This window comes from Martinezella rhizogenes, from assembly GCF_027460065.1.
In the GTDB taxonomy this organism is placed as follows: Bacteria; Pseudomonadota; Alphaproteobacteria; order Rhizobiales; family Rhizobiaceae; genus Agrobacterium; species Agrobacterium rhizogenes_C.
Window position 1 is genome coordinate 288,097 of record NZ_JAPYZZ010000004.1, and the last position, 48,809, is coordinate 336,905.

Annotated in this window: 48 protein-coding genes (1 of these 48 running past the window's edge); 20 read left to right on the forward strand and 28 right to left on the reverse strand. The window is 59.6% G+C overall.

What is annotated here, in order from left to right; all coding sequences use genetic code 11:
- The 5 genes from O8B93_RS09500 to O8B93_RS09520 form a co-directional block, all read left to right on the forward strand.
- Positions 1 to 199, forward strand: the final stretch of a protein-coding gene (locus O8B93_RS09500; protein WP_269709552.1) for an AAA family ATPase. The gene continues 812 nt to the left of window position 1, outside the view; only the last 199 of its 1,011 coding nucleotides appear in the window; the start codon falls outside the window, past its left edge; it ends in the stop codon at positions 197 to 199.
- 36 nt (positions 200 to 235) lie between these two features.
- Entirely contained in the window at positions 236 to 1,150 is a 915-nt protein-coding gene (locus O8B93_RS09505) for a DUF58 domain-containing protein (protein WP_269709553.1), read from the forward strand.
- Positions 1,147 to 3,957 (forward strand): DUF4159 domain-containing protein, encoded by a 2,811-nt coding sequence (locus O8B93_RS09510; protein WP_269709554.1) that lies wholly within the window; start codon positions 1,147 to 1,149, stop codon positions 3,955 to 3,957. The genes O8B93_RS09505 and O8B93_RS09510 overlap by 4 nt, the downstream gene beginning before the upstream one ends.
- 1 nt (position 3,958) lies before the next feature.
- The gene (locus O8B93_RS09515) at positions 3,959 to 6,043 is read left to right on the forward strand and encodes a hypothetical protein (protein WP_269709555.1); all 2,085 of its coding nucleotides are present in this window, start codon (positions 3,959 to 3,961) and stop codon (positions 6,041 to 6,043) included.
- Between the two features lie 89 nt (positions 6,044 to 6,132).
- A complete protein-coding gene (locus O8B93_RS09520; RefSeq protein WP_269709556.1) occupies positions 6,133 to 6,546 on the forward strand; it encodes a GNAT family N-acetyltransferase in 414 nt (137 codons plus the stop codon).
- Positions 6,547 to 6,556: 10 nt separating this feature from the next.
- On the opposite strand, the gene O8B93_RS09525 is transcribed toward O8B93_RS09520, so the two are convergent.
- On the reverse strand, positions 6,557 to 7,870 hold the full coding sequence (locus tag O8B93_RS09525; RefSeq protein ID WP_269709557.1) for an MFS transporter: 1,314 nt from the start codon (positions 7,868 to 7,870) through the stop codon (positions 6,557 to 6,559).
- Positions 7,871 to 8,158: 288 nt separating this feature from the next.
- Positions 8,159 to 8,725, reverse strand: coding sequence for a GNAT family N-acetyltransferase (locus tag O8B93_RS09530; protein ID WP_269709558.1), 567 nt, complete (start codon positions 8,723 to 8,725; stop codon positions 8,159 to 8,161).
- Positions 8,726 to 9,021: 296 nt separating this feature from the next.
- Between O8B93_RS09530 and O8B93_RS09535 the strand changes: the two genes are divergently transcribed.
- The gene (locus tag O8B93_RS09535) at positions 9,022 to 10,014 is read left to right on the forward strand and encodes a glutathione S-transferase family protein (protein WP_269709559.1); all 993 of its coding nucleotides are present in this window, start codon (positions 9,022 to 9,024) and stop codon (positions 10,012 to 10,014) included.
- 17 nt (positions 10,015 to 10,031) lie between these two features.
- Here the strand turns inward: O8B93_RS09535 and O8B93_RS09540 are convergent, their stop codons facing one another.
- On the reverse strand, positions 10,032 to 10,523 hold the full coding sequence (locus tag O8B93_RS09540) for an NUDIX domain-containing protein (protein ID WP_269709560.1): 492 nt from the start codon (positions 10,521 to 10,523) through the stop codon (positions 10,032 to 10,034).
- Between the two features lie 66 nt (positions 10,524 to 10,589).
- Between O8B93_RS09540 and O8B93_RS09545 the strand changes: the two genes are divergently transcribed.
- A complete protein-coding gene (locus O8B93_RS09545; RefSeq protein WP_269709561.1) occupies positions 10,590 to 11,540 on the forward strand; it encodes a metallophosphoesterase family protein in 951 nt (316 codons plus the stop codon).
- Between the two features lie 214 nt (positions 11,541 to 11,754).
- On the opposite strand, the gene leuA is transcribed toward O8B93_RS09545, so the two are convergent.
- From leuA to O8B93_RS09565, 4 genes are all read right to left on the reverse strand, one after another.
- Positions 11,755 to 13,464, reverse strand: a complete 1,710-nt coding sequence (gene leuA, locus O8B93_RS09550) for a 2-isopropylmalate synthase (protein WP_269709562.1) — start codon at positions 13,462 to 13,464, stop codon at positions 11,755 to 11,757.
- 318 nt (positions 13,465 to 13,782) lie between these two features.
- The gene (gene brnA, locus O8B93_RS09555) at positions 13,783 to 14,025 is read right to left on the reverse strand and encodes a type II toxin-antitoxin system BrnA family antitoxin (protein WP_080824564.1); all 243 of its coding nucleotides are present in this window, start codon (positions 14,023 to 14,025) and stop codon (positions 13,783 to 13,785) included.
- Positions 14,006 to 14,275 carry a BrnT family toxin gene (locus O8B93_RS09560; protein ID WP_080824563.1) on the reverse strand — a complete coding sequence of 90 codons (270 nt, stop codon included), beginning with the start codon at positions 14,273 to 14,275 and terminating at the stop codon, positions 14,006 to 14,008. Before O8B93_RS09560 ends, brnA begins: the two co-directional genes overlap by 20 nt.
- Before the next feature lie 34 nt (positions 14,276 to 14,309).
- A complete protein-coding gene (locus O8B93_RS09565; RefSeq protein ID WP_269709563.1) occupies positions 14,310 to 15,488 on the reverse strand; it encodes a benzoate/H(+) symporter BenE family transporter in 1,179 nt (392 codons plus the stop codon).
- A 261-nt stretch (positions 15,489 to 15,749) separates the two neighbouring features.
- Between O8B93_RS09565 and O8B93_RS09570 the strand changes: the two genes are divergently transcribed.
- Positions 15,750 to 16,832 (forward strand): esterase-like activity of phytase family protein, encoded by a 1,083-nt coding sequence (locus O8B93_RS09570; RefSeq protein WP_269709564.1) that lies wholly within the window; start codon positions 15,750 to 15,752, stop codon positions 16,830 to 16,832.
- 71 nt (positions 16,833 to 16,903) lie between these two features.
- On the opposite strand, the gene O8B93_RS09575 is transcribed toward O8B93_RS09570, so the two are convergent.
- Positions 16,904 to 17,548 carry an NrsF family protein gene (locus O8B93_RS09575; protein WP_269709565.1) on the reverse strand — a complete coding sequence of 215 codons (645 nt, stop codon included), beginning with the start codon at positions 17,546 to 17,548 and terminating at the stop codon, positions 16,904 to 16,906.
- Positions 17,545 to 18,060: a sigma-70 family RNA polymerase sigma factor gene (locus O8B93_RS09580; protein WP_269709602.1), complete on the reverse strand. Its 516-nt coding sequence runs from the start codon at positions 18,058 to 18,060 to the stop codon at positions 17,545 to 17,547. Before O8B93_RS09580 ends, O8B93_RS09575 begins: the two co-directional genes overlap by 4 nt.
- A gap of 218 nt (positions 18,061 to 18,278) precedes the next feature.
- On the opposite strand from O8B93_RS09580, the gene O8B93_RS09585 reads away from it, so the two are divergent.
- Positions 18,279 to 18,536, forward strand: coding sequence for a pentapeptide MXKDX repeat protein (locus O8B93_RS09585; protein ID WP_269709566.1), 258 nt, complete (start codon positions 18,279 to 18,281; stop codon positions 18,534 to 18,536).
- 106 nt (positions 18,537 to 18,642) lie between these two features.
- Here the strand turns inward: O8B93_RS09585 and O8B93_RS09590 are convergent, their stop codons facing one another.
- Complete coding sequence (locus O8B93_RS09590; protein WP_269709567.1) at positions 18,643 to 19,224, reverse strand: ATP-dependent Clp protease proteolytic subunit; 582 nt, start codon at positions 19,222 to 19,224, stop codon at positions 18,643 to 18,645.
- 235 nt (positions 19,225 to 19,459) lie between these two features.
- Between O8B93_RS09590 and O8B93_RS09595 the strand changes: the two genes are divergently transcribed.
- Both O8B93_RS09595 and O8B93_RS09600 read left to right on the forward strand, forming a co-directional pair.
- Entirely contained in the window at positions 19,460 to 20,050 is a 591-nt protein-coding gene (locus O8B93_RS09595; protein WP_269709568.1) for a HupE/UreJ family protein, read from the forward strand.
- A gap of 100 nt (positions 20,051 to 20,150) precedes the next feature.
- Complete coding sequence (locus O8B93_RS09600) at positions 20,151 to 20,897, forward strand: DUF2076 domain-containing protein (protein WP_269709569.1); 747 nt, start codon at positions 20,151 to 20,153, stop codon at positions 20,895 to 20,897.
- A 24-nt stretch (positions 20,898 to 20,921) separates the two neighbouring features.
- Here the strand turns inward: O8B93_RS09600 and queF are convergent, their stop codons facing one another.
- The 4 genes from queF to O8B93_RS09620 all read right to left on the reverse strand — a co-directional run bounded on the left by queF (position 20,922) and on the right by O8B93_RS09620 (position 24,036).
- The gene (queF, locus tag O8B93_RS09605; protein WP_052818355.1) at positions 20,922 to 21,386 is read right to left on the reverse strand and encodes a preQ(1) synthase; all 465 of its coding nucleotides are present in this window, start codon (positions 21,384 to 21,386) and stop codon (positions 20,922 to 20,924) included.
- A 17-nt stretch (positions 21,387 to 21,403) separates the two neighbouring features.
- The gene (locus tag O8B93_RS09610) at positions 21,404 to 22,306 is read right to left on the reverse strand and encodes a cation diffusion facilitator family transporter (protein ID WP_269709570.1); all 903 of its coding nucleotides are present in this window, start codon (positions 22,304 to 22,306) and stop codon (positions 21,404 to 21,406) included.
- A gap of 155 nt (positions 22,307 to 22,461) precedes the next feature.
- Positions 22,462 to 22,863: a glyoxalase superfamily protein gene (locus O8B93_RS09615; protein ID WP_269709571.1), complete on the reverse strand. Its 402-nt coding sequence runs from the start codon at positions 22,861 to 22,863 to the stop codon at positions 22,462 to 22,464.
- A 66-nt stretch (positions 22,864 to 22,929) separates the two neighbouring features.
- Positions 22,930 to 24,036, reverse strand: coding sequence for a branched-chain amino acid ABC transporter substrate-binding protein (locus O8B93_RS09620; RefSeq protein ID WP_269709572.1), 1,107 nt, complete (start codon positions 24,034 to 24,036; stop codon positions 22,930 to 22,932).
- A gap of 284 nt (positions 24,037 to 24,320) precedes the next feature.
- Here O8B93_RS09620 and O8B93_RS09625 point away from each other — a divergent pair, with 284 nt between their 5' ends.
- Positions 24,321 to 25,496: a DUF3095 domain-containing protein gene (locus tag O8B93_RS09625; protein ID WP_269709573.1), complete on the forward strand. Its 1,176-nt coding sequence runs from the start codon at positions 24,321 to 24,323 to the stop codon at positions 25,494 to 25,496.
- 187 nt (positions 25,497 to 25,683) lie between these two features.
- Here the strand turns inward: O8B93_RS09625 and O8B93_RS09630 are convergent, their stop codons facing one another.
- The 4 genes from O8B93_RS09630 to O8B93_RS09645 all read right to left on the reverse strand — a co-directional run bounded on the left by O8B93_RS09630 (position 25,684) and on the right by O8B93_RS09645 (position 29,634).
- Entirely contained in the window at positions 25,684 to 26,004 is a 321-nt protein-coding gene (locus tag O8B93_RS09630; protein ID WP_080824552.1) for an ArsR/SmtB family transcription factor, read from the reverse strand.
- Positions 26,005 to 26,547: 543 nt separating this feature from the next.
- Entirely contained in the window at positions 26,548 to 27,594 is a 1,047-nt protein-coding gene (choV, locus tag O8B93_RS09635; protein WP_269709574.1) for a choline ABC transporter ATP-binding protein, read from the reverse strand.
- A complete protein-coding gene (gene choW / locus O8B93_RS09640) occupies positions 27,591 to 28,442 on the reverse strand; it encodes a choline ABC transporter permease subunit (RefSeq protein ID WP_269709575.1) in 852 nt (283 codons plus the stop codon). The genes choV and choW overlap by 4 nt, the downstream gene beginning before the upstream one ends.
- A 289-nt stretch (positions 28,443 to 28,731) precedes the next feature.
- Positions 28,732 to 29,634 (reverse strand): choline ABC transporter substrate-binding protein, encoded by a 903-nt coding sequence (locus O8B93_RS09645; protein WP_405049052.1) that lies wholly within the window; start codon positions 29,632 to 29,634, stop codon positions 28,732 to 28,734.
- Between the two features lie 381 nt (positions 29,635 to 30,015).
- Between O8B93_RS09645 and O8B93_RS09650 the strand changes: the two genes are divergently transcribed.
- The 3 genes from O8B93_RS09650 (at position 30,016) to O8B93_RS09660 (ending at position 32,561) form a co-directional block, all read left to right on the forward strand.
- Positions 30,016 to 30,597 carry a thymidine kinase gene (locus O8B93_RS09650; protein ID WP_269709577.1) on the forward strand — a complete coding sequence of 194 codons (582 nt, stop codon included), beginning with the start codon at positions 30,016 to 30,018 and terminating at the stop codon, positions 30,595 to 30,597.
- Between the two features lie 113 nt (positions 30,598 to 30,710).
- A complete protein-coding gene (locus O8B93_RS09655) occupies positions 30,711 to 31,163 on the forward strand; it encodes a pseudoazurin (protein ID WP_269709578.1) in 453 nt (150 codons plus the stop codon).
- A 240-nt stretch (positions 31,164 to 31,403) separates the two neighbouring features.
- Positions 31,404 to 32,561, forward strand: coding sequence for a DUF2333 family protein (locus O8B93_RS09660; RefSeq protein ID WP_269709579.1), 1,158 nt, complete (start codon positions 31,404 to 31,406; stop codon positions 32,559 to 32,561).
- A gap of 27 nt (positions 32,562 to 32,588) precedes the next feature.
- Here O8B93_RS09660 and O8B93_RS09665 read toward each other — a convergent pair whose 3' ends face one another.
- The 3 genes from O8B93_RS09665 to O8B93_RS09675 form a co-directional block, all read right to left on the reverse strand.
- Positions 32,589 to 33,305 carry a helix-turn-helix transcriptional regulator gene (locus O8B93_RS09665; RefSeq protein WP_269709580.1) on the reverse strand — a complete coding sequence of 239 codons (717 nt, stop codon included), beginning with the start codon at positions 33,303 to 33,305 and terminating at the stop codon, positions 32,589 to 32,591.
- A 93-nt stretch (positions 33,306 to 33,398) separates the two neighbouring features.
- The gene (locus tag O8B93_RS09670; RefSeq protein WP_006314646.1) at positions 33,399 to 33,920 is read right to left on the reverse strand and encodes a TIGR00645 family protein; all 522 of its coding nucleotides are present in this window, start codon (positions 33,918 to 33,920) and stop codon (positions 33,399 to 33,401) included.
- Positions 33,907 to 34,323: a hypothetical protein gene (locus O8B93_RS09675; RefSeq protein WP_269709603.1), complete on the reverse strand. Its 417-nt coding sequence runs from the start codon at positions 34,321 to 34,323 to the stop codon at positions 33,907 to 33,909. The genes O8B93_RS09670 and O8B93_RS09675 overlap by 14 nt, the downstream gene beginning before the upstream one ends.
- Between O8B93_RS09675 and O8B93_RS09680 the strand changes: the two genes are divergently transcribed.
- Positions 34,277 to 36,517: a TonB-dependent hemoglobin/transferrin/lactoferrin family receptor gene (locus tag O8B93_RS09680; protein WP_269709581.1), complete on the forward strand. Its 2,241-nt coding sequence runs from the start codon at positions 34,277 to 34,279 to the stop codon at positions 36,515 to 36,517. The two genes, O8B93_RS09675 and O8B93_RS09680, sit on opposite strands and share 47 nt — an antisense overlap.
- Before the next feature lie 55 nt (positions 36,518 to 36,572).
- Here O8B93_RS09680 and O8B93_RS09685 read toward each other — a convergent pair whose 3' ends face one another.
- On the reverse strand, positions 36,573 to 37,475 hold the full coding sequence (locus O8B93_RS09685) for an extensin-like domain-containing protein (protein ID WP_269709582.1): 903 nt from the start codon (positions 37,473 to 37,475) through the stop codon (positions 36,573 to 36,575).
- Between the two features lie 282 nt (positions 37,476 to 37,757).
- On the opposite strand from O8B93_RS09685, the gene O8B93_RS09690 reads away from it, so the two are divergent.
- Positions 37,758 to 39,947 (forward strand): anthranilate synthase, encoded by a 2,190-nt coding sequence (locus tag O8B93_RS09690; RefSeq protein ID WP_269709583.1) that lies wholly within the window; start codon positions 37,758 to 37,760, stop codon positions 39,945 to 39,947.
- Positions 39,947 to 40,456 carry a GNAT family N-acetyltransferase gene (locus O8B93_RS09695; protein ID WP_269709584.1) on the forward strand — a complete coding sequence of 170 codons (510 nt, stop codon included), beginning with the start codon at positions 39,947 to 39,949 and terminating at the stop codon, positions 40,454 to 40,456. The genes O8B93_RS09690 and O8B93_RS09695 overlap by 1 nt, the downstream gene beginning before the upstream one ends.
- Here the strand turns inward: O8B93_RS09695 and O8B93_RS09700 are convergent.
- Positions 40,453 to 41,400 carry a cyclic di-GMP phosphodiesterase gene (locus O8B93_RS09700; protein WP_269709585.1) on the reverse strand — a complete coding sequence of 316 codons (948 nt, stop codon included), beginning with the start codon at positions 41,398 to 41,400 and terminating at the stop codon, positions 40,453 to 40,455. The two genes, O8B93_RS09695 and O8B93_RS09700, sit on opposite strands and share 4 nt — an antisense overlap.
- A gap of 276 nt (positions 41,401 to 41,676) precedes the next feature.
- Here O8B93_RS09700 and ade point away from each other — a divergent pair, with 276 nt between their 5' ends.
- Positions 41,677 to 43,371 carry an adenine deaminase gene (gene ade, locus O8B93_RS09705; RefSeq protein WP_269709586.1) on the forward strand — a complete coding sequence of 565 codons (1,695 nt, stop codon included), beginning with the start codon at positions 41,677 to 41,679 and terminating at the stop codon, positions 43,369 to 43,371.
- 59 nt (positions 43,372 to 43,430) lie between these two features.
- On the opposite strand, the gene O8B93_RS09710 is transcribed toward ade, so the two are convergent.
- From O8B93_RS09710 to bglA, 3 genes are all read right to left on the reverse strand, one after another.
- Entirely contained in the window at positions 43,431 to 43,973 is a 543-nt protein-coding gene (locus O8B93_RS09710; protein ID WP_269709587.1) for a hypothetical protein, read from the reverse strand.
- Positions 43,974 to 44,127: 154 nt separating this feature from the next.
- Positions 44,128 to 44,583 carry an aminoglycoside 6'-N-acetyltransferase gene (aac(6'), locus tag O8B93_RS09715; protein ID WP_269709588.1) on the reverse strand — a complete coding sequence of 152 codons (456 nt, stop codon included), beginning with the start codon at positions 44,581 to 44,583 and terminating at the stop codon, positions 44,128 to 44,130.
- Positions 44,580 to 46,244 (reverse strand): beta-galactosidase BglA, encoded by a 1,665-nt coding sequence (bglA, locus tag O8B93_RS09720; RefSeq protein WP_269709589.1) that lies wholly within the window; start codon positions 46,242 to 46,244, stop codon positions 44,580 to 44,582. The genes aac(6') and bglA overlap by 4 nt, the downstream gene beginning before the upstream one ends.
- A gap of 156 nt (positions 46,245 to 46,400) precedes the next feature.
- On the opposite strand from bglA, the gene O8B93_RS09725 reads away from it, so the two are divergent.
- Positions 46,401 to 47,321 (forward strand): sugar kinase, encoded by a 921-nt coding sequence (locus O8B93_RS09725; RefSeq protein WP_269709590.1) that lies wholly within the window; start codon positions 46,401 to 46,403, stop codon positions 47,319 to 47,321.
- 165 nt (positions 47,322 to 47,486) lie between these two features.
- Here O8B93_RS09725 and O8B93_RS09730 read toward each other — a convergent pair whose 3' ends face one another.
- Entirely contained in the window at positions 47,487 to 47,654 is a 168-nt protein-coding gene (locus O8B93_RS09730) for a hypothetical protein (RefSeq protein WP_269709591.1), read from the reverse strand.
- Positions 47,655 to 47,710: 56 nt separating this feature from the next.
- Entirely contained in the window at positions 47,711 to 48,640 is a 930-nt protein-coding gene (locus O8B93_RS09735) for an IS110 family RNA-guided transposase (RefSeq protein ID WP_269709592.1), read from the reverse strand.
- Positions 48,641 to 48,809 lie beyond the last annotated feature (169 nt).

The following is a 48,809-nucleotide window of genomic DNA, read 5'->3' on the forward strand; positions in this document are numbered from 1 at the left end:
GCGCGCCGGCCAGTCGCTGATGCTGACGGCCCGCGCCCGTGCGCTCTATGAAGGCCGGCTCGCGCCGTCGCTGGATGATGTCTACGCGCTTGCCGAACCGGTGCTGGAGCACCGCATGGCGCTGACTTTCGCGGCCCGTGCCGAAGGCATGTCGGTGCGCGATGTCATCGCAGCCCTCGTGGAACAGGCGAAGAATTAAAAGACGCGAACCTAACCTTTCGCGAAAGGAGTGCCTGTGGCATCCATCGGCCAGATCGTAGACAAGACGCCGGGTAGCGAAGTTCTGGCGCGCGCGCGCCAGCGTGCCGCACTGGTGCCGGACTGCATGGTCGAGGCAAAGCGCATCGCCAACACCGTCACCGCCGGCTGGCACGGCCGCCGCAAACGCGGCATCGGCGAAAATTTCTGGCAGTTCCGCCCCTATGCCGAAGGCGAAAGCCTGTCGCGCATCGACTGGCGGCGCTCGGCCCGCGACGACCATACCTATGTGCGCGACCGGGAGTGGGAGGCAGCTCACACCATCTGGCTCTGGGCCGACATGTCGCCGTCGATGATGTTCAAGTCCACCCTCGGCTACGTCTCCAAGGAAAGCCGGGCGCTGGTGCTGATGCTGGCGCTGGCGGAAATCCTGGCGCGCTCGGGTGAACGCATCGGCTGCCCCGGCATCATGGAGCCGGTCTCGGCCAGAAACGCCGCCGAACGCCTGGCCGCCGCCATCATGCACGCGCCGCTGACAACGGGTATGCCGGAAACGGGCATGATCCGCGGCGCGAGCGACATTGTTCTGATTGGCGATTTTCTCGATGATGCGAAAAACGTGATGGAGCGGATTTCGCCTCTCGCCCGGCGCGGCCTGCGTGGCCATGTGGTGGAAATCGCCGATCCGGCCGAAGAAACCTTCCCCTATTCCGGCCGTACCGAGTTTGCCGATCCGGAAACCGGCGAAAAACTGGTGTCTGGCCGCGCCGAGACCATTCGCGAGGATTACACCCGCGCCTATCTCGCAAGACGCGAGGCGCTGTCCTCGTCGCTGCGCCGTCTCGGCTGGAACTTCGTCTTCCACCGCACCGATCATCTGGCTTCCGAGGCGCTTGTGGCCGTTCACATGTATCTTTCCGGCGCGCCGGCACAGGGCGGTGGGCACCGATGAGCGCATTGCCTTTCGTCTTCACCAGCCCCTATATCCTCTTCGGCCTGCTGGCGCTGCCCGCCATCTGGTGGCTGCTGCGGCTCACCCCGCCGCGCCCCAAGGCGGAAGTGTTTCCGCCACTGAAGATATTGGCGACGGTGCTGAAACGCGAGGAAACACCGTCGAAAAGCCCGTGGTGGCTGACCCTTTTGCGCATGGCGCTTGCCGCCGCCGTGATTTTTGCGCTGGCCGATCCGGTGGTGAACCCGCGCAACAACAGCATCGCCGGCAGCGGCCCGCTGGTGCTGGTGGTCGACAACAGCTGGGCCGCCGCACCCGACTGGGAAAGACGCGTGGCCACCGCACAGGCCCTGATCGGCGATGCGGAGCGGGCCGACCGCCCCGTCTCCATCAGCTTCACCGCCGATGCCGAACATGATGCCGTATCGGGAACGACAGCCGTGGCGCTGGAAAAGCTCGCCGCCGCCAAGCCGAAACCGCTGATGCCGGACCGCGTGCGCACGGCCGAAGCCATCACCGAGGCGCTGAACGGCACAACCCCCGGCACGCTCGCTTATATTGCCGATGGTGTTCAGACCGCGCAGGATGAAAACGCGATGAGAACGCTTGCCAGCCTCTCGCCCGCCGAATTCCGCATCGTGAAGGGCGACGGCAAGGCCATCGCCGCCATTACCGGCGCCACCAACAATGCCGATACGATGAGCGTCACCCTTTCGCGGCTCGACACGGCCGAAACCGCCCGGCTTACCGTCAATGCGCAGGACAGCCAGGGCCGCATTCTCGCCAATGGCACGGCCAGTTTCGCCCCCGGCGAGGCCGAAACAACGGCAACGGTGGAAGCCCCCTTCGAACTGCGCAACGATTTCGCCCGCCTCTCCCTCGAAGGCGTTTCGACGGCTGGCGCCGTGCATCTGCTGGACGACGGTTTCCGCCGCCGCCGCGTGGCGCTGCTGGCCGGCGAAACCGGCAATGATTTCCAGCCACTGCTGCAGCCGCTTTATTATATCAGCCGCGCGCTTCAACCTTTTGTCGACCTCATTCCACAGCGGCAGGCCGATCTGGCGCAGGCAATCCCGGAAATCCTGCAATCCAATCCGTCAGTCATCGTCATGGCCGATATTGGCCGACTGCCACAGGAAACCTATGAGCCGATGCAGCGCTGGCTTGCAGCCGGCGGCACACTGATCCGCTTTGCCGGTCCGCGCCTTGCAGCGGCCCCGGCCGACGATCCGCTGGTGCCGGTGACGCTCCGGCAGGGTGAACGCGCGCTTGGCGGCGCGCTCTCCTGGGCAGAGCCGCAACCGCTTGCCGATTTCCCGAATTTCGGCGCTTTCGCCGGCATGCCGAAGGCAGATGGCATTCTCGTCAAACGCCAGGTTCTCGCCGAACCGACACCCGATCTGGCTGAACGCACCTGGGCAAGCCTTGCCGACGGCACGCCGCTCGTCACCACCCGCACTGTCGAGGCAGGTCGCATCGTGCTCTTCCATGTCAGCGCCGAGGCAAGCTGGTCCGACCTGCCGATCTCAGGCCATTTCGTCGATATGCTGCGCCGTATCGTGCAATTGTCGAAAGCGGGCGGCGCTTCGGCTTCCGCCAATGCCCCGGCCGCAGCCCTGCCCCCGTTCCGCCTCTTGACGGCCGAAGGCGCTCTGTCTGCCGAAATCGGCACTGCCCGTCCGCTGGAAATGCGCGCCGGCCAGCCACCGCGCACCGGTTTCGACAATCCCCCCGGCCTTTACGGCACAGAGGATGGTTTCGTGGCTCTCAATCTCCTGCCCGCAGGTGCGACGCTGCGCCCGCTTGACGCATCCATCGCCGGTGTCAGCACCACCAGTGAAGCGCTGATCGGCGAAACCGCGAAATCGCTGCGCCCTGCTTTATTCATCGCCGCCTTCCTGATGCTGATTGCCGATAGCCTGATCGTGCTCTTCATGAACGGCGCTTTCGCACGCCTGCCGAAAGCCCGCAGCGCGACGGTCGCCACAATGCTTCTGGCGTTTGGCGCCTTCGCCGCGATGTCCCCAACGGACGCGCGCGCCGATGACCCAAAACCGGGCGACGAGCAGATTTTCGAGCGGCTGGACACCACCCATCTTGCCTATGTCCGCACTGGCGAAGACGATGTCGACCGCATTTCCGAGCAGGGTCTCCAGGGTCTCAGCGAATTCCTGACCTGGCGCACCACGCTGGAACCCGGCCAGCCGGTTGGACTGGATATTTCCAAGGATGAATTGTCCTTCTACCCGATCATCTACTGGCCGGTATCGGCGACGGCCCCCATGCCGTCGAGCGCCGCGATTTCGCGCATCGACGCCTATATGCGCGCCGGCGGCACCGTGCTGTTCGATACACGCGACCAGTTCTCTTCGCTCGATACCGGCGCGACCAGCCCCAATGGCGAACGCCTGCAGGCGATCCTTGCCAATATCGATATTCCGCCGCTGGAGCCTGTGCCGGAAGACCACGTTCTGACGCGGTCCTTCTACCTGCTCACCAATTTCCCCGGCCGTTACAATGGTTCGCCACTCTGGGTGGAATCGCGACAGGGAGCCGCCAAGACCAACTCGGGCCTCTCCTCTTCCGGCGATGGCGTGACGCCGATCATGATAACGGGCAATGATTTCGCCGGCGCCTGGGCCGTCGATCCGCAGGGGGCGCCGGTTCTGCCCACCGTGCCGCCGGACGAGATGCAGCGCGAACACGCCTTCCGCTCCGGCGTCAACATCATGATGTATATGCTGACTGGCAACTACAAGGCCGATCAGGTTCACGTTCCCGCACTTCTCGAACGGTTGGGGCAGTGACATGACATTGACCTTCTCCCCATTCCTGCCGTGGATCGTGATCGCCGTTCTGGCCGTCGCCGCTCTTGCGCTCTCCTTCATCGGCCTGTGGCGTGGCGTGCGTGGCGCATGGCTGCGCGGGCTGGCGCTTGCCGCCTTGCTTGCGGCAATAGCCAATCCGCTTCTGACGCAGGAGGAACGCGAGCCGCTTTCCACCATCGTGCCCGTCATCGTTGACCGCTCGCAGAGCCAGGACGTACAGGACCGGCCGCAAATGACCGATACGGCGCTGGAGACGCTGAAAGACCGGCTGTCGCGCTTCCCGCGTATCGAACCGCGCATCGTCGAAGTGCGCGATGATGGTGAGAGCGATTCCCCCTCGACGCAGCTTTTCTCGGCCCTTTCCTCGGCCGTTTCCGATGTCTCGCCGTCCCGCGTCGGCGGCGCGATCTTCCTCAGCGACGGCCAGATCCACGATATCCCGAATGCCCTGCCCAATGCCGAACAGGCGCTCGGCTTCCGCGCCCCCGTGCATGGGCTGATCACCGGCAAGGCCGATGAATTCGACCGCCGCATCGAGATCGTCCGTGCCCCGCGCTTCGGCATCGTCAACGAGGAACAGCAGCTGACGCTGCGTGTGTTTGATGACGGCCGCCCCGCAGGCGGCGGCTCGGCGGAAGTGACGGTGAAGATGAATGGCGAAGAAATCGCCACGCTTCAGGCCACACCCGGCCAGCCGACGCCGTTCAGTTTCAAGGTTCCGCGTGGCGGCAACAACGTCATGGAATTTTCCGTCGCCGAGCTTCCCGGCGAAGTGACTGCTGCGAACAACCGCGCCGTTCACCTGATCGAAGGCATCCGCCAGAACCTGCGCGTGCTGCTCGTCTCCGGCGAGCCCCATGCCGGCGAACGGGCCTGGCGTAACCTCCTGAAATCCGACGCCTCGGTCGATCTGGTACATTTCACCATTCTGCGCCCGCCGGAAAAACAGGATGGCACGCCGATCAACGAGCTCTCGCTGATCGCCTTCCCGACCCGCGAATTGTTTGTCGAAAAGATCGAGGATTTCGACCTCATCATCTTCGACCGCTACCAGCATCGCGGTGTGCTGCCGATCCTTTATTACGATTACATCGCCCAATATGTCGAAAAGGGCGGCGCGCTCTTGATCGCAGCCGGCCCCGAACATGCCGGTCAGGATTCGATTGCCATGACGCCGCTCGCCTCCGTGCTGCCGGCGCAACCAACCGGCCAGGTGCATCAGGCGGCATTCTATCCCCGCCTTTCGGAAGCGGGCAAGAAACACCCCGTCACCCGTGGTCTCGATGGCTCCGGCAACGAGCCGCCGCAATGGGGCCGCTGGTTCCGCACCATCAGCGTTGACCCGCCGCAGGGCCAGACCGTGATGCTGGGCGACGGACAAGACCCGCTGCTGGTGCTGAACCGTCAGGGCGAAGGCCGTGTCGCCATGCTTCTGTCGGATCAGGGCTGGCTCTGGGCGCGCGGTTTTGAAGGCGGCGGCCCGCATGTGGCGCTTTATCGCCGCATCGCCCACTGGCTGATGAAGGAACCCGAGCTTGAGGAAGAGGCGCTGACGGCACGGGCCAACGGTCGCACACTGGAAATCACCCGCCAGACCATCGGCGACGATCCCGGTCAGGCAAGCGTGCGTTTCCCCTCCGGCAAGACCGAGAACATGGCCTTCACCACCACTGAGCCCGGTCTCTACAAAATCGAGCGCCGCATGGATGAAACCGGGCTGTTCGAGATCAAGAACGGCGATTTCACCACCCTTGTCCATGTCGGCGCGGTGGATGCGCCGGAGTTCAAGGCGATGATTTCAACCACCGAAACGCTGAAACCGTTGGCCGAGGCCACCAAGGGCAGCGTGCACCGGGTGGCCGATAATTCCGGCCGCATCGCGCTGCCGGATATATTGCCTGTCCGCGGTGACATCAGGGTTGCGGACGAGGACCGCATGCTGATACGCCTGACCGACGAGACGGTGCTGAAAGGCGTCAATACCCTGCCGCTCTTTGCCGGTTTTGCCGGGCTTGGTGCCCTGCTGCTTGCCTTCTCCGCTCTCTGGTGGCGTGAGGGCCGGTAAAGGCGCTTTAACCCGGCGGCAGCGCCGGGTTTCTCCGTCTCCGATTGAAACGCAAATCGGTCGCCGCCCGGCGTCTGGAGAAGAACAGCATGAATTTCGTTTTGAGTGATGTCGCGGATGCAGAAGCCGAAAAGGCCATCCGCGATCCGCTGATAGCCTATAATCTCGCCCGTTTCGGCGAAAGCGACAAACGCGACCTCAACATCACCATCCGCAACGACGACAATGCCGTCACCGGCGGTCTGGTGGGATATACAGCGCGCGGCTGGCTTTATGTGCAGCTTCTTTTCGTGCCCGAAGCCATGCGCGGCCAGGGCGCCGGCCCGAAGCTACTCGCAATGGCAGAGGCGGAAGCGAAAAAACGCGGCTGCATGGGCGCCTATATCGACACGATGAACCCGGACGCCTTGAAAATCTACGAACGTTTCGGCTTCACGAAGATCGGGGCACTCGCGCCGCTTTCCACCGGCCAGTCGATCACGTGGCTGGAGAAACGTTACTGATAGCCTACGGTCAGGTCAGCGCCACCTGCCGTGTTTCCGCATTGATCATGGTCGCCGCAACGGCGGCCAGTACCAGCAGCCCGGCAAAGATGCCGATCGCGACCCCAAACCCCTGCGCAATGGCATAACCGAGCAGTGATGGTGCCAGCAGGCCGCCGAGCCTTGCCATGGCGCCCGCAGCGCCCATACCGGTCGCCCGTGACTCCGTGGGGTAAAGTTCCGGCGTGAAGGCATAAAGCGCACCCCAGGTGCCGAGCAGTGCAAAGCTCATGATGAGAAGCGAGGCGGCGATCATCGCACCACCGGTGGCGAGCGTGAAGAGCAGGCAGCCGAGTGCGGAGAGCAGGCAAAAACCGATCAGCGTCGGCTTGCGGCCCCATTTTTCAACACCATAGGCGGCAAGCGCATAACCGGGGATCTGCGCCAGCGCCACCAGTACCAGAAACCCGTAACCGCGCACGAAACCGAAACCGTCTCCCGCCAGCTTTGCCGGCATCCAGGTGAAGACACCATAATAAGAGACGGAGACGAGAAACCAGATGGCGAGGATCATGATGCTGCGCTGCCGGAGCGCCGGTGAAAATATCCCCTGTCCCTTGGTCACGTCAGGCTGGAAGAGCCCTATTCCGGCATCGAGAGGCGCGCGGCCATTCGTCACCAGCATACGGTTGACGACGGCCTTGGCTTCGTCCAATCGCCCGCTGCGCAGCAGGTAAAGCGGCGATTCCGGCACCAGAAAACGCAGGCCGAGACCAAGAACGGCCGGGAAAGCCGTCACGGCAAAAATGTAACGCCAGGCATCGGCCACGCCGGCAAGGCTTGCACCCCAGGCAGCCAGCGCCACGATCAGTGTTCCGACAGCCCAGAAGCCCTCAAGAAAGACCAGCCAGCGGCCCCTGTTCTTTGCCGGAAGGAACTCGGCCATCATCGCATAATCCACCGGCAGCGTGCCGCCCACGGCCGCACCAGTGAGAAAACGCAGGACGAGCAGAATGGTGAAATCGGGCGAAAATATCGAAAGCACGCCGAACAGGGCATCGCAGGCCACGGTGATGATCAGCACCCGGCGACGCCCATACCGGTCCGCCAGCCGCCCGAAACCGGCAGCGCCCAACAACATGCCGAAAAAGAATGCCGTGCCGGTCTGCAGCGCCTGCGGCACCGTCAGCCCGAAGGTCGCCGCAATAGAGGCTGCGGTGAAACCAACCGCCAGAACCTGCATGGCATCCGCCGCCCAGACGAGGCCGAATATGCCCATCAGCCGCCGCTGATAGGCGCCCGCGCCCGCGCGCTCCAGCGCATCGTTCATGGTGATTGCCGTCATGCCCCGCCCCTTCGCCGTAATCGACTTTCACTTGCTATCGTATAGGCGGAGGAAACGGAATTGAATTCTGTGGTAGGGGGCGCACGGTTGGAACGAAATGCTCGGCGTAACGATAGGCGACCCTCATCCCTGTGCTTGTCACAGGGATCCAGCCAGCCCAAGTCCTTGGGTTGAAAAGAGTCCTCGCGTCGCGCAGACGCGCGTCGGCTGGATTCCTGTGACAAGCACAGGAATGAGGGGAGACAGAAGCACTGGCGAGAGAAGGCAAAGCTGCCTTGCAGAAAACCCTCAGCCGTAAACCCTGAGAGGCTCCTCAAAACCCTCATCCGCCGCCGCCGCAGGCATGGCGGCCTCGCATTTGCGCCAGCCGATCTTGCCCTTCAGCCGCTGGTGCACGTTGTCACCAACAGGCACCACCAGCACCCGGTTCGGGTCGACCGGACCCGGAAAATCGAGCGCCGCATAAGCGACCTTCTCGAAACCGAGCGGCATGTAATACGGCGGATCGCCGATCAGGATAACGGCCTCGGAGCCCTTGCGCCGGGCCGCCGCAATGGCGATCCGGACGAGTTCCCTGCCAATGCCCATATTCTTGTGCGAGGGCCGCACCGCGAGCGGGCCGAGCATATGGCCCTTCACCCCGCCGGCCAGAACCGGCGTCATGCGCACCGAGGCGATGGTTTCGCCATCATCGGCGCAGACGAAGGACAGCGACCGGTCATGTGGCCCCTGCTCGCGAATGCGCGCTGCCGCACGGGTGTGCCGGCCGGGACCAAATGCTTCTTCGTTGATGACGTCGATGATGGCGTCGTGCGACGCGTCCTCGGTGAGGTAGACAAGATCGTGCTTGGACATGAAGAGACCGAAACTTCCAAAATGCGGATGCGACAATAGATGACGGCTGCGCCGGTAAGGGCGTTCAGGAGCGTCAGCGTCGTCGGAGCATCCGTGGTTCGATCATAGTCAGTAATTTCCTCAGATTTGTGAAAATCGCAATTATCAGGAAAATTCCCACCCGTCCAGAACAAATCTCGAGGCCATCCCATTCAGCCCGTGCAGGACCGGAAACGCATTGTTCAATGCCTTGCGGGTTCGCGGCGTCGCGCAAAACAGGTAGGATCGCGGTCAAGGAAACACACAAGGAGATCGTCATGGGCATGCTGGTGGAAGGCGTATGGAGAGACGTCTGGTACGACACCAAGGAAACCAAGGGGCACTTCAAGCGCAGCGCTTCGCAATTCCGCAACTGGGTCACAGCAGATGGAGCCCCCGGCCCTTCCGGAGAAGGCGGCTTTGCGGCGGAGAAGGATCGTTACCACCTCTACGTCTCCTTCGCCTGCCCCTGGGCGCACCGCACGCTGATCTTCCGCAAGCTGAAAAAGCTGGAGGACCTGATCTCCGTCTCCGTCGTCGATCCGCTGATGCTGGAAAACGGCTGGGAATTCAAGCCTGAGGGCGAGCGCACGCCGGGCGCGACGGAAGACCACCTGTTCGGCTCCTCCACGCTCTGGCAGGTCTACACCAAGGCGGACCCCAACTATTCCGGGCGCGTCACCGTGCCGGTCCTCTGGGACAAACAGCGCGGCACCATCGTCTCCAATGAATCCGCGGAAATCATCCGGATGTTCAACTCTGCCTTCAACGATCTCACCGGATCGAAAGCCGATTATTACCCCGAGGCGCTGCGCGCCGAAATCGATGCGCTGAACGACGTCATCTACGACACCGTCAATAACGGCGTCTACAAGGCCGGTTTCGCCACCACACAGGATGCCTACCAGCAGAACGCCGTGAAGGTGTTCGAAACGCTGGACATGCTAGAAAATCGCCTGAAGGATCGGCGCTTCCTGTTCGGTTCAGAACAGACGGAAGCGGACTGGCGCCTGTTCACCACTTTGGTGCGGTTCGACCCCGTCTATGTCGGCCATTTCAAGTGCAACATCCGCCGCATCCACGACTATCCGCATCTGACCGGTTACCTGCGCGATCTCTACCAGACGCCGGGCGTGCCTGATACGGTCGACATGCGCCACATCAAGGAGCATTATTACCGCAGCCACCGCACCATCAACCCGACCGGCATCGTGCCCGTCGGCCCGGAGCTGGACCTGACCATGGCCCATGGCCGCGAGGCGCTTTCCTGACGGAACGCCTCCCGCCGCTACCAGTGGTCGGCGATTTCCGTTTCGCCGGCAAGTTCGGCGAGGCGGCGGCGGGTGGCGGCTGTCACCCCTTCCGGCAAAGCCGAAAGATCGAAAAAGCCGCTTTCGGCAATTTCATGATCCGGCTTTTTCGGCCGGGTCTGGGTGACATCAAGCCGGTAAAGCGCGACATGATCGCGATTACTGCCTTCCAGATTGAGATAGACGTGGAAAAGCTCAGGCTTTGAAGCCGCTTCGAGATTGCCTTCCTCGCGGATTTCCTTGTGCAGTGCCGCGACCAGCGTCTCGCCACGCTCCACCCCGCCGCCCGGCAGATACCAGCCCGGCAAATAGGTGTGCCGCACCAAAAAAATCCTGCCCTTTTCATCGAAACAGGCCGCACGCACGCCAAGCGTGGCACCCCGTGTGAGCAGGAAAATGAAATGCAGAAAGCGGACGAAGACACGCATGTGGAACGGACGGGCCTTCTGCCCGGTTGTCTCGTCATTCACCCTGGTTTCTCCCCGCTGGCAGGCTTTTATTGGACGTGCCGCATATCATAGGTTATCTCTGCCGCCATGTTCAAACTTGCGCATATTTCAGACGTCCATTTAGGGCCATTGCCAAAGCTCACTTTCCGGGAACTTGCATCCAAGCGTATCACCGGTTTTGTCAACTGGCACCGCAACCGCCGCAAGCATCTCTTCACCGATACGCTGGAAAAGCTGCTCGACGATCTTGAGACCAAATCACCGGATCATCTCGCTATTACCGGCGATCTCGTCAATCTTGCGACCGGCATCGAAATCCGCGCCGCCGCCGACTGGCTGGAGGAAGTGGGCGATCCTGAAAAGACTTCGGTGGTTCCCGGCAATCACGACGCCTATGTTTCCGGCGCGCACGACAAGGCCATGCAGGCCTGGTACCCCTATGTGCGCGGCGATGGCGACCCGCCGGAATGGGACGATGACCGCAAGATTTTTCCCTATATGCGCGTGCGTGGCCCCGTGGCGCTGATCGGCTGTTCGACCTCGATTGCCACGCCGCCCTTCTCCGCCACCGGCTATTTCGGCAACCGGCAGGCGCGCGCCACGGCGGAACTTTTGAAAAAAGCTGGTGAGCGGGGGCTGTTCCGGGTGGTGATGATCCATCATCCGCCGATCCGGGGGGCCACCGCCACCCACAAACGCATGATCGGCATACGCCGTTTCGCCGCAGCACTCGGGGTCGGCGGTGCGGAGCTTGTGTTGCATGGTCATACCCATCTCAACACGGTCTATTGGCTGAATACACATCACGGGCTGGACCACATCCCGGTCGTCGGCATTTCCTCCGCCAGCCAGGGTCCGGGCGGTGAGAAACCGCGTGCGGCTTACAATCTTTTCAACATTTCCGGTGGTCCCGGCACATGGAACGTTGCCTGCGAACGGCACAGCCTCAATGAGACGGGGACGGGTGTGGCGCTTGAGGATGTGCGGGTGTTTTATGAGAATGGGCGGCCGCTGGGGTTTTCGCGGTTAGGGGAGTAGAGATCGGGCCGTGATGTCGGTGGGTGGGGCATACCCCCCTCTGCCCTGCCGGGCATCTCCCCCTCAAGGGGGGAGATCAGCAGGAGGCGCTACCGCAACTTCATTCGCAAACGTTGAGATGGGCGAGACCTACCCTCGAGTCGATCTCCCCCCTTGAGGGGGAGATGCCCGGCAGGGCAGAGGGGGGTGCCTCGCCCCAACCTCCGAGCCAAACTTACCGCGCCCGCTCTTCCAGCACCCGATTGGCCGCCGAAACGATCGCCTCCAGCGAAGCCGCCACGATATTCGTGTTGATCCCCGCCCCAAACAGCTTACCACCCGGATGCTCCATCTCGACATAAGCGATCGCCGAGGCATTCGAGCCATGCTGCAGCGAATGCTCCGAATAATCATTCACCGACAGATCAACCCCGAGATAGACCGACAGCGCATTGATGAACCCGTCGATCGGACCGGTTCCCTTGCCCTCGATGCGCTTCACCTCGCCATTATCGGTAATCTCGGCAGCGACAATCCGCACACCCTTGAAATCGCCGGCCGGATAGGTGTGGTGATCCACGAACTTGATGCGCGCATTCGGCTGCGTCACGTAACGTTCGATAAAACGCTCATAGATGCGCTTGGCCGGCAGTTCGACACCCTCTTCATCGGTGATGCGCTGGATATCCTCGCGGAACTCCACCTGCAGGTTGCGCGGCAGGTTGATGCCGTAATCCTGCTGCAGAATATAGGCGATACCGCCCTTACCGGATTGCGAGTTGATGCGGATGATCGCTTCGTAGGAACGGCCGACATCCTTCGGGTCGATCGGCAGATAGGGCACTTCCCAGACGGGATGGTTGGCGACCTTGATCGCCTTCATGCCCTTGTTGATCGCATCCTGATGCGAGCCGGAAAAGGCCGTGTAGACCAACTCGCCGACATAAGGGTGGCGCTCGGGGATCGTCATCTCGTTGGAATATTCATAGACCGCCTTGATGCGCTCGATATCGCGGCAATCCAGCTCGGGATCGACACCCTGCGTATACATGTTCAGCGCCAGCGTCACGACGTCGACATTGCCGGTGCGCTCGCCATTGCCGAACAGCGTGCCTTCGACGCGGTCCGCACCGGCCATCAGGCCCAGCTCGGTTGCGGCAATGCCCGTGCCACGGTCATTATGCGGATGCAGCGAGATGATGACGTTTTCGCGATTATCGATATTGCGGCACATCCATTCGATCTGGTCGGCATAGATGTTCGGCGTCGCCATTTCCACCGTGGAAGGCAGGTTCAGGATCAGCTTGTTGTCCGCCGTCGGCTTCACCACCTCGACCACGGCGTTGCAGATTTCCAGCGCCACTTCCAGCTCGGTGCCGGTAAAGCTCTCTGGCGAATATTCGAAGCGGAAACCGCCGCCAGCCTTGGCCGCCATGTCGGTGATCATCTTTGCCGCATCAACGGCGATCTGCTTGATGCCGTGCACGTCCTTGCCGAACACCACGCGACGCTGCAGTTCGGAGGTGGAATTGTAAAAATGGATGATCGGCTTGTTGGCGCCTTGCAGCGCTTCGAAGGTGCGGGTAATCAGTTCCGGGCGGCACTGCACCAGCACCTGCAGGGAAACATCGTCAGGCACATTACCCTGTTCCACGCACCAGCGGGCAAAATCGAAGTCCGTCTGCGAAGCCGAAGGAAAACCGATCTCGATTTCCTTGAAGCCCATCTCCAGCAGCAGCTTGAACATACGGGCCTTGCGATCGTGACCCATGGGGTTGACCAGCGACTGATTGCCGTCGCGCAGGTCCACCGAACACCAGATCGGTGCCTTGTCGATGGTCTTGCCGGGCCAGGTGCGGTCAGGGATGTTGATGGTCGGGTAAGGGCGATACTTCACGCTCGCGTCGTTCATGCCCTTGGAAATATTGGTGATCTTGCCGTCCATGTCGCTTCCTCCTTGCGCAGTCCGCGGGCGTCTTGATGCCATCGGCGGATGCGCGGCCCTTGAGGGCCTAAATCCAGTATAAAATGAGATTTCGAGATGAGGAGCGTTTGCGCCAGCGGGCTTCCGGCCGCCGGGCGCTCCTCACTGGACCCGGCAACCGCGTGTAAGGTCGAGGCTAAGAAGCGAGAGTGCACCGCACGGCGAGGCCTTCGCAGAAATCTGCGCGCTCATGCCGGAAATGGTTTCGATGCGGTTGCTCATGGCGACGTGTATAAACAGCGGCTGGCGGTCTGACAAGTGATCTTGTGAGGTGCGGTCTTATTTTCCGACCCTGCCGGTCTCCAGCCTTTCGGCGATCCATTTAGCCATCAGGGACTGACGCGTCATGCCAAGGCGTGCTGCCTCCGCATCCACTCTGCGCAAAACCTTTTCAGGAAGATCGATATCGACGTGAACCATTTCCAAGCCGGGACGGCCGGCCTTCGACCAGTCGATATAATCGTCCAAATCTTCGCCATCGTCGAATTTCTTGTCGAAATCTTCAGCGTTGATCGTCTTCATAACGCTGCTTCTCCTTGTCTCTGGAACGCCTGACGGAAATGATTCGCAACCGGTCATTCCTGTAGGTGTAAACCGCGCTCCAGCACTTTCCTCGCAATTGCGCGATCATAATATACCGCTCTTCCGAAGTGGTTTCGAGAGGAACAACGAGTCTTTTCTTGTCCAGCCAAAGCGCTCTTGCTTCGACGAAATCTATTCCATGTTTGTCTTTGTTACTTTCACTTTTGGCAGGATCGAATTCGAAATCCATAAGTAATATTTCTTTAAAACAATAAGCATCCTATCTAACCACGCTTCACCACCCGCTGCAACGCCATCATCAGTCCACCACCGATCAGCCCCCAGAAGGCCCCGGAAACGCCGGCAAAAGAGAGGCCGGACGCCGTGATGAGGAAGGTGATGGCCGCTGCCTCACGGGTTTCCGGCTCCTTGAAGGCTGCAACGGCGGAGCCGGAAAAGGCGCCGACCAGCGCCAGCCCCGCCACCGCCTGAATGAGGACAGGCGGTGCCAGCGCCACAAAAGCCGTGACCGCACCCGCCAGCAGGCCGAAGATGATGTAGCCGACACCGGCGATGATGGCCGCCCAGTAGCGTCGTTTCGAATCGGGATGGGCATCTTCGCCCGCACACATCGCGGCCGTGATTGCCGCAAGATTGACCGCATGGCCGCCGAAGGGCGCTGAAAGCAGCGAGAAAAAACCGCTCGCGGCGAAAAGCGGTCCGGGCTGCGGATCGTAGTGGTTGACCTTCAGCACCGCGATGCCGGGAATATTCTGCGAGGCCATGGTGACGATGAAGAGCGGCAGCGCAATGGAGACGACGGCGTGCAGGCTGAAGGTGGGCGTCACCCATTCCATCGGCGGTGTCAGCGATTGCGCCACGCTGTCGAGAGCGCCCACGGGAATATCGACGCCGAAGATCATGACAAGCACGAAGGCCGCAAGCGCCGCGGGCACGGCGAAAAGCCGCCGGAACGCCCCCACCACGATCCAGGCGAGGATGATCGGCAGGCCGAGCGCCGGGTTGAAACCGATTGCCTTGATCGGCGCGTAACACAGACCGATGATGACCCCGGAGAGCATGGCATTGGCAAGCGGCGCGGGAATGGAGGCGACTGCCCGCCCGAGCGGCCTGAACAGGCCGGCAATGATGATCAGGATGGCGCAGACGACAAAACCGCCGACGGCCGCCGGAAAACCACCCTCGATCACCCCCGTGGTTGCCAAGAGGGCGCCGCCGGGCGTCGACCAGGCCATGCTGATGGGCATCCTTGTGGCGACGGACAAAATGATGGCACACAGGCCCATCGCCACCGAAAGCACCATCAGCCCCGATGCAGCCTGGAAATCCGTCGCACCGACAGCCTTCAGACCCTGCAATATGACGGCGAAAGAGCTGGCGAAGCCGACAAAGGCGGTGAGGCACCCCATGAACAGGCTCTGGACGGAAAAATCTTTCAGCATGAAGCACTCTGCGGCCTGCTGCCTGTCGTAAGAACCGCAGCGATCTGCAGTGCGACGGGCAGGAACGAAACTTGAAGCGTGGGTGCTAATCCGAAGATGGCGACACGCTTTGGATGAAGCATGACTATATTCAGGATCAAAAAAGACGAGGCTTGGCAAGATGAGCCGCCGGACTTCAGGTACGGCGCGGTGCAAAACGTCATCAAAGTTTAGCGGCAGCGCGCTAATCCTCCCGGCAACAGCCACAGAGGAACCTTTGCCATGCTCCGCATCGTCACCATTGCCGCCTGCTGCTTCGTGGCCATTCAGGCCGCCGCCCAGACCCTGCCGCCGCCGGCCCTCCTCGGCCAGATCGTCGTGCCTTCGGGCCTCTCCATCAATGGCGTCGCCTTCGGCGGCATTTCGGATCTCGCCTTTGACAGCGAGACCGGTCGTTATTTCGCCATTTCCGACGATCGCGTGGAAAAAGGCCCGGCCCGTTATTACGAGCTGGAACTGGGCCTGACGGAAGGGGTCGCGACGCTCAATATCGCCGCCATGCACGAATTGAAGGATGAAACCGGGGCAGCCTTTGCGCCCAAGGGTATCGATGCGGAAGGCATCGCGCTCGACCGCAAGGAAGGCAAGCTCTACTGGTCTTCCGAGCGCGACCTGAAGAACCAGCCCGCGATTTACGCCTCCAAGCTCGACGGCAGCAATGTCAAACGGCTTGAACTGCCCGCTGCCTATCTCGTTGATGACGCAAAGACCAAGGGCGTGCAGAACAATCTCGGCTTCGAAGGCCTGACGGTGACGCCCGGCCGGCTGATCGCCGCCACGGAAAATGCACTGACCCAGGATGGTCAGAAGGCAACGCCGCAAGCCGGCAGCCCGGCCCGTATCCTCGTCATCGACACGGCTACGCTGAAGCCGGTTGCCGAACATGTCTACGTCACCGAGGCGATCTCCAAGACGCCGACCGCCGCCGAGCCGAAATATAATGATAACGGCCTCTCCGCCCTCACCGCCCTGCCGGATGGCCGCTTGGTGGCAGTTGAGCGCAATTTCGCGTCCGGCGTCGGCAATCATATCCGCTTCTTCATCATCGACCTCAGCGGTGCGGAAAACATCCTCGGCAAGGACAAGATCGACGCGGCAAATGTGCGCGCCGTATCGAAAACGCCATGGTTTGAAATCAACGAAGGTGATTTCGGTCTCGACATCGACAATATCGAAAGCCTGGCCTTCGGCCCGGTGGTGGATGGCAAGCAGGTTTTCGTCATCGCCTCGGACGATAATTTCAATCCGGGCAAGCAGTTCACCCAGTTTGTGGCATTCGCCATTCCCGCCAATCTGGGTCAGTGAAGCCCCTCAAGGCAAGCTGCCGGCTCGGAATTATCACCGGGCCGGCTTGGCAAATCGGGATGGCAAGCGGCTCACCAGCGCAGCAGTCGCGAACCGGCAAAAGCACCGATCACGCCGGTTATGAGAATGCCGAGCGAGTACCAGATCAGCACGAAAGCCATGCCGTTTTCGGTGCAGAACCACGAATAGACCCAGGCCCCTGCCGCACCGGCCGCAAGGCCGGCGGCGAAACCCGCAAGCGTGGGATCGGCGGGAGCCGAACGTTTGAGAACCGCAAAATTCGCCAGAAACAAAGGCAGTGCGAAAGCAACGATCAGGAACGGGCAATGCAGCGCCGATGATCCGAGAATAAGCGTGCGATAGGTGCCCGGCAGGGCAAATCCAAGCTGGACCAGCGCTATCACCACCATGGCGACAAAGATCACGGCAAGCCAGGCGAACAGACCGCCCCTGTCGCCATCCGGCCGCGCAAGACGCATGACGGCCAGAAATGCCGTCAGGGCCAGCAGGGCATTATAGGCGGATTTGACCCAGAAACCCGGTTCGGTCATCGCCACGCCCATATCCCTGCGCAGCCCTAGAATGATGAACATCATAACGAGCGAGAAGCCGAGCGCCGGCAAGGCGGCGCGCATCAGCCTGCGCTCCAGCGCAAAAGCGGCGACAGGTTTCAGATCACCCGCCAGTTTTTCGATGATGTCTTCCGTCTTCCTCATGTGTCCCCCCGCAACTTTGCCGCCAGGACTTTCAACGTTCTGTGAATGCCGACCCTCGCAGCAAGCTCGGTCTGGCCGGATTTCTCCGCCGCTTCGGCGATCGACTGGCCTTCGAGCTTTACCCGTCTGATGAGGTCGCGCTGCCGCTCGGGTAATTCGTCGAGCAGCCGCTCCACATCCATGCGGGCCATCACCGCATCAACGGAGGGCTCCGCTTCCAGCGTTTCATCGAGCTCGACTTCCGAGAGCATGCGCTTGCCCCTGCCCCTGTAGTGATCGACGAGCTTGTAGCGCGCTATCGAGAAGAACCATGCCGTAAACGGTCGTGCACGATCATAGGTCTCCCGCTTGGCGTGAAGCGACAACAGGGTTTCCTGCACAAGATCTTCCACATCGGCTTTCGCCGCATCGGCCATGCGCCGACCGTAATAAGCGACCAGCAGCCGCCTCAGGGCATGGAGCAAATGCCTGTAGGAAGCTTCGTCCCCATCCAGGGAACGCAGCATCAGCATTTTCAGTGTTTCTTCCGAGGGGCTGCCAGTCATCTTCACTATCGGGTTATTCGCAATCGGCAGGGCATTGTTACATAATGGCTTTAAAAAAATCTCGTCCGAACTTGTCGTCACAAGCGCGTGAAGATGTAACGGTCGGCTGGTCGCATCCGAATGGACAAGCGTGACCCCCCGGCACAATGCCGGCGGACACGCAACGACATCCAGAGGAGACCTTCATGACCCGCATCTTTACAGCCATTGCCACCGCCTCACTCTTTTCCGCTCTGTCCTTTGCCGGCATCGCCCATGCCGACAGCATGAAAACCGATACGATGAAGAAGGATACCATGCATAGTGACACCACGAAGGCAGAGACGATGAAAAAAGGCGGCATGTCCATGACCGGCAAAAAGGACTGCATGCACAAGGCCGGAATGCAAAAGGACAAGATGAAAAAGGCCGACATGATGAAGGCCTGCGACATGATGAAATAAGCACGCAGCCCGGCCGACCGGCAGCAAAAGACAGCCGCCGGCCTGAACGCAAAAAGCCCGCACCGGTTCTCAACGATGCGGGCTTTCTCAACTGAAAATCGGGACCTCAGAGTTCCGACTGGCTCTCGACGATCTTGCCGACAAGGCCGTAATCCTTGGCTTCATCCGCGCCGAGCCAGTAATCGCGATCGATATCCTTGGCGATCTTTTCTTCGTTCTGGCCGGTGGCCTTGGAGAAGATCTTGATCAGGCGCTGGTTCATCTTGATGATTTCGCGCGCCTGGATTTCGATGTCGGATGCCATGCCGCGCGTACCGCCGGAGGGTTGGTGCAGCAGGAAGCGGGTGTTCGGCAGGCAGAGGCGACGTTCCTTCGGCACGGAAACGTAGATCAGCGCGCCGGCGGAGGCGACCCAGCCCGTACCGATGATCGTGACCTTCGGCTTGATGAACTTGATCATGTCATGGATGGAATCACCCGATTCGACATGGCCACCCGGCGAATTGACATAAACGCGAATGTCGTCGTCGCTGGCGGCGGCAAGAGCCACGAGCTGCGTGCAGACCTTCTGCGCCAGTTCCTGCGTGATGCCGCCATAGATGAAGATCGAACGCGACTTGAAAAGATTCGCTTCCGTTTCCTTGCCGATCGGCAGTTCCTTGCTCTTGTCGTCTTCGTCTTCGTTCATCAACGGCTCTCTCCAGCGTAATTCTTGCATGCCCTTCGGACATAGTGCGACTTGTTACGTAAGGCAATGAGCAAAAAAGACAAGGTTCGCGCCTGAACAATAAACACCACCCCCGGCAGATGACGCATGGACAGCCGCTTCGCCTTCGCGATATCGTCACTAACTCATTACAGTGCCACCCGTTGCGGGAACCCCAAGATCCCTCTGCCGGCGGCAATAATTTAAAGAGGGAACCATGCTCAAAAGACTAAGCCTCGCTGCCGCAGCACTCGGCGTTACCGCCCTGCCCGCTTTCGCCCATTTGAATCCGGAAGAACACGGCTCCTTCATGGCCGGCGTTTCCCACCCCTTCTTCGGTGCGGACCACATTCTGGCAATGGTGGCCGTCGGCATCTGGGCCTCGCAGATCGCTTTTGCCCGCAACGACCGCAAGGCGCTGTGGATCGTGCCCGCCGCTTTCGTCGGCACCATGGCCGCAGGCTTCCTGATGGCGGTTTACGGCATCGGACTTCCCTTCGTCGAACCCGCCATTCTCGCTTCCGTCATCGGTCTTGGCCTGCTGGTTGCCATGGCGGCAAGGCTCCCCACGGCAGCGGCGGCGGCCGTCGTTGGTGCTTTCGCCCTTTTCCACGGCCACGCCCATGGCGGTGAACTCGGCAGTGCCGGCGCCCTGCAATTCGGCATCGGCTTCATGATCGCCACCGCCATTCTGCATCTTGCCGGCATCGCGCTCGGTCTCGGCATCGCCCGTTTCGGCTCGGCCGCAAGCCGCACCGTCGGCGCGCTGACAGCGATTGCCGGCCTCTCTCTTGCCTTTGGCGGCTGAGAATCATTACCGAAATTTAAAATTCGGACCGCTTTGAAAAGCCTGAATTGTGGCCTACCTCCTTATCGTGGATTTACGCTTCACGGTAAGGAGGCAGCATATGTCACCGGAAGAAAGTCAGCTTCTCAAGGGGCTGTTCGACAGGACCAAAACCGCATCCGCCACCCCGCGTGACCGCGAGGCGGAAACATTGATCGCAGACGCCGTGCGCGATCAGCCCGCAGCTCCCTATTATCTCGCCCAGGCGGTGATCGTTCAGGAAAAGGGTCTGGAAGCGGCAGCAGCCCATATCAAACAGCTCGAAGACCGCATCCATGCGCTGGAAAGCGCTGGCAGCGCCCCACAGACGGCAGCGCAGGGCGGTTTCCTCAGCTCCATCTTCGGCACCGGCCAACCGCAGCCACCTGCACCGGCACCAGCCCCTGCGGCCGCGCCGAGCTCCTGGCGCAACGATACCGCCGGCCAGACAGCCGGCCCCTGGGGCGCACCTGCCGGTCAGCAGGCAGCCGGGCCCTGGAGCCAGCAGCCCGCCGCCGTCGGACGTTCGGGTGGCGGCTTTCTGCAGGGCGCGCTCGGCACCGCCGCTGGTGTCGCCGGCGGCATGCTGCTTGCCAATTCACTGAGCGGCATCTTCGGCAGCCACATGTCGTCGCTCGGCCTTGGTTCGCCCTTCGGCGGCGGCAATGTCGCGGGTAACGCACCTGTCGAGGAAACCGTCATCAACAACTATTACGGTGACAGCGCCAGCCCGCAGAACAATGACGGTGACGATATCCAGCAGGCCGATTACGACGACAGCGCCGACGACATGGATTCCGATTCAGGCGACGACGGTTCGTTCGCCTGAACCTTCAAGCGCGTAAAGGCCGGATCAGCCGCGACCCCGATAAGGGGCAACGCCCTGATCCGGTAGCCATACACCCTCCGGCGCCGCTCCCGTCTGCCAGAACACGTCGATCGGAATGCCGCCGCGTGGATACCAGTAGGCGCCGATGCGCAGCCATTTCGGCTGCAGCAGCTCCACCAGCCGCTTGGCGATATAGACCGAACAATCCTCGTGGAATGCACCATGATTGCGGAAGGACTGCAGAAACAGCTTCAGCGACTTCGATTCCACCAGGAAATCACCCGGAATATAATCGATGACGATATGGGCAAAGTCCGGCTGGCCGGTCATCGGGCACAGCGAGGTGAATTCGGGCGCGGTGAAGCGCACGACGTAATCAGTGCCGGCATTGCCGTTCGGCACCTTTTCGAGAATGGCCTTTTCCGGGCTCTCTGGCGTATCGACCTTCGTGCCCAGCTGCGATAGGCCGGAAACATCCGTCACGGACATGGAAAACTCCTGACTACTTATACAATGACTTTGACGCCATGCGCCTTTTCGCCTTCCGGCTCGACGTGAATGGCAAGGCTGGCGCCCGGTATGACCTCCCTTATGGCATCTTCAAGGCGGTCGCAAATATCATGCGCCTCCCGCACCGTCATACTAGCTGGAACGACCACGTGGAAATCGATAAAGGCGGCCGAACCGGCGCGGCGGGTCCTAAGATCGTGCACACCGATGACGCCGCCGCAATTCTCGGCGATCGCCTTCTTGATCGCCTCGTCCTCTTCCGGCTCCACAGCCCGGTCCATCAATCCGCCGAGCGAATGGATGATGACCTTGGAACCCTGAAACAGGATGTTGATGGCAACCAGTATGGCAAGCAGCGGATCGAGAATGGCATAACCCGTCATCAGCGCCAGAACGAGGCCGACAAGAACGCCGACCGAGGTCACGACATCAGACATGATGTGCTGACCGTCGGCCGCAAGCGCGGGCGAAGAATGCTTTTTACCAACGCGGATCAGAATCGTCGCCCACACCGCGTTGATCGCGCCGGCCAAAGCGTTGATGGCCAGACCGAGGACCGGCGCTTCCGGCAGCCTCGGATTGAAAAGGGCACCCCAGGCCTCCTGCACGATCAAAAGCGCAGCGACGACAATCAGCACGCCTTCCACGACGGCGGAAATATACTCCGCCTTGTGGTGGCCGAACTGGTGGTCGTCATCGGCCGGCTTCTGGGCGTAGCGAATGACGAAATAGGCGATGAAGGCCGCGACCACATTGACGGTCGATTCCAGACCGTCGGACAAAAGTGCGACCGAGCCCGTGACCCACCAGGCCACCAGCTTCAGGCCAAGCACACCGAAAGAAAGCGGAATGCCCCAGAATGCGAGCTTCCTGACCAGCGCATTGCCTTCATTGTTCATTTTCTGCCCCCGTGCGGATGCGAACGAATTGCATGATCGATTGCCAAAACGCACGAACCGCGCGCACGGGGTGTCCGTGCGCGCGGTTCGCTATTGGCGTTTCTATCGTTCAAACCGCAGGCAAGGTCAAGAGCCACACGCTGATGGCCCGGACCTCAGTCCCCGTCCTTTTGCTCGCAGAAACGGATGCGGTTGCCGAACGGATCGATGACTTCCATGACATCGCCCCAAGGCAGTTCTTCAACACCCGGATTGAGGAAACGATATTTTTTATCCACCAGTTGCTTCTGAAAGGCGCGAACGCCTCGCATGGTGACGAAGATGTTGGAACCCGGCGTCGCGTCACCGTGATGGCCGCTGAGGTGAAGCCCCATTCCGGCCCGCGAAACCTGCATGTAAAGCGGAAAGTTTTCACCAAAGCGATGCTTCCAATCGACCTCGAAACCGAGAAAATCGACATAAAACTCCCGCGCCTTGGCCTCGTCGAAAATTCTGACGATCGGGAATATCCGCTCAAAGCCGATTTCCCCGCCGGTTTGCGTTTCGGCATCGACCATGCTGCCCTACCTCTTTCAGACCGTAAAATGAAACCGGCCGCAACAGGTGCGGCCGGTACGATCAGCTTATTCGGCTGCGACGATCTTGCCGTCCTGCCACTTGAACAGCGAGAAGGCCTGCGAGGTCAGGTCGCCGTTGTCACCATAGGTGACCTTGCCGATTGCGGTCGGGAAAGCCTCGCCGCTTTTCAGAACCTTGGCGACCGCTTCGGAATCCTTGGCGCTACCGGCCTTTTCGATACCGGCCTTCAAGACTTCGACGGCGGCATAGGCGTTGAGCGTGAAGGCTTCCGCCGGAATGTTGGCGGCCTTCAAGGCTTCGGCAGCGGCCTTGGAATCATCGTTTTTCAGGGCGTCGGAAGCATTGGTGAAGATCGTGCCTTCGCCAGCCTTCGCGCCGATGTTCCAGAATTCGCTGTTCGACAGGCCGTCACCGCCGATGACGGCAGCCTTGGAGCCGATATCCTTCAGCTGGCGAACCAGAAGACCCGCTTCCGGATGGTAACCGCCGAAATAGATGACGTCGGCATTGTCAGCCTTCAGGCGGGCCGTCAGCGCGCCGAGATCCTTTTCGCCAGGTGTCAGCGCATCATAGAGAACTTCAGTCACGCCGCCGGCATTCAGCGTCGCCTTGAAGGAGTCGGCAAGACCCTTACCATAAGCGCCCTTGTCGTGAATGATGGCGATCTTCTTGTCCTTGAGGTTGGCGAGAACGTATTTCGCCGCAACCTCGGCCTGCTGATCGTCACGACCGCAGGTGCGGAAGACGTTGGAAAGGCCGCGATTGGTGAGGCCCGGCGCAGTCGCCGTCGGCGTAACCATCAGGACGCCGTTTTCAGCAAAGACATCCGATGCCGGAATGGCAACGCCCGAGGTTACTGGACCGACGACGAAATGAATGCCTTCGGCCACGAGCTGGTTGGCAGCGGAAACGCCCTGCTTGGGCTCGCCGCCATCGTCAGCGAGCTTCAGCACGACCTGTTCGCCGAGGATGCCGCCCTTTTTGTTGATTTCATTGACTGCCGTCTGGGCGCCATTCTTGACCTGGTCGCCATAGGCGGCAACGGGACCGGTGAGCGGCGCAATCAGGCCGATGACGATTTCGGCATGGGCAAGGGGTGCGAATGCGAAGGACGCTGCGAGCGTCACGCTGGTCAATGTCTTCAGTTTCATCCTGGTGTCTCCTTAAAAAGGGGTCGCGGACCCGGTGAGCGCCATGGGCGTCGACCGAATGAAACTATCGGACGCCTCCCGGCGAAAACTCGTTCCATATTTGAATTCCGAGCCTTCCTTTCAACTCATACGGAAGGTTTGATGATTTATGCAAGTCACCTTTGCTGGATAAGCTCTATTAGCGTTAAATCATTCGCCAGGCCGGCCGGGATTGCCCTTGTGAACGGGGAAATCGGCCTGGCCTAAATGCTTGGCGTTTGGCCGCCGCTGGAGGATAATACGCCATGATCGCAGCAGATGAAGAGTTTCTGACGGGCCTGCCCGTTTTCCGGCACTTTGAAGACGTGGCCGACCCGGCGCTTTACCGCGCCCTGCCGCCGGGTTGGGGGCTGGCCATTGCCGATATCGTTGATTCGACCGCAGCGATCGGCACCGGCCGCTACAAGGCTGTCAACATGGCGGGTGCGGCGGTCATATCGGGCGTATCGAACAGCCTCGGCCGTCATGATCTGCCTTTCGTCTTTGGCGGCGATGGCGCCGCCGTCGCCGTGCCGCCCCATGGCCTGTCCGTTGCGCGCACCGCCCTTTCGAATGTGCAGCGCTGGGTGAAGGACGATCTCGACCTTGCGATGCGCGTGGCGCTGGTTCCCATCGAGGATATTCGCGCGAACGGCTTCGATATTCGCGTCGCCCGTTTTCAGGCAAGTGAGGATGTTTCCTACGCCATGTTTTCGGGCGGCGGCAATAGCTGGGCGGAAGCAAGGATGAAGGAAGGGCAATATGCCCTGCCCGCAGCCAAAGCAGGCGATCGCCCGGACCTGACAGGGCTTTCCTGTCGCTGGAACCCCATTCCCACAAACCACGGCAAGGTGGTGTCGATCATCGCCGTGCCGGGGCCATCACGGGACATGCCGGCATTCCGCCAGCTGGTCATCGATCTCGTTGATCTTGCCGAGCAGGATGCAAGACATGGCCACCCCGTGCCGGAGGATGGTCCGAAACTCGGTTTCGTGCGCGAGGGCCTTGGCCTTGAGGCCCGGGCTGGCGCCGCCTATCACGATGTCTGGGGCAAGGCGCGCCGTTCGCTGCGCATTCTCGGCGAGAACCTGCTCGTCAATCTTCTGAGCGCGACAAAACTATCGCTCGGGCGGTTCAGCGCCGTGCGTTACCGGCGTTCGGTCGCCAGCAACACCGATTTCAGGAAATTCGACGACGGCCTGAAAATGACTGTCGATATCGATATTACACGGCTCGAAAAAATCCGCGCGCGGCTGGAAACGGGCCGTCTCTCGGGGAGCTGTTATTACGGCCTGCACGAGCAGGACGCCGCATTGATGACCTGTATCGTGCCTTCTCCGCTTTCCAGGGATCACATGCATTTCGTCGATGGCGCTGATGGCGGCTATGCCGCTGCAGCAAGCCGCCTCAAGGCCCAGATGCAGACCGCTGCACAGAACTGAAAAAACACCCCTGTCACGCCCTGGTGCGTACTAAACGCTGATCTTCCGCAAACTGAGAAAGCTGCAGGACCTGATCTCGGTCTCCGTCGTCAATCCGCTCACGCGGGAAGACGGCCTGAACAGAAAAACCGGCGTCATGCGCCGGTTTCAATGAGATGATGCTGTCGGACCTTAACAGGCCGTGGGATCAAGCTGCGGTCTTGCTGCTCTTCTGCGCCTGGCAGTAGATTTCCTCGAGAGAAGAGAGGATTTTCTTCACGGATTCGGAATTACTGGAATAATAGATGGTCTGCGCATCCCGTCGTGTCTTGACCAGCCGCTGGGCACGCAATTTCGAAAGATGCTGCGAGAGAGCTGACTGGCTGAGACCAACCTGTGAGGCGAGAACACCGACCGGCACTTCCGTATCCACCAGCGTGCATAAGATCATCAGGCGCTTGGGGTTCGCCATTGCTGAGAGCAAGTCTGCAGCCGCGATGCTATGTTCCGACAGAGATTGGTTATCCATACGCTCAAGTCTCCTGATGACAGTCGGAAAGACGGTCATGGTGGCTATAATAGGTGTTCCAAAAGGTGTTTTTATAATTCGGTTGATACGTTGTATATACCTAAATCTTGCTTATATCGTGTCCCTCTCAAAGACTATTCTTCATTGTTTTTCCACTAAAGGCATCATGACCAGATTATCAGTTTTTTGCCTATTTTTTGTGAACTCAATGTTAAATACATGTATTAGTATCAGTATTTATAAGCAACAAACGATCAAAAGTTGGGCACTGAAATCTTAACGCTTGCTGCCGAGTTTCCGGGTCGCAATCTATTACCACCTTAAATTTAGCAACGCGCCGAAGAATCTAGATTAACTTTGCGCAATTTTCTCTAACTTTGCAATATGATTTTTATTAGTAATTATTTTAATGCATAACTTGTGATGTCAAAAATATTCTTTGCCACCGTGGGAAGGTATAACTTACGCCACTCGGATTTTTCCGGAAAAAACAAAGGGCTCTCCCTGACGGAGAGCCCTTTCTTTTTTCATGGAGGCGAATCACTATTTTTTGCGGTGACGCGTCAGCCCCGCCACGACTTCATCCGCCGAAATCGTGCCTATGATCGCGCCATTGTCGACGACACCGATCGCCCCGGCGTGTTTTGACAGCGCATCGAGAATATCGATCAACGGCGACGACGGGCGGGCGGTAGCGGCGACTGTCAGCCGGCCGCTCTGTTCGTCCACGCCCCGCTTCATCACGTCGGCGGCGGTCAACATCGAAATCGGGTTCATGTTCTGCACGAAATCCGCGACATAGGGCGTAGCCGGCTGCTTGACGATCTGCTGCGGGGTTCCGCACTGGATGATGTGCCCACCTTCCATCATGGCGATGCGGTTGCCGATGCGGAAGGCCTCATCGAGATCATGGCTGACGAAGATAATGGTCTTCTTCAGCCGGCTCTGGAACTCCAGCAGTTCGTCCTGCAGGCGGCTTCTGATGAGGGGATCAAGCGCCGAGAACGGCTCGTCCATCAGAAGAATGGGCGCACCGGTGGCAAACGCCCGGGCCAGCCCCACGCGCTGCTGCATGCCGCCAGAAAGCTCTCCCACCTTGCGGTCGGCCCAGGCGGAAAGGTTTACCAGTTCAAGCTGTTCGGCCACCATGCGTTTGCGCTCGGCTTCCGGCACGCCGGACAATTCGAGCCCGAAGCCGACATTGTCGGCGACATTGCGCCAGGGCAGAAGGCCAAATTGCTGGAAGACCATGGAAACCGTGTGCATGCGCAGGTCACGCAACGCTTTCGCCGGACAACGATAGGGATCGACATAACCGGACTTGGTCTTCACGCTGACACTGCCGCGCACGACGGGCGCAAGCCCGTTGACGGCCCTGACCAGGGTCGACTTGCCCGAACCGGAAAGCCCCATCAGCACGAGAATCTCGCCTTCGCTGACCGAGAGCGAGGCATTGGCGACCCCGAGGACCAGCCCGGTCTGCGCATTGATCTCATCGCGCGTACTGCCCCGATCGATCATCGCCAACGCCGCGTCCGGCCGGTCGCCAAAGACGATATCGACATTTCCGAAGATAATGGCGTCACTCATAGATCATCCTCCGTGCCGGGAAGGCGGAAAAGCCTGTCGAGAACGATCGCCAATATGACGATGCAAAGCCCCGCTTCGAAACCCATGGCGATGTTGACCGTGTTTAGGGCGCGCACAACGGGCACACCGAGGCCATTGGCGCCCACCAGCGCGGAAATGACCACCATCGACAGCGACAGCATGATCGTCTGGGTGAGACCGGCCATGATCTGCGGGGCGGCGAAGGGAAGCTCAACCTTGCGCAGCACCTGCGATGGCGTTGCGCCGAAGGCGACGGCCGCCTCCACCAGCGCCGGCGGCGTCGAGACGATGCCGAGGCGCGTGAGCCGCACCGGGGCTGGAATGGCGAAGATGACGGTGGCGATCAGCCCCGGAACCATGCCGAGGCCAAACAGCACCAGCGCCGGAATGAGATAAACGAAGGTGGGAATGGTCTGCATCAGATCGAGCGCCGGGCGCATGCCGGCGTAGATCCACTTGCGCCGTGCCGCCAATATGCCGAGCGGTATGCCGATGATCATGCACACGGCGCTGGCGGCGATGACCAGGGCCAGCGTTTCCGTCGTCGCTTTCCAGTATCCCAGATTGATGATGAGCAACAAACCGAGTGCGGTGAAGATCGGCATGCCGAACGAGCGGCGCGTCCAGGCCGAAAGCGCCGTCACAATCGCGACGATGATCAGTGGATGCGGCGCCTGCAGCACGTAAAGCAGGGCGTTAATGACGCTTTGGAAAATGAAGGAGAGCCAATCGAAGAAAAAAGCGAGATTGCCGGTCAGCCAGTCAATGGCCTCCTTGGCATATCGGCCGACAGGCAGGCGGTTTTCAGGAGCGCTGAGCCATTCCACGGTAAGAAAAGACCTTTCGTGAATGAGAGCAATTCCAGCAAAAATGCAGAGCGGTTTTGCGTCCGGAATTGCGCAGACAACAAAGAAGCGGAGGATTCCGGTGATCCCGTATCACCGGAATTGCTCCAATGCAGAAACGACGGCCGGCAGGGTATCTGCCGGGCGCGGTGCAGATACATGGCCTTCGATGCGAGGAAAATTCGCGGGCAAGGTCATGCATGGGCATCGTATTTCCCGCTGCATCCGACCTGCCGCGCAGGCCGGGTGCAGTCATGCATCGTCTTGCGGCTTAAAGGCCGAGAGCCTTCTTGACGGCAGGCAGTGCGTCGGCGCTGCCATCCTTGGTCTTGACGTTGGCGAGCCAAGGCTCGATCGCCGCCGGATTGGCCTTCAGCCACGCGGTTGCCGCCGCTTCGCCCTCAAGGCCGTCATTCAGGATCTTGCCCATGATCTCGTTTTCCATGGGCAGGGAAAATTGCATGTTCTTGAGAAGGACGCCGACATTCGGGCATTCCTCGACATAACCCTTGCGGACATTGGTATAGATCGTCGCACCGCCGAGATTGGGGCCGAAGACCTCGTCGCCGCCGGTCAGATAGGTCAGCTTGAAATTCGCATTCATCGGATGCGGTTCCCAGCCGAGGAAGACGATCGGCTCGCCGGATTTTTCGGCGCGGGCCACCTGGGAAAGCATGCCCTGCTCGGAGGATTCCACCACCTCGAAGGACTTGAGTCCGAAACTGTCCTTGGCCACCATGTCGAGGATCAGGCGATTGCCGTCATTGCCGGGCTCGATGCCATAGATCTTGCCGCCGAGCTCACTGCTATGGGCAGCAATGTCCTTGAAATCCTTGATGCCGAGTTCGGCACCCTTGGCATTGGTCGCCAGCGTGTATTTCGCGCCGGTCAGGTTTTCCCTGAGCGTTTCGACCGATTTGTCGTCGCGGTAGGGCGCAATGTCACCTTCCATGGTCGGCATCCAGTTGCCGAGGAAGACGTCGATGTCCTTGTTTTTCAGGGACGTATAGGTGACGGGTACGGAGAGAAGCTTGACGTCGGTTTCATAGCCAAGGCTTTTCAGAAGCACGGTGGCGGTCGCCGTCGTGGCAGTGATGTCGGTCCAGCCGACATCCGAGAAACGCACCGTGCCGCAGCTTGCCGGTTCGGCGGCAACGGCCGCGCTGAACGTCATGGAGGAGATTGCTGCGGCGAGCGCCAGACAGCGACTTCTATTTGCAAACATTGTTTGCTCCCTGTTTTTTCGTTCCCTTGCCATTATCAATATCTTCCGGACACAATCAACTCGCGTGCATTTGCGTGCTTTGGCCCCCCGTTTGCGACAAAATCGTGAAAATAACCGCCTTTTCGCCACCCTGATTCGCTGAGAAGGCAGGTTGCGGAAATCTGTGTTTTTCCCTCAATGGCACTTTTCAACCCGCTTTTCCGCGGTCAAAAGACGCGGCACGTGGCATCGGCGCAAAACGAGAATCGCTTTCGTGGGACGCGATGTGCCATTTAACAGGTTGAAGCATTGCGATGCGTCCGCGGACGCGAGGCGTTCCGGGAGTGGATAATGGCAAAACTCTATTTCAATTATTCGACGATGAATGCCGGCAAATCGACCATGCTGCTGCAGGCGTCTTATAATTATCAGGAACGCGGCATGCGCACGCTGATCTTCACCGCTGCCTTTGACGACCGGGCCGGCGTCGGCCGCGTTGCCTCGCGCATCGGCCTGTCCTCCGAAGCCCGGACCTTCGATGAAAATACCGACCTGTTTGCCGAGGTCGCGGCATTGCACGCGGAGGCGTCTGTCGCCTGCGTCTTCATCGATGAAGCCAATTTCCTCTCCGAGCACCACGTCTGGCAGCTTGCCAATATTGCCGACCGGCTGAACATTCCGGTCATGACCTACGGCCTGCGGACGGATTTCCAGGGCAAGCTCTTCCCGGCATCGAAGGAACTGCTCGCCATTGCCGACGAGCTTCGCGAAATCCGCACCATCTGCCATTGCGGCCGCAAGGCGACGATGGTGGCCCGCTTCGACAGCGAAGGAAATGTCGTGACCGAAGGCGCCCAGATCGAGGTTGGCGGCAACGGAAAATACGTTTCCTTCTGCCGCCGCCACTGGGTGGAAACGTTTAACTGCAGCTGACCCGCTGCGTCCGGTTGCCGCATTTGATTTTTCGCAAAGATGGCTTGCCCGCTCCCGCGCTAAGACGAGGGGGACACATTCGCGTGGATGTGCTTTCTCTCAGGAGCAAAATTATGCAGAACAGAACTGCCAAATTCGCCGGCCTCGCCATCGTCGCAGCTCTTTGCGCTTTTCCCGCCCTCTCCGCCGAAATCGAAGTGAAGATGCTCAACAAGGGCAGTGACGGTCAGGCGATGGTCTTTGAACCCGCAACCGTCAAGGCCGCCGTCGGCGACGTCATCACTTTCGTACCGGTCGACAAGGGCCATGATGCGGCAGCCGTGAAGGACATGATCCCTGAGGGTGTTGCCGAGTTCAAGGGCAAGATGAACGAAGCGGTGAAGGTCACGGTCGAGAAGGAAGGCGCTTATGTCGTCAAATGCACCCCGCATCTCGGCATGGGCATGATCGCGCTCGTTGTTGTCGGCGATGCGACACCCGCCAATCTCGACGCCGTCAAGAACGGGAAATTGCCGAAAAAGGCACGCGACCGGCTGAACGAAGAGATCGCCAAGCTCGGCCTCTAACCTCATATCGCCTCGGTTCCGCACCGCCCCCGTTGATCCGGCATCATCGAAATGCCGCAACATCAGGCGCGGACCGCAGGTTGAGAAAAGTTTCGCAATCATGTTGTATCCCGGTTGACCGGGACATATCTGGAAGACAGTAAATGACCGCGGTTTGTTATGGGGCGCCGAAGGGCCTCCAGCCGAACCGCGGATTTTTCTTCCGGCATCCGGCCCACGGGCAGAGGAGACTATGACGACATGATAGACCGGATCACCGCTTTGATTCAGGCAGGCTTCAGCGCCATCGGCAAGGCCGCCGGTCTTCTCGTCGCATGGCTTTTATGGCCCTTCATGGCCGCGCATGGCTGGTACAGCGGCCGCAACTGGCTCATCAAGGGCCCGATCGCTCTGATCGCCATCCTGCTGGCCGTTTTCTACGGATATTTCGTCTGGCAAACCCAGGTCTGGACGAATTTTGATCCGGATTACATTTCCCGCTACAAACTTGCCGAACGCACCGTGCCGCCCGGACAGGAATTGCCGGCCGCAACCCCGACTGCTGCCGCCGGCGCAACCGGCGCTGCTGCCAACACCTCCGCACCCGTGTGCCAGCGCTCGGCCATCGTCGATGCCGCCGTTGACCTTACCGACTTCAACGTCAACCAGAACGCATGGATTTCCTCCATGCTGCTCTATCGCCTCGGCCTCTTCGGCATGGACTGGGACAGCACACCCTTTCTCGATAACAAGGCGTCATTCCAGCGCGGCGTGAACCAAGCCGTGCGCCGTACCTCGGTGGAGCTGGTGGATACGCTCGGCCGCGTGCGCGGCACGTCCGGCATCAACAACAATCTCCAGGAAGCGCGTGGCAACATGCAGTTCAGCGAATATTCCTGGTATTTCGGCCTTGATCCCTTCGGCCCGAAGACGCCCACCCCCAGCTATTACCGCGCCGCCATCCGCAGCTTCCAGGCCTTCAACGGCGAACTCACCGCTTGCAAGGCCGTCTTCGATACCCGCGCCGACAACCTGATCCAGTTCATCGACCGTATTGCCGGCGATATCGGCTCCACGTCTGCAATTCTGCGCGAACGCTCGGAAAACTATAATGGCGGCTGGTTCGACACCCGCGCCGACGACCGTTTCTGGTTCGCCTATGGCCAGCTCTACGGTTATTACGGCGTGCTTTCCGCCGCCGGCTCCGACTTCGCGCAGGTCATCCGCGAGCGCAACCTGACCAATCTCTGGAACGACACGCTGTTGCAAACCCGCGCGGCGCTGCGCATCCAGCCGGCCATCATTTCCAACGGCGAGGAAAGTGGCTGGATCATGCCTTCGCACCTTGCCACCATGGGATTTTATGTTCTGCGGGTGCGCTCGAACCTCGTCGAGCTTCGCTCGGTTCTCGACCGTTGATAAGAAGGCCGGCCCGTCGCGGCCGGCTTACTCTATCAACCGCAGACGTATGGTCTTGGCCACCAGCTGCGTGCGGTTGACGCAGTCGAGCTTGCGCATGGCATTGTTCATGTAGGTATTGACGGTGTGCTCCGAGATGGAGAGAAGCTCGGCAATCTCTACCGATGTCTTCCCCTGCGCCGTCCAGCGCACCACATCGAGCTCCCGTTTCGTCAAAGGCGACGGCACTTTCGAACCAAGGCGGCAAAGGCGGTCATAGGCTTCCAGCGCATGCACCGCGATCATGCAAAGTTCATTCAGCGATGCCTGCGGCAGGGTATCGCGGTCGCCTGCGAAATTCATCAGATGCCGGTTTCCGGACATGCCGTTCACCGGCACCATAAGGCCGGAGGTGATGCCCATGCTGCCCACCGAGTCGACCGCATCCACCAGCGACCCGCAGGCAATGTCCGGGTCTTCCAGTGACCAATATTGCGGCATCATCGATGAGGCGCCACGCTTTATGACGGGACAGTCCCCGAGCGCACCATCCCTGGTCATCGCATTCACGACCCAGACCGGCAGGGTACTTTCAACAACCACCGGCAAAGCAAAGGCGTTCTGTCCACCTGGTAACCTCAGGAGGGTCACATGGGCATAACCAAACGCATGCATGACCTCCTGCAGCGCCTCCAGCCATTGGGATTTGTCGGCGGCGGCCGACAGATCCCGGCATAGTCTGGCCTGACGCTCCGTCTTCACCATTCACGCACCGCCGCCATACCGGACTGGCCGGAGCAAAAAACACGCAAGCGGGTCAAACGGGGGGCGACCTTCATAACAAGCGGACCAACTGACCTAAAGCACCTGTTTTTCAGACTTGTCCTTCGGCTTGGCCATCAGTTTTTCCAGAAAACCGAGCATGACCGCCGAAACGACAAAAGCCAGATGGATGATGGTGAACCACATCAGCTGGCTGTCCGTATATTGACTGGCGTTGAGGAATATCTGCAGCAGATGGATCGACGAAATCGCCACGATCGATGATGCCACCTTGATCTTCAGGCTTCCCGAATCGAGCTTGCCCAGAAACGAAACCTCGTCATCCGCCTCATCGAAGCGGCTGACGAAATTCTCATAGCCGGAGATCATCACCATAACGATCAGGCTGGCCACCAGCGCCGCATCGATCAGGCCGAGCATGGCAAGGATCATGTCCGACTCATCGTAGATGAAAACATTCTTCGCAACCTTGAGGAATTTCAGCGCGAAGGAGAAGGCATAAACCGCCAGTGCCGCGACGAGCCCGAGATAAAAGACGACGAGCAGCCAGCGGCTGGAGAGAATGATCCGCTCGACGAGCAGTTCAAGAGACTTCATTTCCGTATCCGATTAATGATCTGTTTTGTATGGGGCATGTTTTTCTTTCGCCATGTAAACTGGCCACGAATATCCTAGCAAGCGCCAATGTCGGGACTTTGACCACACTGCGGCGTTTTCGGCCCCGATCCGCCATTTTGGCCACGGCCTGACAAACGTAATATTTTTGCAACATATGCTTATGCTTTAAAACATGATGCAAAAAGTCATATATAATATGTTGACAGTTATCGTCATGTTTTTTAGTCCTCGCGTATCGGCTTGCCCGTAACACATCAGAACATGTCCAGCCGCGCATGAGCGCGGCGCGTTTTTGCGCGCCGTGGCTTCTTTGCGCGCATATCCGGGGGTATTTAATGTCCATCTCGCGCACACATTCCGCGCTGCTTTTGTGCACTGCCATGTCTCTTCTTCCCTTAGCTGGGCCTGCGCGCGCGCAGGACGCCGCTTCGCAGGAAAACGGTACGACCACGCTCGAAAAGATCGTGGTGAAAGGCAAGCGCGTCAAAAGCGCCAATGCTGCTGCTGATACGCCGCTGGCAAGCCAGACGACGGCGGAAGACATTCGCAAGAAGGATATCGGCAGCATCAAGGATCTCGGAAACACCACCGAGCCAGGCGTCGATTATGTGGATTCCAAGCCAGGTCGTCCGGGCGGATTGTTCATTCGAGGCCTCGGCGGCGCCCGCGTCGTGACGCTGATCGACAATATTCCCGTTCCCTATTTCAACAATTTCGCCCGTCAGGGCCAGGCCACGACCACCCTCAGCGATACGAGTTCGAGCTTTGATTTCTCATCGCTTTCGACTGTGGACGTGGTGCGCGGTGCAGATTCCAGCCGCATCGGCTCGGGCGCGCTCGGCGGCGCGCTGGTGCTGCGCACGCTCGACCCGGAAGACCTGATCAGTGAAGGCAGGGATTGGGGTGGCGTCGCCAAAACCAGCTATGACAGCGAAGACAGAAGCGTCGGTGGATCGCTTGCCGTCGCCAAGAAGATCGAGAACACCTCGGTCCTGTTCCAGGGCTCCTACAAGCGTGGAAACGAGACGGACAACAAGGGCACGGCCGATATTTATGGAACGCGCCGTACCAAGCCCAACCCTGCCGATACCTATGAAAGCAACCTGATGTTCAAGATCCGCCAGGATCTGGAAGGTGGCCACCGCATCGGCCTGACGGCGGAGCGTTATTCGCTCAGAAACCGCAGCGACATGAAGACGCTGCAGGGCGTCAGCGTATCGGGCTCAACCTACCGCATCGGCGACTACCGGGGTTACGAGGATACCGAGCGTGATCGCGTATCGCTCGATTACGAATATGAGGCGCCCTCGACCGATGGCGTGATCGACGCCGCCAATCTCTCGCTTTACTGGACGCGTCTTTCCAAGGAATCCGGCGCCGGCGACCGCCTGACCAATAATTCGCTCTACATCCGCGAAGACAGCATGCGCAACAGCGCATTCGGCATCGTCGGTGGCCTCGAATCCGGTTTCGAGCTTGGCGGCGTGCAGCACACGGTCCGTTTCGGCGGCAACGCCATGACCACCGATTTCAGCCAGGCGCTTTTCGCCAACACCGCCGGCGTGACGTCGTCATCCCAGTCGGACATGCCTGACGTGAGCGGCAAGAGCCTCGGCCTCTATCTCGATGACGAGATCGCCTTCGGCAACGGCTTCCGCCTCACCCCCGGCCTGCGCTTCGATTCCTACGATTACGATCCTGACGGTTCCGTATCCAGCAACAGCGGCTACCGAACCTTCGGCCTGCCGAGCGGCAATAGCGGCTCGCGCTTCTCGCCGAAACTGCTTGCAACCTATGACGTCACGCCGGAACTTCAGCTCTTCGCACAATGGTCGATGGCCTATCGCGCCCCGACGATCAACGAACTGTATTTGAACTTCTCGAACATCAGCTCCGGTTACGCCGTTGTCGGCAACTCCGCCCTCAATCCCGAGACCAGCAATGGTTTCGAAATCGGCGCGAACTATGCATCCGGCGACCTGACGGGGAGCCTGACGCTGTTCCACAACAGGTACAAGGACTTCATCGAGCAATATACCACCTCGACGACGCTGTTCCCCGGCTTCGGCGGCAGGGGCAACGGCTCGCTCTTCACCTATCGCAACCGCAACAATGTCGAAATCTCCGGTGTCGAAGCCAAGGTCCGCAAGGAACTGGCGAACGGCTTCTTCGCGCATGCTTCGCTGGCTTATGCCTATGGCAAGGATACCGACACCAACGAGTTCATCCGCACGGTGGCGCCGTTCAAGTCAATCCTCGGCGTCGGCTACGCGCAGGAGGTCTGGGGGACGGAACTGACCGGCATCTTCTCATCCGGCATGCGGGACGACGGGGTGGCCAGCACCTTCGATGCCCCCGGCTACGGCGTCTTCAACCTGACCGGCTGGTGGGAGCCGGAACAGACCAAGGGCCTGCGCATCCAGGCGGGTGTCTACAACCTCTTCGACAGGAAATATTGGAATGCCGTCGGCGTCCGCGACGTGAACCTCAATGCCGTCAGCACCGTCAACCAGCCGGCCGACTTCTATTCCGAAGCCGGACGCACCTTCAAAATCTCCTTGACCCAGAAATTCTAAAAGGGACAGGACCATCATCTCCAGTCGGGGCGACCTTCGGGTCGCCCTTTTTTCGTCAGCGGCAATAGAGATAGCCGCCTTTCCGTTCCAGCACGTCGAGATGCAGGTGATCCTGATGGGTGGCGTCGCTGCCGGGAGAAAGAACGGTGCGGAAGAACAGGCAGGCGGCAGCGGTGATGGTGCGCTGGAATGCGCCTTCCGGCGTGCCATCCTCGCCGCGCGGCTTCATCACCAGCGGCTCGCCCTTATCGAAAGCGATCGTGGAAATATCCACGGCATTGCCCTTGGCATGTTCGGAAATCTTGCCGTTTTCCGCGCTGTTGCGGTTGCGGCAGATATAGGTCGAGGCATTGGCGATGGCCGTCACCTTTTTCTCCGGCATCGCAAGCGCCGCCGCCGGCAGCATCATCTCCTTGGTCCAGCGGGAAAGGGCCAGCGCGGTTTCACAGCGCATGGTGCCCGATGGTTCGAGCTTGATGCCGGGCAGAACCACGGAAAGCTCGATGGGCGCTTCAATCCCGCAACCCTGCTCCTCGTCGCGGATGGGCTCAAGCTTTTTGAACTCCGCGCCGATCTCCTTCAATACACCAAGGCAGGCCTGAAGTTCTGCGGGGTTTTCCGGTTTTACCGGCTCTCGCGGCGTCTCCGGTTTTGCCGCCTCGTCAGCCGGTTTCTGCTGTTCCCCGCCATCCTTGCCCTCGCCTTCCTTTTTAGAATCATCAGACCGTTTCTCAGCGGGTGGCTTTTCATCGTCCGGTTTCTGCTCTTCCGGAGGCTGCGGCTTCGGGGCCGGTTTCGGCGCTTCCGCCGGATTCTGTTGCTTTTCCTCAGCCGGCTTTGCGGGGGTGGCGGATTGCCCCTCACCCGGCTTGGGCTGTGGCACCGGCACCTGCGCCGGGGGGTTAGAGGCGGAAATCAAGGCGAGGCTTGCTACCAGAAGACACAGGCGATGAAGCATTTTACGGGGCACTCCTGACCGTTTCGGCAGAAGTGCAACGCGGCGGCGGCAGGTAAGGTTCATTCCCTCACCGAAATCCGCTTGCCAAGGCGGATCGTGCACGCTAACAATTTTCCCATGAATATCGTGTCTAAGAACATTGCTAACTGGTGGTGGAGCAGCTTTACGCGGCCTTGACCAGTCATGTCTTCAGACAAAGTCCAAGCCGCCCGAATTTTCAGGCGGCTTTTTTGTTATTTTGCCGCCTGTCATCGGGCCTGAACAACAGGAAGTACGAAAGAAATGGTAACGATCATTCAGGATGACGGAGCGGAAACCTACGAGACGAAAGGCGGCATCCAGGTCAGCCGAAAGCGCCGGCCCACCGATTATGCCAACGCCATCGATAATTACATCGAAAAGCTCGATTCCCATCGCGGCGCGGTTTTTTCGTCCAACTATGAATATCCGGGCCGTTACACCCGCTGGGATACGGCCATCGTCGATCCGCCGCTCGGCATTTCCTGTTTTGGCCGCAAGATGTGGATCGAAGCCTATAATGGCCGCGGCGAAGTGCTGCTCGATTTCATCACCGAAAAGCTGAAGGCGACCCCCGACATTACCCTCGGCGCCTCCTCGACCCGCCGCCTCGATCTCACCGTCAACGAACCGGACCGCGTCTTCACCGAAGAAGAACGCTCGAAAATCCCGACGGTCTTTACCGCTCTCAGAGCCATCGTCGATCTCTTCTATTCGAGCGCGGATTCGGCCATCGGCCTGTTCGGCGCCTTCGGTTACGATCTTGCCTTCCAGTTCGACGCCATCAAGCTTTCGCTGGCGCGCCCGGAAGACCAGCGTGACATGGTGCTGTTCCTGCCCGATGAAATTCTCGTCGTTGACCACTATTCCGCCAAGGCCTGGATCGACCGTTACGATTTCGAGAAGGACGGTGTGACGACGGATGGCAAATCCTCCGAGATCGCGCCCGAGCCCTTCAAGACCACCGATACGATCCCGCCCAAGGGCGATCACCGCCCCGGCGAATATTCCGAACTGGTGGTCAAAGCCAAGGAAAGCTTCCGCCGCGGCGATCTGTTCGAAGTGGTTCCCGGCCAGAAATTCATGGAACGCTGCGAAAGCAATCCCTCGGCAATTTCACGCCGCCTGAAGGCGATCAACCCCTCGCCCTATTCCTTCTTCATCAATCTCGGCCATCAGGAATATCTGGTCGGCGCATCGCCGGAAATGTTCGTGCGCGTCTCCGGCCGCCGCATCGAGACCTGCCCGATTTCAGGCACCATCAAGCGCGGCGACGATCCGATTGCCGATAGCGAGCAGATCCTGAAACTGCTCAACTCGAAAAAGGACGAGTCCGAACTCACCATGTGTTCGGATGTGGACCGCAACGACAAGAGCCGCGTCTGCGAGCCGGGCTCGGTGAAGGTCATCGGCCGCCGCCAGATCGAGATGTATTCGCGCCTCATCCACACGGTTGACCACATCGAAGGCCGCCTGCGCGACGACATGGATGCCTTTGACGGCTTCCTCAGCCACGCCTGGGCCGTCACCGTCACCGGTGCGCCGAAACTCTGGGCCATGCGTTTCATCGAAGGTCATGAAAAGAGCCCGCGCGCCTGGTATGGCGGTGCGATCGGCATGGTCGGCTTCAACGGCGACATGAATACCGGCCTGACGCTGCGCACCATCCGCATCAAGGACGGCATCGCTGAAGTGCGCGCCGGCGCGACCCTGCTCAACGATTCCAATCCGCAGGAAGAAGAAGCCGAAACCGAACTGAAGGCCTCCGCAATGATCGCCGCCATCCGTGACGCAAAAGGCACCAACTCTGCCACCACCAAGCGCGATGCCGCCAAGGTCGGCTCCGGCGTCAAGATCCTGCTCGTCGACCACGAAGACAGCTTCGTGCACACGCTGGCGAATTATTTCCGCCAGACGGGCGCCACGGTCTCGACCGTCAGATCGCCGGTCGCAGCCGACGTGTTCGATCGTTTCCAGCCGGACCTCGTTGTACTGTCTCCCGGCCCCGGCAGCCCGACCGATTTCGATTGCAAGGCAACGATCAAGGCCGCCCGTGCCCGCGACCTGCCGATCTTCGGCGTCTGCCTCGGTCTGCAGGCACTGGCGGAAGCCTATGGTGGCGAACTGCGCCAGCTGGCAGTGCCGATGCACGGCAAGCCTTCGCGCATTCGCGTGCTGGAACCCGGTCTCGTTTTCTCCGGTCTTGGCAAGGAAGTGACCGTCGGTCGTTACCATTCGATCTTCGCCGACCCCACCACCCTGCCGCGTGATTTCATCATCACCGCGGAAAGCGAGGACGGCACGATCATGGGCATCGAACACGCCAAGGAGCCGGTGGCCGCCGTTCAGTTCCACCCGGAATCGATCATGACGCTCGGCCAGGACGCCGGCATGCGGATGATCGAGAATGTCGTGGTGCATCTGACCCGCAAGGCGAAGACCAAGGCCGCGTGATGGCGCTCGATGACACCGTCGCCATCGAGCCTATCCGGGCGGAGCACGTTGAGAGCTTTCATCGTGCTCTCGATGCGGTGTCGCGCGAGCGGAAATATCTGAGCTTTCTGGAGGCGCCGCCGCTCGAAGCGGTGCGCGCCTTCGTTCTCGACATGATCGAAAACGACCATCCGCAATTCGTGGCGATTGCGGATGGTGAAGTGATCGGCTGGTGCGATATTCGCCGCGTGAGCAGAGAAACCCGCGCCCATTGCGGCACGCTCGGCATGGGCATCCTGCCGGCCTATCGTGACAAGGGGCTGGGCGGACGGCTGATGGGGCGGACGCTTGATGCTGCCCGCGAATTCGGGCTGCATCGTATTGAATTGAGCGTGCATGCGGACAACGCCCGAGCCATCGCGCTTTATGAAAAGATCGGCTTTGTGCATGAGGGCCGGGCCCGCGATGCCGTTTCGATCAACGGGCGCTATATCGACAGCCTCAATATGGCGATCGTCTTTAGCAACTAAACCCTCGGCAGCGAAGCCGAGATGCACAGCGCGAATTTCTTCAGAAGCTGTATGTCGAAATGTCCGTCCCGGCGCAGCATCCAGGTCAGCGCGTCATTCGCCGTCCATGGCTTCTTGTAGGGCCTGACCGAGGTGACGGCATCATAGACATCGCAAATCGCCGCAATGCGCGCGTGAAGGCTGATCTCGCCACCGGCGCGACCGCTGGGATAACCGCCGCCATCCATCCGCTCGTGATGATTGAAGCAGACATCGAGCACCATGTCAGGCATCTGCCCGTCACGGGACAGGATATCCCGACCGAATGCGGGGTGAAGATTGATGATCTCCCGCTCCTCGATGGAAAGCCCCTCTGTCTTGTTCAGAATGGATGAGGGTATTTCGACCTTGCCGATATCGTGCAGCAAGCCGCTGACGCCGAGCAGGTTGACCGTTTCCTTGTTCAGCCCGAGATAATTACCGAAGAGGATCATCAGGCCGCTGACGGAAACAGAATGCACGAAGGTCGTTTCATCCTTCGATTTCAGGCGGGTGACGCCGATGAAAACGGCCGGATTGGCCTGAATGGCGTTGGAAATCTTTCCCGACGCAGCCGTCATGCTCTCGAAAGAAACACAACCGCCGCCTTCGGCAACCGAAAATGTCTCGGCGATCGCATCCGCGGCCGAACGAACCACCTGCGTGACCGCTGCTACCATCGATGGAGACGGATCCGTCTGCGACACGCCGGCGCTCCCCGGGTCCTGGCTGGCACCGACATCGCTGCCTTTGGCAGTATTGATGACGATGCTCTCAGCCCCGCTTTTTTTCAGCTGCTGCACAACCTCCTCGCGCTGCAAAAGAAAACGATACTTCTGTGTAATTTTATGGTTCGAAAACGTCCCCTCGACCGCTTCGATAAACATGCCCACAGCCAATTGCTGGGTTGAAATTCGTTTCAACATCAGAATCTTTTATTTTCCTTCCCGGGAATGTTACGGTCGAACCGAAATTCGTAAGAACCCGGCCAAACCGCTCTCCCTCGAAGCATAAAGCTTTCGCCCTCCCGGCTCTGCTCCATTATGCGACACTATAAATAAGATAACACGAATATGAAAATTTTTTACTATCACTATATTTAAAAACCACGAAAAGGCGAAGAAAGAGGCGGAAAACAACCACAGAATGTAAATGAAAGAAAATATCGCATGAAAACAATACCAGGAGTCGAACAAAAGCCCATGAGTTCCCAGTTAGAATCACGCATCGATCAGGGTACTGGCCGAGAGCCGGCAGATCTGGTTCTCAAGGGCGGCCGTTTTTTCGACCTTGTGACCGGAGAACTTGTTGCCTCGGACATTGCTATTTGCGGCGATACTGTCGTTGGCACATGTGGAGACTATAAAGGTCTTCGCGAAATAGACATTTCCGGAAAAATCGTCGTTCCGGGTTTCATCGATACACATCTCCATATCGAATCCTCGCTCGTCACGCCGCATGAGTTCGACCGTTGCGTTCTGCCCTATGGTGTCACCACCGCCATCTGTGACCCGCATGAGATTGCCAATGTGCTGGGCGCGGAAGGGCTTCAGTTCTTCCTCGACAGCGCCATGGAAACCATCATGGACATCCGCGTGCAGCTGTCCTCCTGCGTGCCCGCCACCCATCTGGAAACGTCGGGCGCCGATCTGCCGATCGAAAAGCTGCTGCCGTTCCGAAATCACCCGAAGGTCATCGGGCTTGCCGAATTCATGAATTTCCCCGGCGTCATCCACAAGGACCCAGTGTGTATGGCAAAGCTGGAGGCCTTTCAGGGCCAGCATATCGATGGCCACGCACCGCTTCTGTCTGGAACGGCGCTGAATGGTTATCTCGCCGCCGGCATCCGCACGGAGCACGAATGCACGAGCGCCCCGGAGGCGCTGGAGAAAATCCGCAAGGGCATGCATATTCTGGTGCGCGAAGGCTCGGTCTCGAAGGACCTGCATGCGCTGATGCCCATCATCACCGAACGCCTGTCGCCCTACCTGGCGCTCTGCACGGATGATCGCAACCCGCTCGATATCGCCGAACAGGGCCATCTCGACTATATGATCCGCACCGCGATCGCCAGCGGCGTGGAACCGCTCGCCATCTATCGTGCAGCCTCGATTTCCGCCGCGAAAGCCTTTGGCCTGCGCGATCGCGGTCTTGTCGCACCCGGCTGGCGCGCCGATCTTGTGGTCATCGACACATTGCAGAACTGCAAGGCGAGCATGGTGTTTTCCGGCGGCCGCATCGTCGATGACGCGCTGTTTGCCACCCGCAAGCCCGTGGCGCCTGTCGGTCTCGACAGCGTCAAGGCCAGACCGGTACTCGCCTCCCATTTTGGTGTGCCGGTCACGGAAGGCGAAACCCCTGTCATGGGCGTGCTTCCCGGCAAGATCATTACCGAACATCGCCGTTACACGCTGCCGACGGATGGCAACCAGACGACCGTCGATCTCGAAAACGACATCATCAAGGTTGCCGTCATCGAACGTCATGGCAAGAACGGCAATCACGCCAATGGTTTCGTCCAGGGTTTCGGGCTGAAGAAGGGCGCCATCGCCTCTACCGTCGGCCATGACAGCCACAATATCTGCGTCGTCGGCGTGAGCGAAGACGACATGGCGCTCGCCGCCAACCGGCTCGGCGAAATCAAGGGCGGTTTCGTCGTGGTGGAAGACGGCCGGGTGACCGGCGAAATCGCGCTTCCCGTTGCAGGGCTCATGAGCCTCGAACCTTACGAGACGGTGCGCGACACGCTGCACACCCTGCGCAAGGCCGCTTACGCGCTCGGCACGACGCTGGAGGAGCCCTTCCTGCAGGTCGCCTTCCTGCCGCTGCCCGTCATTCCGCATTTGAAGATTTCGGATATGGGTATGGTGGATGTGGATCGGTTTGCGCTGATCTGATGATGCCGGCGGAAGAAAGGGAAAATACTTAATCTGCATTTGAGGCCGCAAAAGCGGCCTCACGGTTTGGTTTCTGCGGGCCATGTCACGTAATAATATTTGCCCGCGACCCTGCCGAAATAGGCATTACCACCTGTCGCCTTGTCGATATAGCTCCCGTTGCCATCTTTCGAAAGGGCGCCGTCGTCGCTACGTTTGAGTTGCGCGTTCAGAAAATCAACCCAGTTGGTCTTGACGATCTCCTTGGTAGTCGTCGCCTTGGCATTTTTCTGGCTTGGATCCCATGCACTGGCCGATTTTCCTTGCGTCGGGTCCAAAACTGTCAGACGTCCGCGCTCCAGAGCGTCCATCATAGATCTGGCACGCAGATATTGCGCCGGATCGTCCCCTGCCGTCGAAAGCTTGGCTTTTAGATTTTTCATGAAGACAGACGACGATATATTATCGATTGAAGAGGTTTTAGCCGATTGACTTACCGAAACTGACGATTGCCCAGCAAAAATGGTCCTGACCGACGGCGCAGCGACGGCCTGAGTTTTGGCACGCGAAGCGCCGGAATTGCCTCCCGCGGACTGATTAAAGCTCTTGAGCGAAACAGACATGATAAGAGTTCCCGCTTCTAGTAATGAAATAAACCGAAGAATATTTTTATTCTTCATAATTAAACAACAAAACTTGCGCAGAACTGATGAAATTCAATATAAATAATAAAATTAAATAAATTATACTATAATTAAATTCAAAAACACAAATAGATTATGACTCTGAGGACAGCACCTTGCGGAAATAAACCACCCGTTCCGTTTCCTCGAACCCCAGCGCCGCATGCATGCGATGGGAATCGGCGTTTGAAATATCGGCATCGGAAGCAAGCTCGCTTACGCCCTGGCCAATTGCCCAGCGGATGACCTCCTCCACCATAAGGGCGGCAACGCCCCGTTTGCGAAATGCCTCCTCGACATAAATTCCCTCAAGGAACGCCACCGGCGATGTATCACAGCCATTGACATAGTCCCGCCGCAGGCTGACCTCGGCAAAACCAATGGCCAGTCCGGCCGGGTCGTGGACGATAAATCCAGCCCCCGCTTCGGAGACCTCCTGCAACTCCGCCCTATGTTCGGCGGGCGTGGTATCCGGCCACAGGCGGTGCCGTAAAAGGCACCACGCATCAGGGTAATCGGCGGCGTTTCCGATGACAAATTGGCCGCTCATGCAACGATCCCGCAAAACACATCCATCCCCTCGAGCTTGACGATGTCAGCATCATAGAGCGGCGCAAAACCCGGCATCGGCAGGATATCCGTAACACTCATGGCCTTCGGCACGGGAAATTCCACCGGCTCACGGGTCAGGTTGAAAACGAACAGCAGTTTTTCCTCACCCTTCTGCCGCGTGAAGGCCAGTACATCGAGATTGGTCTTGATGAAATGCATGTCGCCGTCGCGCAGCGCGCCATGGCTTTTGCGGAAGGACAGCACTGCCCGATAATGGTTGAGAACCGAATCCGGCTTGCGTTCCTGCGCATCCACGGCCTGCATGGCATGCACATAGGGCACCGGCAGCCACGGCTTTTCGGCACTTGAGAAGCCCGCATTCGGCTTACCCGTTTCCCATACCATCGGCGTGCGGCATCCGTCGCGCCCCTTGAAGGCGGGCCAGAAGCGGATGCCATAGGGATCGCGCAGATCCTCGAAGGCAAGTTCGGCCTCGGTCAGACCCAGCTCCTCGCCCTGATAGAGACATATGGAGCCGCGCAGACTGGCAAGAACGCAGATGGCGAGTTTCGCCACCCGCGTCTGCTCCTCCACGCTTTCGGAAAAACGGCTGAGATGGCGCACCACATCATGGTTGGAGAAAGCCCAGCACACCCAGCCATCCGTCACCACCTTGCCGAATGTCTCGACCGAGGCGCGGAGATGCTTCGCGCTGAAATCCGGCCCAAGAAGATCGAACGTATAACACATGTTGAGCTTGTCATTGCCGGATGTATAGGCCGCGACCGTCTTCAGCGATCGCGCCCCATCGCCCACCTCGCCCACCGTGGCGCGGCCCTCATAGCCGTCGAGCAGCGCACGGAAGCGCTTGAGGAAAGCCACGTTTTCCGGCCGCGTCTTGTCATAGAGATGGTCCTGCATGCCATAGGGATTGACGTCAGACGCATCGAGACCAAAGCTTTCATCGTCAACAAGCGGCGGGTTGTCGCGCAGAAGCTTGTCATGGAAATAATGGTTGACGGTATCGAGCCGGAAACCATCCACACCACGATCGAGCCAGAAACGCACGGTTTCCAGCAACGCATCCTGAACCTCGGGATTGTGGAAATTCAAGTCCGGCTGCGAGGCGAGGAAGCTGTGCATGTAATATTGCTTGCGCACCCCGTCCCACTCCCAGGCCGGCCCGCCGAACACGGAAAGCCAGTTGGTGGGTGCCGTGCCATCCGGCTTGGGATTGGCCCAGACATACCAGTCCGCCTTGCTGTTAATGCGGCTTGCACGGCTGTCCACGAACCACGGATGTTTGTCGGACGTATGCGAAATCACCTGGTCAATGATGACTTTCAGTCCCAGCCGGTGCGCCTCGGCCATCAGGGCGTCGAAATCGGCAAGCGTGCCGAACATCGGATCGACATTGCAATAATCGGAAACGTCATAACCCATATCGGCCATGGGCGAGGTGAAGAAGGGGGAGAGCCAGATGGCATCGACACCGAGCGAGGCGATATAGGGCAGACGTTTCGTCACCCCGGCGAGATCACCATATCCGTCGCCGGTCGTATCCTGAAACGAGCGCGGATAGACCTGATAGATCACCGCTCCTTTCCACCAGTCCGATTGCGCTTGAGGTTTGTGGACCGGGGCATGGGGTAGCGTCATCAGCGATCTCCTGAGGGTGTCACGCTGGGAGAATATAAAGCCCATGCGCCCACGTAAACCGGAACTTCGCACATGCACAAACGAGCCACATCGCCCTTGTCAGCAGCGCGCACTCGTCGTAAGCCGCATGGCTGGAAAAAACGGGAGGATGACAGCGTGGGCGGACGATTTCTGTCGATTGGCGAATGCATGGTGGAACTGTCGCAGGCCGGAAACGGGCTGCTGCGCAAGGGTTTCGCCGGGGATACGTTCAATACCGCCTGGTATGCCCGGGCCTGCCTGCCGCAGGACTGGTCCGTCGATTATTTTACGGCGCTCGGCGATGATCCGCTGTCGGAAGACATGCTGGCCTTCATCACGGAAGCCGGCATCGGCACCGAAAAAATCCGCCGTATCAAGGGCGGCACACCCGGTCTCTACCTCATCAACCTGAAGGATGGCGAACGCACCTTCAGCTACTGGCGCAATGCGGCCGCCGCAAGACAACTGGCCACCGACGCGGATCACCTGCGCAGGACGGTCGAAAGTGCGGATGTGGTCTATTTCTCCGGCATCACGCTCGCCATTCTCGCCTCCGCCCACGATGTCGATACGTTCTTCGCGGAACTACGCCGCGCCAAAGCGGCCGGCAAGCTGGTGGTCTTCGACCCCAACATCCGCCCGCGCCTCTGGGCCGACAGGGATGTGATGCTGGAGACGATCTCCAATGGTGCCCGCGCCGCAACGCTGGTCATGCCGAGCTTCGATGACGAGGCCAGCCATTTCGGCGATGTCTCCGTGGAAGCGACCATCACCCGCTACCGTTCGCTCGGCGTTGAAAACATCGTCGTGAAGGATGGTGCCAAGGGCGCAACGCTCGATTTCGGCGGCAGCCGCAGCCACGCCCCGGCGGAAAAGGCTGTGGATGTGGTGGACACGACAAGCGCCGGAGACAGCTTCAACGGCGCCTTCCTCGCGCGTTATGTGACCGGAAGCTCTCCCGAAGAGGCCGCCACCTTCGCGGCAAGAGCGGCGGCAACCGTCATTGGTCACCACGGCGCGCTGATCAGCCCCGAGCTGCTTCCGCTGGTGGGATAAGGCTCGCCACACTGGGCGAACGTGGATTTTCGCATGCAGCCACCTCGGCTTCCCTCATTCCTGTGCTTGTCACAGGAATCCAGCCGACGCGCGTCTGGGCGGCGAGAAGTACCCTTTCAGCCCAAGGACTTGGGCTGGCTGGCAACTGTATTGATCCGTGTTGTTTCAAGTTGTTCTGAAGGTGGTTTTGTCTCTGAGAATGGCGTTTGCGATAACGAGCAGTTTGCGGGCGATGGCGATGATCATGACCTTGAACGGTTTGCCTTTGGCCTGCATGGTTTGAATGAGGCATGCGAATGGCGATCTCATTCTATAAGCGACAAGGGCTGCCATGTAGAGGGCATCGCGCACACGCTTTCGAGCTGGCAACTGTATTGATCCGTGTTGTTTCAAGTTGTTCTGAAGGTGGTTTTGTCTCTGAGAATGGCGTTTGCGATAACGAGCAGTTTGCGGGCGATGGCGATGATCATGACCTTGAACGGTTTGCCTTTGGCCTGCATGGTTTGAATGAGGCATGCGAATGGCGATCTCATTCTATAAGCGACAAGGGCTGCCATGTAGAGGGCATCGCGCACACGCTTTCGACCGCCTTGGATATGGCGCTGGCCCCGATGGATGCCGCTATCGGCATTGAAGGGAGCAAGTCCTGCAAGGGCTGCCATGCCGCCAGGAGAGCTGTCGCCCAGCTCCGGCATGTGAGCCATGAGCGTGAGCGCCGTCACCTGACCGACGCCGGGGATCGAGCGAAGCCTGGCGCTTTTCTCATCCAGCGTCGCGTTTGCCCTCACGTGCAACTGGCACGCTTTTTCGATTGCTGCAATCTCGGCATCGAGCCAGCCAAGGTGGCGCTCGATACTGTCCCGTTCCCACGGATCTGCTGTATGAAGGCGCACACGTTCCTGCTGACGCATGGCAACGAGCTGATCACGGCGCGTATGCAGGGTCTCGAGCCGCTGACGGCCCGGGTCTGGTGGTGTATTGACGGGTGGTGAAAGCGTCCTACCCATGCGCGAAAGCAGTCGCGCATCAATGCTATCGGTTTTGGCAAGCTGGCCGGTGGCTCTTGCAAAGTCGCGGGCTCTGGCTGGATTGACCCGGCAATAGGGTCGTTGCCACCTTTCCAGTGCCGTGCACAGGAGCCGGTCGTAGCGTCCGGTTGCTTCCAGAATGACGCACGCCTCACGTCCCTCAAGAGTGGCAAGCCATTCATCAATGGCCAAGACAGTGTTGGCGATGCGGATGTATGTCTGGGTTGCGGCGTCGAAAAGATCGAGATGTGCTTTTGCAACGTCGCATCCGATGTAAACAGGGTGTACCATGGCAAGCCTCATCCTGTGCTACGAGGTCCGCGCTCACGGCCTCTGTCAACTGTTCAGGTTGGGATTATCAAGAGCGGGCGGAGGCCAAAGCCAGCAAACGGTCTCAATCGACCAGGACCCCGACGGCCTTCCGCCCGCAACCCTTATACCATAACTCCAATACACAGGA

Excerpts from the sequence above, each read along its gene's own strand:
- O8B93_RS09510 (WP_269709554.1), top strand. The coding sequence starts at position 1,147 with ATGAGCGCATTGCCTTTCGTCTTCACCAGCCCCTATATCCTCTTCGGC.
- O8B93_RS09515 (WP_269709555.1), top strand. The coding sequence starts at position 3,959 with ATGACATTGACCTTCTCCCCATTCCTGCCGTGGATCGTGATCGCCGTT.
- O8B93_RS09520 (WP_269709556.1), top strand. The coding sequence starts at position 6,133 with ATGAATTTCGTTTTGAGTGATGTCGCGGATGCAGAAGCCGAAAAGGCC.
- O8B93_RS09525 (WP_269709557.1), bottom strand. The coding sequence starts at position 7,870 with ATGACGGCAATCACCATGAACGATGCGCTGGAGCGCGCGGGCGCGGGC.
- O8B93_RS09530 (WP_269709558.1), bottom strand. The coding sequence starts at position 8,725 with ATGTCCAAGCACGATCTTGTCTACCTCACCGAGGACGCGTCGCACGAC.
- O8B93_RS09535 (WP_269709559.1), top strand. The coding sequence starts at position 9,022 with ATGGGCATGCTGGTGGAAGGCGTATGGAGAGACGTCTGGTACGACACC.
- O8B93_RS09545 (WP_269709561.1), top strand. The coding sequence starts at position 10,590 with ATGTTCAAACTTGCGCATATTTCAGACGTCCATTTAGGGCCATTGCCA.
- leuA (WP_269709562.1), bottom strand. The coding sequence starts at position 13,464 with ATGGACGGCAAGATCACCAATATTTCCAAGGGCATGAACGACGCGAGC.
- brnA (WP_080824564.1), bottom strand. The coding sequence starts at position 14,025 with ATGAAGACGATCAACGCTGAAGATTTCGACAAGAAATTCGACGATGGC.
- O8B93_RS09560 (WP_080824563.1), bottom strand. The coding sequence starts at position 14,275 with ATGGATTTCGAATTCGATCCTGCCAAAAGTGAAAGTAACAAAGACAAA.
- O8B93_RS09565 (WP_269709563.1), bottom strand. The coding sequence starts at position 15,488 with ATGCTGAAAGATTTTTCCGTCCAGAGCCTGTTCATGGGGTGCCTCACC.
- O8B93_RS09570 (WP_269709564.1), top strand. The coding sequence starts at position 15,750 with ATGCTCCGCATCGTCACCATTGCCGCCTGCTGCTTCGTGGCCATTCAG.
- O8B93_RS09575 (WP_269709565.1), bottom strand. The coding sequence starts at position 17,548 with ATGAGGAAGACGGAAGACATCATCGAAAAACTGGCGGGTGATCTGAAA.
- O8B93_RS09580 (WP_269709602.1), bottom strand. The coding sequence starts at position 18,060 with ATGCTGATGCTGCGTTCCCTGGATGGGGACGAAGCTTCCTACAGGCAT.
- O8B93_RS09585 (WP_269709566.1), top strand. The coding sequence starts at position 18,279 with ATGACCCGCATCTTTACAGCCATTGCCACCGCCTCACTCTTTTCCGCT.
- O8B93_RS09590 (WP_269709567.1), bottom strand. The coding sequence starts at position 19,224 with ATGAACGAAGACGAAGACGACAAGAGCAAGGAACTGCCGATCGGCAAG.
- O8B93_RS09595 (WP_269709568.1), top strand. The coding sequence starts at position 19,460 with ATGCTCAAAAGACTAAGCCTCGCTGCCGCAGCACTCGGCGTTACCGCC.
- O8B93_RS09600 (WP_269709569.1), top strand. The coding sequence starts at position 20,151 with ATGTCACCGGAAGAAAGTCAGCTTCTCAAGGGGCTGTTCGACAGGACC.
- queF (WP_052818355.1), bottom strand. The coding sequence starts at position 21,386 with ATGTCCGTGACGGATGTTTCCGGCCTATCGCAGCTGGGCACGAAGGTC.
- O8B93_RS09610 (WP_269709570.1), bottom strand. The coding sequence starts at position 22,306 with ATGAACAATGAAGGCAATGCGCTGGTCAGGAAGCTCGCATTCTGGGGC.
- O8B93_RS09615 (WP_269709571.1), bottom strand. The coding sequence starts at position 22,863 with ATGGTCGATGCCGAAACGCAAACCGGCGGGGAAATCGGCTTTGAGCGG.
- O8B93_RS09620 (WP_269709572.1), bottom strand. The coding sequence starts at position 24,036 with ATGAAACTGAAGACATTGACCAGCGTGACGCTCGCAGCGTCCTTCGCA.
- O8B93_RS09625 (WP_269709573.1), top strand. The coding sequence starts at position 24,321 with ATGATCGCAGCAGATGAAGAGTTTCTGACGGGCCTGCCCGTTTTCCGG.
- O8B93_RS09630 (WP_080824552.1), bottom strand. The coding sequence starts at position 26,004 with ATGGATAACCAATCTCTGTCGGAACATAGCATCGCGGCTGCAGACTTG.
- choV (WP_269709574.1), bottom strand. The coding sequence starts at position 27,594 with ATGAGTGACGCCATTATCTTCGGAAATGTCGATATCGTCTTTGGCGAC.
- O8B93_RS09645 (WP_405049052.1), bottom strand. The coding sequence starts at position 29,634 with ATGACGTTCAGCGCGGCCGTTGCCGCCGAACCGGCAAGCTGCGGCACG.
- O8B93_RS09650 (WP_269709577.1), top strand. The coding sequence starts at position 30,016 with ATGGCAAAACTCTATTTCAATTATTCGACGATGAATGCCGGCAAATCG.
- O8B93_RS09655 (WP_269709578.1), top strand. The coding sequence starts at position 30,711 with ATGCAGAACAGAACTGCCAAATTCGCCGGCCTCGCCATCGTCGCAGCT.
- O8B93_RS09660 (WP_269709579.1), top strand. The coding sequence starts at position 31,404 with ATGATAGACCGGATCACCGCTTTGATTCAGGCAGGCTTCAGCGCCATC.
- O8B93_RS09665 (WP_269709580.1), bottom strand. The coding sequence starts at position 33,305 with ATGGTGAAGACGGAGCGTCAGGCCAGACTATGCCGGGATCTGTCGGCC.
- O8B93_RS09670 (WP_006314646.1), bottom strand. The coding sequence starts at position 33,920 with ATGAAGTCTCTTGAACTGCTCGTCGAGCGGATCATTCTCTCCAGCCGC.
- O8B93_RS09680 (WP_269709581.1), top strand. The coding sequence starts at position 34,277 with ATGTCCATCTCGCGCACACATTCCGCGCTGCTTTTGTGCACTGCCATG.
- O8B93_RS09675 (WP_269709603.1), bottom strand. The coding sequence starts at position 34,323 with ATGGCAGTGCACAAAAGCAGCGCGGAATGTGTGCGCGAGATGGACATT.
- O8B93_RS09685 (WP_269709582.1), bottom strand. The coding sequence starts at position 37,475 with ATGCTTCATCGCCTGTGTCTTCTGGTAGCAAGCCTCGCCTTGATTTCC.
- O8B93_RS09690 (WP_269709583.1), top strand. The coding sequence starts at position 37,758 with ATGGTAACGATCATTCAGGATGACGGAGCGGAAACCTACGAGACGAAA.
- O8B93_RS09695 (WP_269709584.1), top strand. The coding sequence starts at position 39,947 with ATGGCGCTCGATGACACCGTCGCCATCGAGCCTATCCGGGCGGAGCAC.
- O8B93_RS09700 (WP_269709585.1), bottom strand. The coding sequence starts at position 41,400 with ATGTTGAAACGAATTTCAACCCAGCAATTGGCTGTGGGCATGTTTATC.
- ade (WP_269709586.1), top strand. The coding sequence starts at position 41,677 with ATGAGTTCCCAGTTAGAATCACGCATCGATCAGGGTACTGGCCGAGAG.
- O8B93_RS09710 (WP_269709587.1), bottom strand. The coding sequence starts at position 43,973 with ATGTCTGTTTCGCTCAAGAGCTTTAATCAGTCCGCGGGAGGCAATTCC.
- bglA (WP_269709589.1), bottom strand. The coding sequence starts at position 46,244 with ATGACGCTACCCCATGCCCCGGTCCACAAACCTCAAGCGCAATCGGAC.
- O8B93_RS09730 (WP_269709591.1), bottom strand. The coding sequence starts at position 47,654 with ATGGCAGCCCTTGTCGCTTATAGAATGAGATCGCCATTCGCATGCCTC.
- O8B93_RS09735 (WP_269709592.1), bottom strand. The coding sequence starts at position 48,640 with ATGGTACACCCTGTTTACATCGGATGCGACGTTGCAAAAGCACATCTC.